Origin of the sequence: Sphingomonas sp. STIS6.2 (assembly GCF_000732685.2) — a bacterium.
In the GTDB taxonomy this organism is placed as follows: domain Bacteria; phylum Pseudomonadota; class Alphaproteobacteria; order Sphingomonadales; family Sphingomonadaceae; genus Sphingomonas; species Sphingomonas aerolata.
The window spans coordinates 1-46,907 of record NZ_JPDP02000025.1 but is presented as its reverse complement, the minus strand read 5'-3'; the positions used below and the strand labels follow the sequence as shown (position 1 = coordinate 46,907).

The window sequence follows — 46,907 nt, the reverse complement described above, 5'->3', positions numbered from 1 at the left end:
GTCGACCCCGCCGCCGCCTATGTCGCGCTGCTGACGGTCGTCCGCGACCGCATCAAGCCGCGCCACCCGTCCGTCGCGATCCTCGGCGGATCGACCAACATGATCGGCACCGGGTTTCTCGAAACGCTGTTCAAGGCCGGGATGCTCGGTGTCGCCGACGGCGTCGCGGTGCATCCCTATCGCCATCTGGCGGACAATATCGACTGGGAGATCGCGCATCTCGACGCGACGATGCGCCGCTACGGCACGCCGATCCCGATCTGGGCGACCGAATTCAGCGACAATTACCCGACACCCGATCTCGCCGCGCCCGAACTGGTCAAGTTCGTGACGCTGATGAGCGCGAGCGGGGTCCGGCGCGCCTATTGGTACGCGCTGATCGACCAGCGATTCTTTCGGAACATGGGTCTCTTCACACAGTCGCAGGCGGCCAAGCCCGCGGCGGAGGCCTTCACGCTGCTGACGACGCACATGCTGCCCGCCGGGCGCGCGCAGCGTATCGACACGGGCGATCGCGATGTCCGGCTCTATCGCTTCGGTGCGGATCGCTGGGTGGTCTGGGGTCCATCCGGGACGCTGCGGTTCGATGCGGCGCGCATCCTATCGGCGCGCAACCGGCCCCTGCCCGGCACCAGCGTCGCCATCGGTCCGGATCCGGTCGTCGTGATCGGCGCTGGACGCTTCGCCTTCACGCGCGGCACGGTGCTCGCCGACAGCCTCAGCGGCTATGGCAGCGCCCCCTGGTCCTATTGGGTCGAAGGCGCCGACGGACAGCGCCACGCGCTCGGCATCCTCGACGGGATGTGGACGAGCGCCTTTGGCAGCCGCTTCACGCGGCCCCTGGCGATCAGCGACACCGGCGGCGCGGTCGCGGGCGATGCGGCGCATGCCGCCCGCGCCGTGATCCGCTACACCGCCCCCGCGGCGATGACCGCGCGCGTCGCCGCCTGTATCGCGAAATCACCCGGTGGCGACGGTCTCGACGTCGCGCTTCTGGTCAGGGGCAAGCGGGTCGCAGGCGCGGTCGTCGTCGATCGCTGGACGGCCACCGAGCAGACCGTGACGCTGCGTACCGGCGAGACGGTCGATCTGTCGGTCGGCCCCAACCAGATCCCGGGACACGACGCCTTTACCTATCGGATCCGGCTCACCGAAGCGGGCAGCACGATCTCACCCGACGCCACCAAGGGACCTGCAGGATGCATCTGACGCTCATCGGCGCTGTTCAGCTCGTCATCGGCTTCCTCCTGCTCATGTTCGGTACCGTGCCGGGCATGCTCGCCTTCGTGCTCGTCTCCGCGCTGATGATGGGGTCGTCGGCGATCGATCTTCCCGCGATCGGCGCGTCGTCGATCCCGCCGATCGAGTTCGCCGCCGTGTTCCTCACGATTCGCGTGCTGCTGCCCGGATCGATCAACGTGCCCGCGCTGGCGGCCGCGTTGCGCGCCAACATCCTGATGATCATCTTCGTCGCCTATGGCATCGTCGGCGCGATCCTGTTGCCGCGGCTCTATGCCGGGCAGATCGACGTCGTGCCGATGCGCGTCCGCGCACTCAACCGCTACGAATCGATGGAACGCTTCACCTATGCGACCCAGCGCCTGCTCCCGACGTCGCAGAATCTGACCACCGCCATCTACCTTCTCGGGACGGTGATGGTCGCGATCTGTGCCTATGTGGCGCTCACGCACAAGGATGCATGGCGTCTGCTGGTCAAGACGGTCGCCGTCGTAGCCCTGATCCACGTCGTCATCGGCATCGCCAGCGTGGCGGTGCCGGGCAACGCGGTCCTGACCTTCTTTCGCAACGGCGCCTATGCGCAGATCGACAATAGCTATCGTGGTTTCGTCCGGATGAACGGCATCGCGCCCGAGGCGTCCGCCTATGGCGGATTCGGGTTCATGCTGTTCGTCTTCCTGTTCGAATGCTGGATCCGCGACGTGATGCCGCGTTTGACGGGACCGTGCGCGCTCGCGCTGGGGCTCGCGCTGGGCGCCAGCACGTCGAGCCTGGCCTATCTCGGCCTCGTCTCCTACGCCGTCCTCGTCTTTCTCCGGTCGGTCGTCTTTCCCAAGACGATGCGGGTGGATCGCCTGCTCGTGCTCGGCGCGACGACGATGCTCTTCCTCATGATGGTCGCCGCGGCCAGCGTCTGGTACCCGCGGCTCGTCGCCGAATTCGGCGATATGATCACCCATTTCACGCTCGAAAAATCCCAGTCGCAATCGAGCGAACAACGGCAATTCTGGTCGTTGATCGGTTACCGGGCGTTTCTTGAAAGCTATGGCCTCGGTATCGGCGCAGGCAGCTTCCGGTCGTCGTCGCTGATCACCGCGATCATGGGATCGATGGGCGTGATCGGGATCGTCTGCTTCGTGAGCTATCTGCTGCAGGTCTTCAAACCCCTGCGCCTGAGCACCTATGTCTCCCCCGCCGATCCTCGCGCCGCAGTCGGCGCCGCGGCGTCCTGGGTCTGCTTCGCCTCGATGGTGCCCGCCGCGGTCGGCAGTCCGACGCCCGACCCGAGCGTGCTCTTCACGGTATTTGCCGGCGCCGCGCTGGCGTTGCGCCCGGCGGTATCGCGCAAGCCGCAGCGGATTCAGGCCGGACCGCCGTCCGGCCAGGCGGCGATGCACGATACCGCGATGGCCTGACCCTGCGCCTAGCCTGCCGCCTTGGCAGGATGTGTCAGGCGGGTGCGGTGGAGCAACCACTTGCGCACAGGCTCGTCGAACGTCTTCACCGCGATCCATGCGAACACCGTGAATATGACCGACATCAGGATCGCCAGCAGCGTTGCTGCCAGACCCTGGATGTGCAGATGGCCGGCCAGCCCGCGGATATGCGGAGCGATACCGCCCTGCAGGATATAGACCGGATAGGAGAGTGCGCCCAGCGTGCGGCACAGCGGGACGGTGCGCGTGACCGTCGCATTGGCGCCGGCCGCGACCAGAAGCGGAAAGAGGAGGATCGCCGCAGCGACCTCATACACGCCGTTCCACGCACCCAGCCGGGGCATCGCCATAATCCCGCACAGCGTCGCGATTATCGCCCAGACGGGCGCGCGCAGTCGGTCGAGCAGGCCCGCCCGGCGCAGCCTGTACACCCCGACACCGGCAAAGAACGAGAACATCACGCGGGGGAGCCCCGCCCAGCCCTGTAGCCAGGAGGCGCCAACATCGAGCGTCCCGAGATGGAGGCCGGTCGCTGCCAGCGCGATGGCCGATACGCCGACGATGACCGCAAGCATCCGGTTATGCAGGAGCGGTGCGATCGCGCCATAGAGAAGATTGACGAGCAATTCCCACAGCAGCGACCAGCTCGGCGCATTGAGCGCATACATGCACTGGTCTTCGGACATCGCACCATAGGGGGTCGGGATCATCAGCACCCCGGTCACGAAGAGCAGCGCCAGCATCCCGCCATCGTAAAGACGGACAAACCCTGCCGCACCGATGACGGCGCCGAGAACGATCAACGGATACAGGCGAACCACGCGCACCCACATGAAGGCCTTCAACGACATCCCCGCCTTGATCCGCTCCTCATAGACGGACGCGATCACGAAACCGCTCAGGCCGAAGAAGAAGTCGACCGCCAGCGCGGCGTGCGGGGTGATCAGGATCGCATTATACGGCGTGACGTGCATGACAAGAACAGCGAAGGCGGCAACGCCCCGCAGGCCGTCCAGAACATCAAATCTGACCCTCTCCACATTCTTTCCGCATGTATTTTGGGTATGTTTCTTGCGGTGGACTTTATTTATTAGACACTAGTATGTTTTGCCTTTGATTCCATTACTTGGCTCAATATCCTGCATCACGGCTACAACTCGACTTTCTTCTAAGTTCAGACTTATGACCAATAATGAGGGATTTACGGCAATGGCGGAGCCTTTAAGTCTGCGAGTGAAACGCGTCGTGCACTCGCTGCGTGATGATTCCGCCTGGCGCATCGCGCGGTTTCTGCGCGACGACGCACGCGATCGCGCGGCCGTTACGCCTGTGGTGTCCGACGATCCCGTTGCGGGCAGCTATCGCAATGACGTGGTCACGCTCGACAACGCGGATCCGGACGACTTTCCCCCCGTGATCTTCCAGACGTGGAAAAGCAGGTCGGTGATTCCCGGCAATTACCGCCACTGGCGGCAGACCTTCGTCGACACCAACCCCGACTGTCGCGTGCTGCTTTGGGACGACGCCGACAACCGCGCCTTCATCGCCGATCGGTTCGCCTGGGCGCTGCCGGTCTACGACAGCTATCCGCAGGAGATCTTCCGCGCGGATGCCGTGCGGTTCTTCTTCCTGCTCGAATTCGGCGGTCTGTACGCCGACATGGATACCGAATGCCTGCGCCCGATCCGGCCCAGCGCGTCGACCGGCGCGGTCGTGCTGTGTCGCATGGGGGGCAATCCCGATTTCGCGCACGCCATCCCCAACGCGATCATGGCATCCCGGCCGTCACAGATCTTCTGGCTGTTCGCGATCCACTGCATGATCGAGGCGGCGGAGCGCATCCCGGATGCCGCCGCACGGATCGCCGCCGGGCCGGAGACGATGACCGGCCCGGTGCTGCTGAAACAGGCCTATGACGCGTTCGTCGCGCTCGACGAAGCCGCGGTCATGGCGCTGCTCGCCCCCCTCCTCGCCAAGCTTACCGAGCGACAGCGCACCCGGCTGCGCTATGCACGGCCGACGCTGCTCGACGGGCGGAACTGGTATCCGCTCGACTGGACCAATATGTTCCACAAGCGGCTGTGCAACCGGTTGCGCACCGACCGCCGCATCCTGCCGATCGAGGTCGGCCGCACCCTCTTTCCGGACGCCGCGGTCGTCACCTATTGGAGTCATTCCTGGTAACTGCGGCCTGCTGTGACCCGCCCCGCGCGAGGGGGCGGACCGCGGGGGTCAGGCGACCCCGCGCGTACGCCGTGACACGAGCCGGTGAAACCGGTCCGCGGCGACCGTCTCGATCCCTCGCGGGCGGCCGCTGGCCTGCCAGACCAGCATCAGCACGACGAGATACAGCATCATCCCCCCCGCCCCGGCACCGACGAGCCCGAGCCCGCGGTCGAACCCGGTCAGCGTCTGCAGCCAGGGGCGCAGCGCGAGCAACAGCGCGGCCATCACCGCGGATGCGGCAAAGGCCCGCCACGGCCGGACGAGCTGTACGCCGAGCGGCACGCCGATCAGGCTCCGGACATAGGCCGCGGACACGATGCCCATGACGAGGGACGATCCCGCCCGCGCGGCGATCGCGCCGGCGACGCCAAAATACAGCGCGCCGAGGATCGTCGCAGGCACCTTGATGCACAATTCGCACAGGCTCTGCCGGAAGAAGATCGCGGTCTGACCCAGCGCCATGGCGAGCGGCGCGAGTGCGGCGGCGAACAGCGTCGGGATCATCGCGAGCACCAGCCATTGCAGCAGCGGCGACGCCGGTTGCCATTTCGACCCGAGCGCAAAGGCGACGACCGGCTGCGCGAGGATGCTGATCGCGACGAGGACGGGAAGGACGGCGCTGACGATCGTGCTGGTCGTTCGCAGATAGGCCTCGCGCAGGCGTTCGGGATCGTGTCGCACCATCGAGAAGGCCGCCAGCAGCGGCCGGATCGTCGGCTTGAGCACCGCCTGGTCGGGCAGGCTGGCAAGGTCGCTGGCGAGCGAGAACGTCCCCAGTTGCGCGCGCGAGACGGTGAAGCCGAGCACCAGCCGGTCGATCTGCCAGTTGATCGCGGTCACGGCCTGCGCGGCGGTCGTCCATCCGAGCAGGTCGGCGAATTCGCGCCAGCGCCCGAGTCCGAAGCGCGGGCGGAAGGGGGCGAACCAGTAGGAGGCCAGCACCATGAAGGCGGGGGCGACGACCGTTCCCGCAGCGATCGCCCAGTAGCTGCGCGTCAGGATCGCGCATGCCGCGGCCGCGACAAAGGCGCAGCCGCGGCCGCCGACCTCGATGATCAGATCGCGGTGGAAACTGATATCCTTGGCATATTGCGCCATCTTCGGACTGACGAGGCCGCGCAGCGCGGGGGCGAGCGCGATGAAGCAGATCAGCGGGACGAGCCGCGGGTCGCCGTAGAAATAGCCAAAGGGTATCGCGAGCAAGGCCAGACCCACCGCGAGCACGGCACTGCGCATCACGCTGAGCGTGAACGCGGTCTCCAGCATCGGCCGGCTGATCGCCTCGGCGCGGACGAGCACCTGACCCACGGGCAGTTCGAAGACCGCCTCGACGATCCGGACCAGCGTCATCGCGATCGCGACGAGCCCGAAATCCTGCGGCACCAGATAGTTGGCAAGCAGCAGGAGGCTGGCGAAGTCGATCAGCCGGGCCAGGAACCGCGAGGCGATAAGCCACGCGGCACCTGCGGTGGTGCGTCCGGCAATGGGGGCCGCCTGCGTCATCTCAGAACGCCGTTCGCGACGCGTTGCGGCGCGCGGGTGCGCAACCACGCCGTCATGGCACCGCGCACCGGTTCGTCCCACCACCGCAGGATCAGCCAGCTTGCGATCAGCACGCCGGGCAGCGCCAGCCCGGTGCCGACCGCAAAGCTCCTGCTGCCGAGGATCGCCTGATAGGCCGCATTGATCCAGACGAAGATCGGATAATGCAGCGCATAGACGGGGAACGAGAGCGCCCCCAGCACCGCCGATGCCCGCGCCACCCGGCCGCGCAGCACGACATGCGCCCCGCTGAGCACCAGCAGCGGCGAGACGATCAGCGACCAGCTCCATCCGACCCAGAAGGACAGGCCCTGAGGCCAGTAGAAGAGCAGCGCGCTGAGCCCGAGCAGCGGCCAGAACAGGAACCGCCACCGCGCATTGCGGATCAGCGCGAACCGCGATTGCGCATGATAGAGCCCGACCCCGGCGTAAAAGGCCCCGAACACGCGGGGCAGGCCGGTCCAGAAGCTCGCGGCCTCGTCCCCGCCTATCCCGACCAGCGCCATCAGCGCATATCCCGCCACAACGATCGCCAGCGCGCTCCCCATCCCGTCGATCCGGCGCAGCGCCGCCCAGGCGATGTTGACGACGATTTCGAGAAACAGCGTATATTGCGGGCCGTTGAGCGGAAAGACCTGTGGCCCGCCGATCGCCCGGCTCGCGTCGAGCATCGGCAGGCACAGCAATCCGAACCCGGTCGCGCGCGCAAGTTCGGCGACGCTGATGGTGGAATCGTGCAGCAGGACAATGCGCGCGGCGAGATAGGCGGCGGAGATCAGCGTGCCGAGAATGACGAGCGGCATCAGCCGGACGAGCCGCAGGGCCGCGAACGTCCGCGTCGCCATCCCCTGATCGAGCGTCTCGCGATACGCTACCGACAGCACATAGCCACTGAGACAAAAGAAGAAATCGACCGCGAGCCCCGCATTCGCCGCCAGCCAGGGATGACCCTGCCAATGGCCGAGATGGAAGAGCAGGACCGAGATCGCCGCCAGCCCGCGCAGCCCGTCGAGCGCTGCATAATGCGGGCGCTGGCGTATCAGGCCACGATCGCTTCGGTCGGGCCCCGACCCCGCAGGCGCGCAGGCGCGCGTGGCGGTGCGGTCAGTCACGCGCGACACGCTCGATAACGTCCAGCAACTGCCGTCCCGCCGAGTCCCACCGGAACGTCGCGGCGCGGTCATAACCGGCGGCGCGCTTCGCCGACCGGACGACCGGGTCGGCCAGCGCGGCGATGGCCTGCCGCCACCCCGGCGGATCGTCGACATCGGCATAGAGGACCGCATCGCGGCACATTTCCGGAATTGCGCCCGCCGGCGCGACGATCGCCGGGCAACCGCACAGCATCGCCTCGAGCGGCGGGAGCCCGAAGCCTTCGGTGCGCGATGGAAAGACCTGCGCATATGCGTCCGTATAGAGCGCACGCAGCGTCGCATCGTCGCAGCGGCCGACGAACACCGCGTCTGTCGGCGGCGTCAGACCGGCCGCGCCGAGCGCTGCTCGATCCGCGCCGACCACCACCAGCTGCAACGGCGCCAGCGCGCCATCGGCAAAGGCCTCGAACACGACGTGGTTGTTCTTATAAGCCTTGGGGCTGCCGAACAGGAGCACATAGCGCCCCGCGGAGAGCCCCAGTCGCGCCAGCGCGTCGCGGTCGGACTCGCCGTCGAGAATATGGTCGACGCCGTTGTGGAGGACTTCGGTCATCCGCCGATCGACCACGCCGAGCAGGTCGAGCATCTGCCGCGAATAGGCCGAAACGGTCAGCACGGCCGTGCTGCTGCGCGCCATACGCGGCACGAGCAGCCGGTATCCGATGCGCTGACGCCACGGATAGGAGCTGTCGGGGAACAGGAACTGCGCGTCGTGGATCAGCAGGATCTTGCGGCAATGCCGGATCGGCGCGAGATTGGCGAGGTTGACCAGCACGCCGTCGGCCGCGCGCGCGGGCAGGACGAGCTGCTCCCATCGCTGCGTATCACCGTCCGCCTGCTCGACCAGTTCGATCGCGCGCAGAGCGGGCTGCCATTGCCGCCGCGCGGGTATCAGCAGGCGGGCCGGCGGGCGACGTTCGGGTGGCATCGCGGCGAGCAGCGCGTCGACTTCGCGAATGAGGCGATCGGACACGCGGTGCACCCCATTCATACCGCCCGCATAGAATTTGCCGTTGAAATAGATCGGCGTCGCGGTGCTGCTCACATCCGCTCGATCTTGCGGGGATCGAGCTTGCCGCGGGTCAGGTCAGCAAAGGCCAGGACATTGCCCCACAAGCGCCCGCGCCGATCGACATGCGCCTCGGGCCACAGGCTGCGCACCAGATTCGCGATGACGTTCGCGGTCATCAGCCGTTCGCCCAGCCGCGGCTGCATCGTACCCTTCCGCTTCAGATAGACGATGTTCGCGATCTGCGAATAGCCGAGCTTCTTGCCCGGCGTGCGGCCGGACTTCACGCCCATGTGTACGCCGGTGATCGACGCCGACGAAACCAGTCGGCCGCGTCGTCCGATCTGCGTCGTGAAATCGATATCCTCCTGCCAGCCATAAAGCGGCAGCGCCTCGTCGAAACGCAGTCCGGTCGCGGCACTCAGGCGGATCGCCATGTTGCAGCCATAGAGCGCCTGACGGTCGCGCAACACGGGATCAGCGCGGAGGTCGGGGCTGGCGGCACGCGCCGCGACGATCGCCAGCGCGGCCTCGACGCTCAGCCCGCTCGAATTGATGCCGTCGGCGAGCAGGTCGCCGGTGATCCCGACAATCGCAGGATCGCTTTCGAACACGCGCTCGACCATTTCGAGATAGTCGGGCGCGGGGACGAAATCGTCATCGAAGAAGGTGACGAACGCCGCCGCGTCGCCGATCATGTCGAGCGCCGCGTTGCGCTGCCGGCACAGGCCACGTCCGGCGAACACGATCTCGGGCTGCACCGGGCTTTCCGCGACACCCTCAACGTCCTGCGGCGAGACCGACACGACGATCACCCGATCGGGCCGTCGCGTCTGTCGTTCCAGCAGATCGATCGTTCGACGCGTCAGTGACGCCCGACCGACCGTGGCCACGACGACATACATCAAAGCCACTATTCGCCCCCAAGCAATATCCAGCATAGCTGCTTGACGACTTGTCTTGTAACGTACCTTCTATTCATAGCAAGCATGTCGCTTACTATTACTGCTTGGAAAATCTTTTGTACAATTTGATAAAATAGAAATACTTTATTTTCATAATGATGATGTTAGTCGCGGACGACATGTCTTTTGGTTCGGGGATAATAATGACGGACCAGCTGCGGGAATTGGTCATCAACGGGCGCTTCTTGATGCAGCCCACGACCGGCGTTCAACGCGTTGCACGCGAGATCACACGCGAGATCGATCACCTCGTTGCGAACGGCGACGTGCCGCTGCGCGTCCGCCTGGTGTGCGAAGCCGATGCCGATATCGGCGATCTCAACCTGCGCGCGATGCAGGTGGAACGGACGCGTCACGCGCATGGCCATGTCTGGGAACAGTTCGTGCTGCCCCGCCATGTGAAGGGCGGACGCCTGCTGTGCCTCGGCAATACCGCACCGATTGTGACGTTGCTCGGCCGCAAGCCGGTCGCGTTGATGATCCACGATCTGTCCTATCGGCTGTTTCCCGATGCCTATCGCCGTCATTACAAGCTCGGCCATGCGTTCATGCTGCCGTTCCTGTTGCGCCGCGCGGATCCGATCGTGACGGTCTCCGAAACAGAAAAGGCAATGTTCACCAGCTTGGTGCCGGGTGCACGCCACCGCCTGATCGTCGCGCAGAATGGTGGCTGGCGGGCCGGCTGCGATGCTCGCGCGGCCCCGCCGCCCGATATCGACGCGACCCGGGGCGATTATATCCTCTATGTCGGCTCGCTGTCGCATCGCAAGAACATCGCCGGGGTGCTGGCGGTCGGCATCGCGATGGCGCGCGAACGTGGCATCCCGCTCGTGCTGGTCGGATCGTCCGGCGCATTTCTGTCGCCGCTCCCCGTCAGCATTCCCGACGACGTCAAACATCTGATCCGCCTCGAGGGTCAGGTCGAGGATCTCGGCCGGCTCGGCGATCTGTACCGCAACGCGCGGTGCCTGTTATTCCCGTCCTTCTACGAAGCCTCCCCCCTCCCCCCGCTCGAGGCGATGCATTTCGCCTGCCCGGTGGTGGCATCCGACATCCCGTCGATGCGCGAGCGGTGCGGCGATGCAGCGGCCTATTGCGATCCCTATGATCACGACTCGATCCACCGTGCGGTGACCTCGGTGCTCGACGATCCCGATTATGCGCGGACGCTCGCGGGTAGCGGGCTGGCACAGGCGAGCCGATATTCCTGGCGCGAACAGGCGCGGATCATCCTTTCCGCGATCTTCGATCTCCAGACCGTGCAATCGGGTCAGTAGGACCCCTTGGCCATCAGGACCGCGGGCGCGGTCATCAGAATGATCCTGAGATAGAGCGACAGCGACTGCGACCGGCAATAGGCGACGTCGAAGGCGACCCGGCGCTGATAGGAGACATCGCTGCGGCCGCTGATCTGCCACAGCCCCGTAATCCCCGGACGCGACATGCAGTAATGCTCGAAATACCGACCGTAGCGCCGCTTTTCCGCCTCGACGATCGGCCTTGGCCCGACAATGCTCATCTCTCCGCGCAACACGTTGAACAGCTGGGGCAATTCATCCAGGCTGCTCTTGCGCAGGAAGCTGCCGACGCGAGTGACGCGCGGATCCTCCTTGAGCTTGTGGCTCAATTCCCATTCGAGCCGGGCCTGCGGGTCGGACGCCAGCAGATCGGCGAGCAGCGCCTCCGCGTTGACCGCCATCGAGCGGAACTTGAAGCACCGGAAATAGGCGCCGCCATAGCCGATGCGGCGCTGCGCAAACAGGATCGCCCCGGGGTCACTGACATAGACGGCCGCGGCGATGACGAGGAGCAGCGGCGCAAAGAAAAGCAGGGCAACGAGCGCGAGCAGAATGTCGAAAAGCCGCATGAGGCGTCGTTCGACAGAAATGGCTGGCGGTGCCGGGCTGCGCTCAGCGCCATATTGAAGAATTTCCCCGCGTGTCGCCACAAAACCCCCCACGGTGATAGCAAAGCGCATTTGTTCTTCTGCGATGCAACACAAACCTTCCCTCTATGTTGCATTCAATAAGGCAATGTAATTGTATAAATATCGCGCTTCTCGAGTCTTGATCTAATAATACAATCTTGTTTTCTGAATATGTACAATCATTCTATAGACTTCATCGGCAAACATAAGGCCGAACATATTGTAAGTATCTAATAGATGAGCCCCGCTGCCTTCATGAGAGTTTTGACGGGCCGCACCATTAAGCGCCTGCTGAAACTTCATATTTTCTGAGAATGGTCGAGGGACGGGCAGGCGCGGCGGTCCGCCGGGGCCCTGACACGGTCGACGACATCCGGCGCGCGCGCTTGGCGTGACGCGGCCTCAGGGACGATGCGGGCGGCCCGTCGGACGGTGCCGCGTGTCAACGTTAGCGGTAGTTGCGCGGCCCGGCTGTGCTGCCACGCACCACGAGCTTATGCGCGAGCGTCGTCTGCCGCCGCGGGCATTCGACGCCGCGCAGTATGTCGACGAGCAGCTCGACGGTGCGCCGGCCGATCATCCCCTTGGGTTGCGCGATGGTGGTCAGCGCGGGCTGGAAATAGCGTGCGAGCGGAAGATCGTCGAACCCCATGACCGACACGTCGCGCGGACAGCACAGTCCCGCCTCGCCGATCGCGCTCAGCGCGCCCAGCGCCATCTCGTCGCTGAAGCAGAAGATTGCCGTCACCCCGGCGGCGAGCAGCGCGTGCGTGGCCACGAACGCCGACCCCGCGGAATAATCGCCGATCTCGACGTGCAGCGCGTCGCGCAGGCCGTGCCGTTCGGCCGCCCGCAGCGCACCCGCCAGACGATCGCGGCTGATCGGACTGATCTCGGGGCCGGTGACCACGCCGATCGCCCGGTGGCCGAGATCGGCGAGATGCGCGATCGCCTCCGCGCTCGCCGCCGCATTGTCGATATGGACGCTGGGGACGCCGAGATCCGCGCTATATTCACAGCCATTGACGATCGGTGCGGCACCCCCCTCCCGCGCGAGCAGCGACGCCAGGCTGTCGGGCAGGCGGTGGCCGAGGAAGATCAGCCCGTCGACCTCGCGACGCGACAACATGTCGGCATATTGATCCTCGACCGCGGAATCATGCCGCGTGTCGCCGACGACGACCGAATAGCCCGCGTCGCGCGCCGCCTCCTCCGCGCCGCGGATGACGCTGGCGAAGAACGGGTTCGAGATGTCGGGGACCGTCAGCAGGATCTTGGCGGCGCGCAGCGTGCGCAGGCTGCGCGCAGCGACATTGGGGGCGTAGCCCGACGACCGGACGATCGCGAGCACGCGCAGCCGGGTCTTCTCGGACACCTGGTCCGGTCGGCTGAGCACGCGCGACACCGTTGCGGTGGAGACGCCAGCCATCGCGGCCACTTCGATGATCGTCGGCATCGCCGGGTCATGGATCCGGCCGCTGCCGCTGTCGACCGATAACCGATGTAATCCTTTACATCGATGCGGCGCCGACCTAGCCTTATGTCAGACAAGCAGCAAAACTGCGGTTGAGAGGTGGCGAATGGCGGTAGCGGACGATCTGGGAACGGCCCCCTTGCGCGGTGTCGACACCGCGACGGGCGGCATGCTCACCGCGCGCCTCAGTGCGCTGATGTTCATGCAGTTTTTCGTCTGGGGTGCGTGGAACGTCACGCTCGGGCTGGCAATGCAGACCGTCGGGATCGGCAACCTGATCGGCAATGCCTTTTCGGTCGGTCCGATCGCCTCGATCGTCGGTTCGTTCCTGCTGGGCATGGCGGCGGCGCGCTATGTCAGCCCGAAGATGCTGATGGTCATCCTCCATCTCGTCGGCGGCGCGATCCTGTTCGTGCTGCCGTCATTCGTGACGCCCGAACGCGGCGCCAGCTTCGTCTGGCTGCTGCTCGGCTACATGATCCTTTACATGCCGACCGTGGGCCTCGCGAACACGATCGCGCTCAAGAGCTTTGGCGATCGGACCGACAATTTCCCGTTCGTGCGCGCGTTCGGAACGCTCGGCTGGATCACCGCGGGGCTGATCATCGGCTGGGCGGGCCTGTCCGCCAGCCCGCAGATCTTCCGGGTCGCGGCGATCGTCTCGATCGCGCTTGGGCTCTACAGCTTCACGCTGCCCAATGTCGCCTCCGACGCGCCGCGTGACGAAAGCGTGCTGCGCCAGGTCCTGTGTGTCGAGGCCTTCGGTCTGCTCCGGCAGCGGTCGTTCCTGATCTTCATGACCTGCGCGACGCTGATCTCGATCCCGCTCGCCATGTATTATGCCTATGCCTCACCCTATGTCGGCGCGACCGGCATCACCAATGTCGGCGGCACGCTCGCGATCGGGCAGATGTCCGAACTGGTCTTCATGTTCTCGATGCCGTGGCTCTACCGCCGGTTCGGCGTGAAGCCGCTGCTGCTGGTCGGGATGATCGCCTGGGCGGCGCGCTACGCGCTGTTCGCGATCGGCGACGGCGGATCGAGCCTCTGGGCGGTCTATCTCGGCGTCGCGCTGCACGGCGTCTGCTATGACTTCTTCTTCGTCGCGGGCGCGATCTACACCGGCACGATCGCGACGCCCAAGGGGGTGAACGCGCAGGCGCAGGGGATGCTGACGCTGTTTCACCTATGGCGTCGGCATGCTGCTCGGGTCGCAGATCGGCGCGATGCTCTATGCGCAGCTGCCCGCCGCGCCGACCATCGCCGACTGGCAGCAAATGTGGTGGTATCCCGCGATTGCCGCCGCCGTGATCGCGCTGCTGTTCCAGATCCTGTTTCGCGACGATACCCGACGGGAGATTGCAGCATGACCGGACTGCGCGGACCAGCCATCTTTCTCGCCCAGTTTCTCGGTTCCGAGCCGCCGTTCGACACGCTCGACGGACTCGCGCAATGGGCTGCGGGCCTTGGCTATGTCGGGGTGCAGATCCCCTGCACGTCGCAGCTGATCGACCTGTCGCTGGCTGCCGAGAGCAAGACCTATTGCGACGATCTTAGCGGCCGGCTCGCCGCGCACGGCATCGCGATCACCGAGCTGTCGACGCATCTCCAGGGCCAGCTCGTCGCGGTCCACCCCGCCTATGACGCGCTGTTCGACGGGTTCGCCCCGCCCGAGCTGCACGGCAAGCCCGCCGAGCGCCAGCAATGGGCGGTCGAACAGGTCAAGCTGGCCGCGCGTGCGAGCGCCAATCTCGGCCTGTCCGCGCATGCGACCTTTTCGGGCGCGCTTGCCTGGCCCTATGTCTATCCCTGGCCGCAACGCCCGGCCGGGCTGATCGAGGAGGCGTTCGCCGAGCTCGCGCGCCGCTGGACCCCGATCCTCGACGTGTTCGCGGAGGCCGGCGTCGACTGCGCGTTCGAGGTGCATCCGGGCGAGGACCTCCATGACGGCGCGTCCTGGGAACGCTTCCTTGCCGCGGTCGACAACCATCCACGCGCGCGCCTCCTGTTCGACCCGTCGCATTTCGTGCTGCAACAGCTCGACTCTCTCGACTTCATCGACCGTTATCACGACCGGATATCCTGCTTTCACGTCAAGGATGCCGAGTTCAACCCGACCGGCCGATCGGGCGTCTATGGCGGGTATGAAAGCTGGGTTGACCGCGCCGGCCGGTTCCGTTCGCTCGGCGACGGACAGGTCGATTTCTCCGCAATCTTCAGCAAGATGGCGCAATATGGCTTTGCCGGCTGGGCGGTGCTCGAATGGGAGTGCGCGCTCAAGCGGGCCGAGGACGGCGCGCGCGAGGGCGCACCGTTCATCCGTGATCACATCATCCGCCTGACCGAGCGCCCGTTCGACGATTTCGCCGCCAGCGGGATCGATCGCGCATCGATCCGTGCGATCCTGGGACTGGCGGAGGACCGCGCATGACCCGGCTGCGGCTCGCGATGGTCGGCGGCGGCGAGGGCGCGTTCATCGGCGCGGTCCACCGGATGGCCGCCGCGCTCGACGGCGACTGGGACCTCGTCGCGGGTGCGTTCAGTACCGATGCCGGCCGCAACACGCGTACCGGCACACAGCTCGGGCTCGCCCCGGCACGCGTCTATGCGTCGTTCGAGGCGATGATCGCCGGCGAACGCGCGCTGCCCGCGGACATCCGCGCGCAGGCGATCGCGGTCGTCACGCCCAACCATCTCCACGCGCCGATGGCGATCGCCGCGCTCGACGCGGGCTTCGACGTGCTGTGCGAAAAGCCGATGGCGATGAGCGTCGCCGAATCGGAGGCGATCGCCGCCGCCGCCAAGACCAGCGGCCGGCATTTCGCGCTCGCCTTCACCTATAGCGGCTATCCGATGATCGAGGAGGCGCGCGCCCGCGTCGCACGCGGCGATCTCGGCGCGATCCGCCTCGTCCAGGTCGAATATCTGCAGGGCTGGCTCAGCCTGCCGATCGATGGCGACGGCAACCGCCAGGCCGAATGGCGGACCGACCCGGCCCGCGCCGGGCTGGGCGGCTGTCTCGGCGATATCGGCACGCACGCCTTTCACCTCGCCGAACATGTCTGCGCGCTGCGGGTCGAGGCGGTCTCGGCGGATCTGACGACGCACGTGCCAGGCCGCCGGCTCGACGACGATGTCAGCGCGATGCTGCGGTTCGAGGGCGGTGCGCGCGGCATGCTGAAGGCGAGCCAGGTCGCGGCCGGCGAGGAAAATGCGCTCACGCTGCGAGTCTATGGCGAGCGAGGCGGGCTCGAATGGGCGCAGATGGAGCCGAACACGCTCGTCATGCGCTGGCTCGACCACCCCGCCGAGATCGTCCGCACCGGCGGCCCCGCGTTGCAGCCCGGTGTCGCCGCGCTGACGCGGACCCCGTCGGGCCATCCCGAAGGCTATATCGAGGCGTTCGCCAATCTGTACCGCGCCTTTGCGGCAACCGTCCGCGGCGAGGGCGGACGCTGGTTCCCCGGCGTCGTCGACGGGCTTCGCACGATGCGGTTTATCGAGGCGGTGATCGCCAACGCGGCATCGGACCGCAAATGGTCGCCGCTCTATCCTGGAGAGACGGAATGAAATTCTTCATCGGGCTTGGCGCAGCCGGCATCGGCGCGGCGGCCCTCATGGCCGTCTGCGCGCCGACCAGCGCCCAGACGACGCCCGCCGCGGCGCCCCCGGCCTTTGCCGCCTGCCGGGCCTGCCATACGGTCGACAAGGGCGGGCGCAACGGTATCGGCCCCAATCTTCACGGCGTGGTCGGCCGTGCCGCCGCCGCGTCGCCGGGGTTCAATTATTCGCCTGCGCTGAAGGCGTCGAAGCTGCGCTGGGACGACGCGACGCTGAGCGAATATCTCGCGGCCCCGTCGAAGAAGGTGCCCGGATCGCGCATGCCGATCGCCACCCCGGATCCCGCGAAACGCGCCGCGATCATCGCCTATCTGAAGGCGGCGGGCGCGAAATGAGACGGATCCGGCGATGACGCTCTCCCGCCGCACGCTGATCGCGGCCGGCGCCGCGGCGTCGCTGCTCCCCGCGGGGATCGCCGCGCAGCGCCGCGGCACGAACGCCGCCCGCTTCTCGCTCGGCTATGCGCCGCATGAGGGCAGCTTTGCGAGCCGCGGCGGACTGATCGAGCAGATCGCCTTCGCTGCCGACCAGGGCTTCACCGCTTGGGAGGACAATGAGGCCGCGGCCCGCCCCGTCGCCGACCAGGAGCGGATGGCCAAGGCGCTGTCGCAGCGCGGCATGACGATGGGTGTCTTCGTCGCGAGCATGCCCAAATGGGCCAAGTCGCGGCCCTTGCTCGGCGCGAATGACGACGCCGAGCGCGAGGGGTTCCTTGCCGATATCCGCGCGTCGATCGCGGTCGCCAAGCGGCTGAACGCAAACCGGATGACCGTCGTCACCGGCTTCATGGACCCGAAACTGCCCGTCGAGATCCAGACGGCGCGCGTGATCGACGTCATGCGACGGGCCGGCGACATCGTCGCGCCGCACGGCATCGCGATGGTGATGGAGCCGCTCAACACGCGCACCAACCATCCCGGCGTCTATATGCAGACGATCGCGCAGGGCTATGCGGTCGCCCGCGGCGCGAACAGCCCCGCGGTCAAGATCCTTGCCGACCTCTACCATGAGCAGATCCAGTCGGGGAATCTGATCCCCACGCTGGACAGCTGCTGGAACGAGATCGGCTATCTCCAGTTCGGCGACAATCCGGGCCGCAACGAGCCGATGACGGGCGAGATCAACTATGCCGCGATCGTCCGCTGGCTGCGCGGCCGGCGCTATGCGGGGGTGATCGGCATGGAACACGGCAATTCGGTGGCGGGACGCGCAGGCGAGGATCGCCTGGTCGCCGCCTATCGCGCGATCGACGCGGCATGAGGGGGAAGAGCATGACGAACTATGTGATGGCGGGGGTCGTCGCGGCGATGGCGCTTACGACAACGGGGTCCGTTGCCGCGCAGGACAAGCCGGGCTTCAAGGACACGCCGATGCTGCCCGGCGGCCAATGGCGTGTCCACGACGCCGACCGCCCTGCGCCCGTCGCCGTCGCGCCGGCCGCCACCCCCGGCGGTCCGCCCGCCGACGCGATCGTGCTGTTCGACGGCCGTTCGCTCGACGCGTGGAAGCCCGATCGCATCGCCTGGCCGATCGAGAACGGTGCGCTGATAATCCCGTCGCGCGCAAAAAGCGGCGGCGAGAACAATCTCGTCTCGAAACAAAGCTTCGGCGACGTGCAGATGCATCTCGAATTCCGCTCGCCCAATCCGCCGACCAAGAGTTCGCAGGACCGCGGCAATAGCGGCATCTGGTTCATGCAGCGCTACGAGTTGCAGATCCTCGACGGCTATCGGAACCCGACCTATGCCGATGGCACGGTGGGCGGGGTCTATGGCTGGAAGCCGCCGCTGGTGAACCCGGCGCGCAAACCGGGCGAATGGCAGACCTACGACATCATGTTCGAGCGGCCGCGCTTTGCCGCCGACGGCAGTCTGGTTCGGCCGGCTTACGTGACCGCTTTGCTCAACGGCGTGCTCGTCCAGAACCATCAGGCGATGCTCGGCACGACCAACTGGCGCCATGTCGCACGCTATACCGCGCATCCCGATGCAGCACCGATCCAGCTGCAGGACCATGATTCCCCCGTGGCGTTCCGCAACATCTGGATCCGCCCGCTGACCGATGCGGCAATCGCGCAGGACCTTGGAAAGGACGGTAAATGATCGATCGCAGAACCGCGCTGGCCGGTGTCGCCGGCATGTTCGGCGCAGCGCTCTATGCCCCGATCGCGCGCGCGGCCGGGCTCGTACAGCAGCCGGCGGCCGGTATCCCGCCGATCAGCGAAGGGCCACCGAGCGCGCCGGTCTTCACGCCTGCACAACGTGCACTGATGACCCCGCTCAGCGAGCGCGTCCTGCCGACCACCGATACCCCCGGCGCGATCGCGGCGGACGTCCCGGCCTTTATCGAAAAGCTGCTGGCCGACTGGGCCCGGCCCGAGGACCGCGTGCCGATCATCGCCGGGCTCGACTCGATCGAGGCGCGCTGTCTGCAGGACTATAAGGTCGCCGGCGCCCGGGCGACCGCGGCACAGCACGACGCGCTGCTCACCCTGGCGATGAACGACGGCCTGCCGTCGGGCGGCGCGTTCTTCACCGCATTCCGGCAGCTCGTCATCACCGGTTACTACACGTCCGAAATCGGCATCACGCAGGAACGCGAATATCTGCCGGTCCCCGGCGAATATAACGGTGCCTTCCCCTATTCTCAGGTCAACAAGGTGTATTCCTCATGATCCTCAGCCGTAGAACCCTGCTTACGGGCACCGGTGCGGTGGCGGCGCTCGCGCTGGTCGATCGCTCGATCTCCCCCGCCTCCGCCGCACAGCTCAAGGCGATCGGCCTGCAGCTTTATACCGTGCGCGAGCTGTTCGCGAAGGACCCCGTCGCCACGCTCGAGGCGGTTGCGCGGATCGGCTACCGCGAGGTCGAATTCGGCGGTGGCGGGTACGAGACGATGGATCATGCGCTGCTGCGCAAGACCATGGACCGGCTCGGCCTGACCGCACCCTCGGTGCATATCGGCTATGACGCGCTGCTTCAGCGGTTCGAACCGTCGGTGGCGATGGCGAGGACGCTCGGCGCGAAGACGGTCGTGCTGCCGTACATGACTGACGAGCATCGCAACGAACAGGGCTGGAACGCCGCGCTGCCCAATTTCAACCGCTTCGCGACGCAGCTGAAGTCGGCGGGGTTCGGCTTTGCCTATCACAACCATGATTTCGAATTCACGGTCCGGCCGGGCGGGGTCAGCCTGTACGACCGCCTGCTCAAGGAAACCGATCCCGCGCTCGTCAAGCTCGAGCTCGATATCTACTGGGCGGCGCATGCGGGCGAGGATCCCGCGGCGCTGATCGACCGGCTATCCACCCGCCTCTACGCCTATCACGTCAAGGACATGCGCCCCGATCGCAGCATGACCGCAGTCGGCCAGGGCACGCTCGACTTCGCGGCGCTGTTCAAGCGCAAGTCGGGTGCCGGCGTGCAGCATTTCTACGTCGAGAACGACCAGGCGCCCGCGCCCTATCTGCCCGACATCACCACCAGCTTCCGGACGCTGCGCGCACTGCGCTTCTGATCGAGACAGGAGACCAAGACCATGGCCGCAACCAACAGGTTCGACGCGATCGTCATAGGATCGGGCGTGAGCGGCGGGTTCGCTGCGAAGGAACTCACCGAAAAGGGCCTGCGCGTCCTGATGCTCGACCGCGGCGTGATGGTCGAGCACGGCGAAGGCTATGCCTATGACGGCAAGCCCGCCTACGAGGTGCCCGCGCGCAACATCATGCCCCCGGCGCTCGTCAAAAGCGATTATTTCATCGCCAAGCACGGCTATGTCGCACCCAGCAACCGCGCCTTCTACAATGACGACCGGCTGAACCCCTATGCCTATGACGAGGGCAGCAAATTCTACTGGATCCGGCCCGCGGCGGTCGGCGGCAAGTCGCTGATCTGGGGACGCTGGTGCTTCCGGTGGAGCGAGGACGATTTCGAGGCGAACAAGCGCGACGGGATCGATGGCGACTGGCCGATCCGCTATGGCGACGTCGCGCCCTGGTACAGCTATGTCGAAAAATATATCGGCGTGTCCGGCTCGCGCGAGAACCTGCCCTATCTGCCGGACAGCGAATTCCAGCCACCCATCCCGATGAACGTCGCGGAAAAGTGGGTGAAGCAGAATCTGGAAAGCCGCTTCCCCGGTCGCAAGCTGATCAACACGCGCCTGTCCAACATGACCGAGGACAAGCCCGAGCAGAACCGGACCAAATGCCAGTTCCGTAACCAGTGCAGCAATGGCTGCTCGTTCGGCGCCTATTTCTCGACCCAGGCGGTGACGCTGCCCGCGGCGCGCGCGACCGGCCGATTGACGCTGCAGTCGGACGCGGTCGTCACCAGCCTCGATTATGATCCCAAGGCCAAGCGCGTGACCGGCGTCCGCTACATCGATACCAAGACCGGCCAGGCGCAGTCGGTCCAGGCCGACCTCGTCTTCCTCTGCGCCTCGGCGATGGCATCGACGCAGATCCTGCTCAATTCACGTCCGGCGGGCAGCGATCGCAGCCATTTCGACACGAGCGGCACGCTCGGCCGCTATGTGATGGACCATATCTTCCGCGTCGGGGTCGACGGCGAGATCGGCGGGATGCAGGAGTTCATCGAATATGGCCGCCGCCCGGGGGGCGTCTATATCCCGCGCTTCCGCAACATCGGCGGCGACGACGGCGTCGGCTTCAAGCGCGGCTATGGCTATCAGGGCGGCGCCTATCGCACGCCTGCGGCACCCGTCGGGTTCGGCGCATCGATGAAGCACGGGATGCGCAACTATGCGCCGTGGCACTTCAGCATGGGCGCGTTCGGCGAATGCCTGCCTTATGCCGACAACCATGTGTCGCTGCATGCGTCGAAGGTCGACCGGTTCGGCGTGCCGCTGCTCCGGTTCGACGTGCGCTTCCACGACAACGAACTCAAGATGATGGCCGATGCCCGGGCGCAGGGCGAGGCGATGCTCCGCGGTGCCGGACTGACCAACGTCAAGAGTTCGGAACAGGAGCATGTTCCCGGCGACGCGATCCACGAGATGGGCGGCGCGCGGATGGGGCGCGATCCGCGCACCTCGGTGCTCGACGCATGGAGCCGCGCGCACGAGGCCACCAACCTCTACGTCACCGACGGCGCGCAGATGGCTTCGGCCTCCTGCGTCAATCCGTCGCTCACCTTCATGGCGCTGACTGCGCGCGCCGCCGATCACGCGGTGAAGCAGCGCACCCGCGCCTGATCGGCCCCTGCCCCTGATCTATGATATCGCTATCATTGATCAGGGGCAGGCGACGGATCAGTCGACGGAGACCTTGGGCCTGCGCCGCGGTGCCGAGTCGGACTGGCGCCGGATCAGCGTGAAATCGAACGTCTTGTGCCGGTCCTGCGGATCGATCGCCTGCGACCGGCGGATGGTCGAGGCGAGCATTTCGACCGCCGACCGCGCCATGTCCGCGATTGGCTGGTGGATCGTCGTCAATTCGGGCCAGATCGCGGTCGACAGCGTCGTGTCGTCGAACCCACACACCGTCAGGTCGCCCGGCACGTCGAGGCCGCGCCGATGCGCGACCGCGACCGTCGCAGCCGCCATGTCGTCGTTCGACGAGAAGATCGCCGATGGCTGCTCGGCGAGCCCCAGCAGCGTCTCGGCCGCATCGAGCCCCGATCGGTAGGTGAACAGCCCGTGCGCGATCAGCGAGTCGTCGCGTGCGATCCCGGCCTCGTCCAGTGCCGCCGCATAGCCTTCGAGTCGCCGCGCACTCGACGACAAATTGGGGTTGCCGGTGATGAAGCCGATCCGGCGATGGCCCAGCGCGATGATGTGCCGAGTCATCGTCAGCGCCGCCTCGCGGTCGTCGATGCGGATCGCCAGCATGTCGGGCACGGGCAGCCCGCTCGCCAGCGACACGGTCGGGACCTGCGCCGCCGCCAGCAGGTCGAGCACCGCATCCGCCTCGCACAGCGGCGGCGGCAGGATGATGCCGTCGATCCCGCCCTCGATCAGGTGACGCGTCACCGCGATCTCGTGCTCGCCCAGGTCGCATTTCTCGATGATGATCTGCACGTCGCTGCGCGCCGCCTGGTCGAGGCTGCCGAGCAGGAACTCGCTGAGAAAGCCCGCGCTCGGGTTGCTGTAGAGCAGGCCGATGCGGACCTGTCCCGCCCCGGCCAGGCTGCGCGCGGCCGGATTGGGCGCATAGTTCAGCGTCGCGATCGCGTGAGTCACCGCGTCGCGCGTCGCGGCGCGCACATTGCTCGTGCCGTTGATCACGCGCGACACGGTCATCGGCGAGACCCCGGCGAGTCGCGCGACGTCGCTGATGGTCGGCGCGCCGCCGGTGCGCCGCGACGTCTTGACGCGGCCGATCGAGGAAGTGTTCATGTACCAACCGTTAGCGCACCCCCTTGACGCGGCAAAGCCCCACGCGATCCGATCCCGAGTCGGTCATCGTCGTCGGGCCTCGGTGGACGGCTCGCCCCGTTGCGAGACGCCTGCCGCTCTTTTCATGGGGTATTTTTCGTGCGCGACGATGCGGAACCCCCTTGCTCCGGCGCACGAGAGGGATATGATAGCGCTATCTCCCGCCCCGGCGGAGGACAGGTCTCGTAGAAGACCAGCTCTTAGGAAGGATCATAAGGTCATGCGCCTCCGTTTCCCCATGCCCGCCCGCCGTGCGCGCGCGGTCCCGTTGCTGGCCGTCTCCGCTCTGGTCATTCCCGTGCTGGCGGGTCTCGCACCCGCGCTGTTCACGGGCGGGACCGCGACGGCGCAGTCCGCCGCCAAACCGCAGGGCGAACCGCGCAGCCCCGAGGGCAAGCGCTATCTGTCGCAGCCGCTGGTCACCAGCATCTACACCGCTGACCCGTCCGCGCATGTCTTCAACGGCAAAATTTACGTCTATCCGAGCCACGACATCGACGTGACGACCGCCGACGACGATCTGGGCAACCAATATGCGATGCGCGATTACCGCGTGCTGTCGATGGACCGGATCGGCGGGCCGGTGAAGGTGAACCCCGTCGCGCTCGACGTGAAGGACGTGCCCTGGGCGTCGCAGCAGATGTGGGCGCCCGACGCCGCCTATAAGAACGGCACCTATTATCTGTATTTCCCGGTGCGCGACAAACAGCTCGACAAGAACGGGCTCGGCACCTTCCGCATCGGCGTCGCGACGTCGAAGAGCCCGGTCGGCCCGTTCAAGGCGGACCCCAAGCCGATCGCGGGCAGCTTCTCGATGGATCCCGCGGTGTTCACCGACGCGAACGGCGCCAGCTACATGTATTTCGGCGGCATCTGGGGCGGCCAGCTGCAGCGCTGGAAGGACGGCAAGTTCGATCCCAACGGCTCCGACACCGATCTCGGCCAGGACGACCAGCCCGCGCTGTCGGGCAAGATCGCGCGGTTGAACCCCGACATGAAGAGCTTTGCCGAAACGCCGCGCGACGTCCAGATCCTCGACGAGGCCGGCAAGCCCGTGCTCGGCGGCGATCATGAGCGGCGCTTCTTCGAGGCGTCCTGGGTCTTCCAGCGCGGTGGCAAATATTACTACACCTACTCGACCGGCGACACGCACTTCCTGAACTATGCGACCGGCGACAACCCGTACGGGCCGTTCACCTACAAGGGGCATATCCTGAAGCCGGTACAGGGCTGGACGAGCCACCATTCGATCATCGAGTGGAACAAGAAATGGTGGCTGTTCTATGCGGACACGCAGCTGAGCAACAAGAATCACTTGCGCAACGTCAAGGTGACCGAGCTGAAGTTCGCGCCCGACGGCTCGATCCCCACCATCGATCCGTTCGTCAACTAATGTTCCTCGGAATCGACATCGGCACCTCCGGCGTAAAAGCCGTGGTGCTCGACGAGGCCGGCAGCGTCGTCGGCCAGGGCGTCGCCGCGCTGAGCGTCCAGCGGCCGCATCCGCTCTGGTCCGAACAGGATCCCGATGCGTGGTGGCACGCGACCACCGCGGCGGTCCAGGCGATCGACCCGGCCGTCCGCCGCTCGGTCCGCGGCGTCGGGCTTGCCGGGCAGATGCACGGCGCGACCCTGCTCGACGCCGACGACCGCCCTTTACGCCCCGCGATCCTGTGGAACGACGGCCGCAGCTTTGCCGAGTGCGAAGCGATGGAGCGTGCGGTGCCCGACCTGCGCAAAATCGCGGGCAACATCGCGATGCCGGGCTTTACCGCGCCCAAGCTGCTCTGGGTGCGCGAGCATGAGCCCGAGATCTTCGCGAAGATCGCGACCGTGCTGCTGCCCAAGGACTATGTCCGCCTGCTGATGACCGGCGACAAGGCGTCCGACCTGTCGGACAGCGCAGGGACCCTCTGGCTCGACGTCGCCGCGCGGAGCTGGAGCGATGCGCTGCTGGCCGCGTGCGGACTGACGCAGGCGCAGATGCCACGGCTGTACGAAGGCTCCGAGATCACCGGCACGCTGACCGCCGAGGTCGCCGAACTCTGGGGCATGCCGCCGGTCCCCGTCGCGGCGGGGGGTGGCGACAATGCCGCGGGTGCGGTCGGCGTCGGCGTGGTCGCGGACGGCGATGCACTGCTGTCGCTCGGCACCTCGGGCGTGATCTTCGTCGCTACCAAGGACTTCCGCCCCAACGCCGATAGCGCGGTCCATGCCTTCTGCCACGCGCTGCCGGGCATGTGGCACCAGATGTCGGTCCATCTGTCGGCCGCGTCGTGCATCGACTGGGTGGCGAGGATCACCGGCGCGACCGGCCCGGCCGACTTGTTCGCACGGGCGGAAGCCGCCGGTCCCGCCAGCGGCCCCGAGATCTTCCTCCCCTATCTGTCGGGCGAGCGTACGCCGCACAATGATGCCGAGGTTCGCGGCGCGTTCCTCCGGCTCGACAACGACACCGATGCCGGCCGTCTGTCGCAGGCGGTGCTCGAGGGCGTCGCCTTCGCGCTCGCCGACGGGCTCGACGTGCTGCGTGCGGCGGGGACGACGGTCGAACGCCTCGCGGTCATCGGCGGCGGCGCGCGCTCGCGCTACTGGGGCGCGGTGCTCGCCGCGGCGATGGAGGTCGAACTCGTCTATCTCCAGGGCGGCGAGGTCGGCCCCGCGCTTGGTGCCGCACGGCTCGCGCAGCTCGGTGTCGATGGCGGCGATCCCGCGACCGTCTGCGTCGCACCGCCCGTGTCGCACCGCATCGCCCCCGACCCCGCACTCGTCGCCGCGCTCGCCGAGAAAAAGGCGGCGTTCCGCCAGGCCTATCCCCGTATCACCCCCAAGTCATAGGAATCCCCGATGTCCGACTTCTTCGCCGATATCCCCCAGATCAAATATGAGGGCCCCGACAGCAGCAACGAGCTCGCCTATCGCTATTACGACAAGAGCAAGGTCGTGCTCGGCAAGACGATGGAGGAGCATCTGCGCTTCGCCGCGTGCTTCTGGCACACCTTCTGCTGGCCGGGGTCGGACGTGTTCGGCGGGGGCACGTTCAACCGCCCCTGGCATGCCGGCGCCAACGACTCGGCCGCCGCGGCGCACAAGCGCGAGGTCGCGTTCGACTTCTTCAAGAAGCTCGACGTGCCCTATTACTGCTTCCACGACGTCGACGTCATGGCGGATGCCGCCAACGTGACCGAGCATCGCCGCTTTTTCGCCGAAGCCGTCGACCATCTCGAACAGCTCCAGGCCGCGTCGGGCCGCAAGCTGCTCTGGGGCACCGCCAACGCGTTCAGCCATCCGCGCTATGCGGCCGGCGCGTCGACCAACCCCGATCCCGAAGTCTATGCCTTTGCCGCGCTGCAGGTCCGCGACGCGCTCGAGGCGACGCATCGCCTCGGCGGCCAGAACTATGTGCTGTGGGGCGGTCGCGAAGGCTATGAGACGCTGCTCAACACCGACATGAAGCGCGAACTCGACAATTTCGGCCGCTTCCTGAGCCTCGTCGTCGAGCACAAGCACAAGATCGGCTTCACCGGCACGATCCTGATCGAACCCAAGCCGCACGAGCCGACCAAGCACCAGTACGACTTCGACACCGCGACGGTGTACGGGTTCCTCAAGCGCTACGGGCTCGAGAACGAGGTGCGCGTCAACATCGAGGCGAACCACGCCACGCTGTCGGGGCATACCTTCGAACACGAGATCGCGACTGCCAACGCGCTCGGCATCTTCGGGTCGATCGATGCCAATCGCGGCGATCCGCAGAATGGCTGGGATACCGACCAGTTCCCCAATTCGGTCGAGGAACTGACGCTGGCGATGGTCGAGATCCTGCGCGGCGGCGGCTTCACCACCGGCGGCTTCAACTTCGACGCCAAGGTCCGGCGCCAGAGCATGGACGCGGCCGACCTGTTCTACGGCCATGTCGGCGGCATCGACGTCGTCGCGAAGGGCCTACTCGCCGCTGCCGCGATCATCGAGGATGGTCGGGTCGATGCGATCAAGGCCAAGCGCTATGCCGGCTGGGACGGTGATTTCGGCAGCACGATCGGCGGGCTCGATCTGGCCGGTATCGCCGATCTCGCGGTCGAGCGCGACATCGATCCGAAGCCGGTTTCCGGCCAGCAGGAGCGCCTCGAAAACCTGATCAACCGCTTCCTCTGATCGACCCGCGACGCCGGGGCCACGTCCTGACGGACGGGCCCCGGCCTTGCCGCTCGCTGCCCAGCCGCTGCAATCAAGCTGCTGGGAACAGGCGATAAACCCGTCGATCCGGGTCCGATTGCCACATGAACGATTTGTCACGATCGCGGCGGGGCCCTTTGCCCCTGCTGCTGTGTTGTCGCGCCTGACACCAGTTGTCCGCAAGTCATGTCAGGGGCCGGATCGATGCATAACATTACTATTAGGGCAACAACACTTCCCGATCACGCCGCCTAGTCTGAAAAGACCATGGCGAGGACCAGGATGATGACCGGCTATGCTGGTCATCGTGGCGATTATGACTGCCGTGTCGCACCGGATCGGTGCCGCGTCGGAAAATGCGACGGACGCTGCGCGTGACACCCGGGATTGGCCTGACCTGGGCAATTTGCGCGGCGGCGACGGCCGGGGTGATCGCGCGCCCGTTCCGCCTGCCCGAAGCGGTGTGGGCGGTCGCCGGCGCGGTCGCGCTGCTCGCGCTGGGTCTGTTGCCACTCGCTGCCGGGCTGACCGCGGTCGGCAAGGGCATGGACGTCTATCTCTTCCTGATCGGCATGATGCTGCTCAGCGAGACCGCGCGCCAGCAGGGCCTGTTCGACTGGATCGCCGCGACCGCCGCGCGCGGTGCACAGGGGTCGCCCGTCCGCCTGTTCGCGCTCGTCTACGTCACCGGGATCGTCACCACGACCTTCCTGTCGAACGACGCCACCGCGGTCGTGCTCACGCCCGCCGTCTATGCCGCCGCGCGCAAGGCGAAGGCGGATCCGTTGCCGCTGCTGTTCGCCTGCGCACTCATCGCCAACGCGGCAAGCTTCGTGCTGCCCATCTCCAATCCGGCGAACCTCGTGCTCTATGGCGGCACGATGCCCCCGCTCGGCCAGTGGTTCGCCTCGTTCGCGCTGCCATCGGTGGCGGCGATCGTCGTGACCTATGGCGCGCTCCGCTGGACCGAGCGTGCGCGGCTCGTCGGGCAGTGCGAGACGGAGATCGCGCGCACGCCGCTGACCCTCGGCGGCAAGGCGGCGCTGGCAGGGATCGTCGTCACCGCGGTCGTGCTATTGCTGGCCTCGGCATTCGACGTGCAACTGGGGTTGCCGACCTGCATCGCGGGGGTCGCGACGACGCTCGCCATCTGCCTGCTGGTCCGCATGTCACCCCTCGTGGTCGTGCGCGACGTGTCGTGGAGCGTGCTGCCGCTCGTCGCCGGGCTGTTCGTGCTGGTCGAGGCGCTCGATCATAGCGGCGTCATCGGCCACGTCGCTGCGTGGTTGCGAGCAGAGGCCGCCGATCCGGCGCGTGCAGCCCTGACCGCGGGGACCCTGCTCGCCTTCGGGTCGAACCTGGTCAACAATCTTCCCGCCGGGCTGATCGCGAGCACCGCGGTCGCACAGGCGCAGCCACCACGCGTCGTCGTCGATGCGCTGCTGATCGGCGTCGATCTCGGCCCCAACCTCTCGATCACCGGGTCGCTTGCGACGATCCTGTGGCTCCAGGCAATCCGCCGCGAAGGCCTTGATGTCGGGTTCCTGCGCTTCCTGAAGGTCGGCGCGGTAACGATGATTCCCGCGCTCGCCGCCGCGCTCGGCACGCGCCTGCTGATCGGCTGACCCTCGACGCTCCTCTCTGCCGCCCCCTCTTTTCCAGGACCAAGGACCGACCATGGCGACCCTCTCCGCTTCCCTGCCCTCCCGCCACCCCCCCGGCGGCAAGGCCCCGCACCGTCATGCGCCGGCGGGACGTACGCTCGACGCGCTGAACTTCTTCCTCGCCGACGTGCGCGACGGGCTCGGGCCCTATCTCGCCATCTATCTGGTCGCGGTCCGCGGTCCCGCGCATGGCTGGAACGAGGCGACGGTCGGGCTGGTCCTGACGATCGCCGGGATCGTCGGCCTGATCGCGCAGACGCCCGCCGGCAGCCTGATCGACAAGAGCCGCAACAAGCCGCGGATCGTCATGGTGGCAGCGTTGCTGGTAACTTTGGCCAGCGTATCGCTGCCGTTCGTCACGGGCTTCACGGTGGTGACCATCACCCAGTCGGTCGCCGCCGTCGCCAGCGCGATCTTCGCCCCCGCAATCTCGGCGATCACGCTCGGTCTGGTCGGGCCAAAGATGTTCGCCAAGCGGGTCGGCCGTAACGAGGCGTTCAACCATGCCGGTAATGCGGTGTCCGCCGGGCTCGCGGGCGTACTCGCCTGGACGTTCGGACCGGTCGTGGTCTTCTGGCTGATGGGCGCGCTGACCGTCGCCAGCATCGTCACCGCGACGCGGCTCCACAACGACGATATCGACAATGCCGTCGCGCGTGGCCTCGACTGCGAGCCCGATGCGGACTGCGACGAGCCAAGCGGCTGGAAGACGCTGATCGATAACCGCCCGCTGATGACCTTTGCGGTGATAGCGTTCCTCTTCCATCTGGCGAATGCCGCGATGCTGACCTCGGTCAGCCAGCTACTCGCGCGCACCGTCGGCAAGGATCAGGCGACGTCGCTGACCGCCGCGTGCATCGTCGCGGCACAGCTCGTGATGGTGCCCGTCGCGATCTTCGTCGGCCGGCATGCCGAACGGCTCGGCACCAAACCGCTGTTCCTCGTCGCCTTCGGGTTCCTCGCCGCACGCGGCGCGCTCTACACGCTGTCCGACGATCCCTATTGGCTGGTCGGCGTGCAGGCACTGGACGGCGTCGGCGCGGGCATTTTCGGCGCGCTGTTCCCCGTCGTGATCGCCGACCTGACCGAGGGGAGCGGCCGGTTCAACGTCAGCCAGGGCGCGGTCGCGACGACGCAGGGGCTCGGCGCAGCGCTGTCGGCGACGCTGGCGGGATCGATCATTGTCTGGGCAGGCTACAGCGCGAACTTCCTAACGCTCGCGGCGATCGCGGGGGCCGGGTTCCTGCTCTACATGATCGCGATGCCGGAGACGAAGAAGGGCGGCCAAGTGTAAGTCGGGAAATCGATCCGAACACCCCCTGTCCTGTGGTCCCGCTTTCGTGCAACAGCAGGACCCCACATCACCCTGTCCCCTGCCCCGGATCCCGAGCCGCATGACCAGCGACATTCTCATCATCGGCTCCGGCGCGGCCGGGCTGACCGCCGCGCTCACCCTCGCCGACCGTTTCACCGTCACCGTGCTCGCCAAGGGGGCTCTGAACGAAGGGTCGACCGCCTGGGCACAGGGCGGGATCGCCGCGGTGCTCGAACCCGGCGACACGTTCGAGAATCATGTCGAGGACACGATGGTCGCCGGCGCCGGGCTGAACGATCGCGGGATCGTCGAGATGGTGGTCGAGGGCGCCCCCGCCGCGATCGAACGGCTCACGCATCTCGGCGTGCCCTTCGAGACCGAAGGGAACGCGCTGCACCTGACGCGCGAGGGCGGCCACAGCCATCGGCGGATCGTCCATGTCGCCGACGCGACCGGCTGGGCGGTGCAGGAGGCGCTGCAGAGGGCCGCCGAAGCGCACCCCAACATCACGCTGGTCCCCGACCAGGTCGCGATCGACCTCGCCACCGGGCGGCACGAGATGCGCTATTCGGGCGCAGGCCGGGTCTGGGGCGTCTATGCGGTCGACCGCGGCACCGGACGCGTCGCGCTCTACACGGCGCGCGCGACGATCCTCGCGACCGGGGGTGCGGGCCGCACTTACCTGTTCTCGACCGCGCCACGCGGCGCGACGGGCGACGGCATCGCGATGGCCTGGCGCGCGGGCGCGCGCGTGTCGAACATGGAAATGATGCAGTTCCACCCGACCTGCCTCTACAATCTGGAGGTCAAGAATTTCCTGATCACCGAGGCAGTGCGCGGCGAAGGCGGGCGGCTGATCAACCCGACCACCGGCAAGCGTTTCATGACCTATTATGATCCCGTCCGGATGGAGCTGGCGCCGCGCGATATCGTCGCGCGCGCGATCGACGCCGAGATCAAGCGCTACGGGCTCGATTACGTTCATCTCGACATCAGCCACATGCCCGCCGACTTCATCCGGCATCATTTTCCGAACATTCACGAAAAGCTGCTGACGGTCGGTATCGACATGACGACGCAGCCGATCCCCGTCGTCCCCGCCCAGCATTACACCTGTGGCGGGATCGTCGTCGACGAGCATGGCAAGACCGACCTTCCCGGGCTCTATGCGGCGGGCGAGTGCACCGAGTCGGGGCTGCACGGCGCGAACCGGCTGGCGTCCAACTCGCTGCTCGAATGCTTCGTGTTCGGCGAGGCCGCGGCGGACAGCATCGCCGCCGATTGGGACAGCCTGCCCCCGCCGCCGCCGATCCGTCCCTGGGACGAAAGCCGCGTCACCGATTCGGACGAGGAGGTGGTGATCAAGCAGACCTGGACCGAGATCCGCCGCTTCATGTGGAATTATGTCGGCATCGTCCGCACCACCAAAAGGCTCGAACGCGCACAGCACCGGATCGCGATGCTGAACGAGGAGGTCGCCGAATATTACCAGCATTTCCGCGTCACGCCCGACCTGATCGAACTGCGCAACCTGCTCCAGACCGCAGAACTGATCGTCCGCTCGGCGCTGCACCGTCACGAAAGCCGCGGGCTGCACTACACGCTCGATTATCCGCAGATGCTGCCGGAGGCGATCGACACGGTCCTGACGCCCTGACGTTCCGCGTCCCGGCGCATCGGACGTGCAGTTCGTCGCAGCCGGGCGCGCGGGGCGTATCGCGGCAGTCCGGACCGTATCAGGATCGTAGCGCTATCGCAGGATATCCGACACCCATGGCAATTGGCAGGTTCGCGCGTCTTTTCGTGACCGGCGGCATCGCGCTCGCGCTGAACGGCTGTGGCTCGACGTCACGCCCCGGTGCGACCGGCGCCGCGCCGCAGGGCGATGGGACCACCAGCGTGTCGGTCCCGGTCCCATTGCCCAAAGCACGCGCCACCCGTGCCGCGCCCGCTCCGCTCGTCACGGCGATCGACGCCTTGCACCATGATTTTGCGGGCAAGGCGGGGATCGCGATCCGCGCGGTGGACGAGGGCTGGACGGTCGAGGCCGGCGGACGCCAGCGCCTGCCGCAGCAATCGGTCAGCAAGCTCTGGGTCGCGATCACGCTGCTCGACCTGCGCGACCAGGGCAAGGCGAAGCTCGAGGATCCGGTCGTCGTCCGCGCGGAGGATCTGACGCTGTTCCATCAGCCGATCGCGATGCTCGTCACCGGCGACGGCTATCACACCACCGTCGGCGAATTGCTCAGGCGTGCGCTGACGCATAGCGACAATACCGCGAACGACCGGCTGCTGAGCTATGTCGGCGGCCCGCGCGCGGTGCGCGGCATGATCCTGCGCAAACAGCTGGGCGAGATCCGCTTCGGTCCGGGCGAGCGGCTGTTGCAAAGCGGGACGGCGGGGCTCGTCTGGCAGCCCGCCTATGCGCTCGGCAACGCGTTTGCGGTCGCCCGCGCACGGCTCGATCCGCAGATCCGCGCCGCCGCACTCGACGCCTATGTCGCCAATCCGCCCGATGGCGCCGCGCCGATCGCGATCGCGGATGCGCTGGCCCGGCTCGCGCGGGGCGAATTGCTCAGCGCCAGCTCGACCCAGGTCCTGCTCGACACGATGGGCGCGTCGGTCACCGGCCGCGCGCGGTTGCGCGCCGCGCTGCCCGCGGGGTGGCGGATCGCGCATAAGACCGGCACCGGCCAGGATCTCGGTCCCCGCAACGCCGGCTTCAACGATGTCGGACTTCTCACTGCACCCGACGGCAAGCGCTATGCGATCGCGGTGATGATCGGCGACACGCTGCGGCCGATCCGCGAACGCCAGATGCTGATCCAGGCGGTCGCCGCCGCGGTCGCCGCGCATGCCGGTGGCGCCCGCCCGTCGGTCTGAGATTTTCCTCACACCTGATACCCAACAACCACGCTTCGCCCATTGGTCCGCGCGCGCGCATCCGCTAGACCGCGCGCGATGCCCCATCTCTATCTCGTCGACGGCTCCGGCTATATCTTCCGCGCCTATCACCGGCTGCCGCCGCTTACCAACAAGCATGGCGAGCCGGTCGGCGCGGTGTACGGCTATACCACGATGCTGTGGAAGCTCGCGGACGAGGTCCACGCGGCCGATGGCCCGACGCACATGGCGGTCATTCTCGACAAGTCGTCGAAGACGTTCCGCAACGATCTCTACGACAAGTACAAGGCGCAGCGTCCGCCCCCGCCCGAGGATCTCGTCCCCCAGTTCCCGATGATCCGCGACGCGACGCGCGCCTTCTCGCTGCCGTGCATCGAGACGGAGGGGCTCGAGGCGGACGACATCATCGCCTGTTATTCGAAGGCTGCGCTGGCGCAGGGCTGGTCGGTCACGATCGTCTCGTCGGACAAGGACCTGATGCAGCTGATCGAGCCCGGGCTCGACATGTACGACACGATGAACAACCGCCGGCTGGGCGCGGAGCATGTCGCGGAGAAATTCCACGGCGTCACCCCGGCGCAGCTCGGCGACGTGCTCGCGCTGATGGGCGACAGCGTCGACAACGTCCCCGGCGTCCCCGGCGTCGGCCCGAAGACCGCCGCCAAGCTGATCCTCGAACATGGCGACCTCGAATCGGTGCTCGCCGCCGCCGAGGGGATGAAGAAGGGCAAGCTGCGCGACAATCTGATCGAGCATGCCGAGATGGCGCGGCTGTCGAAGGTGCTGGTCACGCTCCGATGCGACGTCGCGCTACCCGAGCCGCTCGAGGATCTCGAGCTCAAGGGCATCCCCGACGCCCCCTTGCGCGCGTTCCTCGATCATCACGGCTTCAAGTCGCTGATCGCCAAATTGTCGGCCGTCGCCGAAGCCCCGGTCGCCGAGTCGACCGTGGTCGCGGACATGGACGCGGACGAGCCGTGCAAGCATGACGATTACGAGACCGTCGTCGACGAGGCGGCGCTCGACCGCTGGATCACCTTGGCAAAACACCAGGGCTGGATCGCGATCGACACCGAGACGACCGGGATCGACGCGACTCGGGCGGACCTCGTCGGGATCAGTCTGGCGCTGCATCCGAACCTCGCCTGCTACGTACCCATCGCGCATGGCGGCACCGATCTGCTCGCGGAAAATCCGGTCCAGATCGACCGCGCGGTCGTGCTGGCGAAGATGAAGCCGCTGCTGGAGGATCCGAGCATCATCAAAATCGGCCATAATCTGAAATACGACATGATCGTGCTGGCCCGCGCCTATGCCGCCACCGGTGGCGTGACGATCGCGCCGTTCGACGACACGATCCTGATGAGCTTCGACCTAGACGCCGGGCTTCACGGCCACGGCATGGACGAGCTCGCCGCGACGCACCTTTCGCACACCTGCATCGCGTTCAAGGACGTGGTCGGCACCGGCAAGTCGCAGCGCAGCTTCAACGAAATCGACCTCAAGGCCGCGACCCATTACGCCGCAGAGGACGCGGACGTGACGCTGCGCCTGTGGCGGCGGTTCAAGCGCCGCCTGCCCGCCGAGGGTTCGACGCGCGTCTACGAGATGGTCGACCGCCCGCTCGTCCCCGTCATCGCGCAGATGGAGATGCACGGGATCAAGGTCGACGCGGCGAAACTGTCGAAACTGTCGACCGAGTTCGCCGCGCAGATGGCGAGCCTCGAAACCGAGATCCACGCGCTCGCCGGCGCACCGTTCACGATCGGCAGCCCCAAGCAATTGGGCGACGTGCTGTTCGAGAAGATGGGCATCAAGGGCGGCCGCAAGGGCAAGTCGGGCGTCTATTCGACCGACGTCACCGAACTCGAACGGATCGCCGCCGACAAGGATTCGCCCGGCGCGGTGATCGCGCGCAAGGTGCTTGACTGGCGCCAGCTGTCGAAGCTGAAATCGACCTATACCGACGCGTTGCAGGCGCAGATCAACCCGGCGACGGGTCGCGTCCACACCTCCTACTCGCTGACCGGCGCGCAGACCGGGCGGCTGTCGTCGACCGATCCGAACCTGCAGAACATCCCGATCCGCACCGAGATCGGTCGCCAGATCCGCGACGCGTTCGTGGCCGAGCCCGGCAACGTGATCCTCGCCGCCGACTACTCGCAGATCGAGCTGCGACTGGCCGCTCACATGGCGAACGTCCCCGCGCTGAAGCAGGCGTTCGCGAACGGCGACGACATCCACAGCCTAACCGCGCAGGAGCTGTTCGGCGAGGTCAACCGCGACACGCGCGGTCGCGCCAAGACGATCAACTTCGCAATCCTCTACGGCATCTCGCGCTGGGGGCTCGCCGGCCGGCTCGACGTGTCCGCGGACGAGGCGCAGGCGATGATCGACCGCTATTTCGATCGCTTCCCCGGCATCTCCAACTACATCGTCGACACCACCGAAAGCGTCCGCGCGACCGGGTTCACGACGACGTTGTTCGGTCGCAAGACGCATTTCCCGCGGATCCGCTCGAAGATCCAGCACGAACGCCAGGGCGCCGAGCGCGCCGCGATCAACGCGCCGATCCAGGGGACGAGCGCGGACATCATCAAGCGCGCGATGGTCCGCATGGGGCCGGCGCTGCTCGAAGCCGGGTTGCCGAACGTACGCATGCTGCTTCAGGTCCACGACGAACTCGTGTTCGAACTGCCCGAGGGCGATGTCGAGGCGGCCAAGCCGGTGATCGAACGCGTCATGGCGACCGCGGCCGAGCCGGCGGTGTCGCTCGACGTGCCGCTGGGGATCGAGATCGGCACGGGCCTGAGCTGGGGCGCAGCGCATTGATCGCGCAGGGCGGCAGCCGGCCACGCCCGGCTGACTCGCACAAGCGCGGCCGGCGGAGCGTTCGCTCCGACCGACGACGCGGCTTTGCCGCGGCGCGGCGCACCAGCGGCGCCCGCCCGTGACCGAATCGACCAAGGACATCGACACGCTCGCCAAGGGCGGTCGGACCAACATTGCGGGCTTCGTCCTCCGCCTCGCCGCGCGCATCCCGTTTCTGTTCATCGCGGGACGCATCTACGGCCCGGACCTGGTCGGCCGGTTCGCGATCGCGGTCGTGGTGGTCGAACTCGCCGCGCTGCTGGCGACGCTCGGCCTCAAGCGCGGTCTTGCGCAGGCGCTGAGCAGCACCGAGCGGCCGCACGCCTATGTCGTGTGGGATGCGATGGCGGTGGCGTTCGTCGCGTCGCTGATCGCGAGCGCGGTGCTCTTCACCTTCCCCGAGATCATGTACCCCAATACGGCGATCACCGGGCTCGACCGGTTCCTGCCGCTCATCATCGTCGCGGTCGCCTGGTCCGACGTCAGCCTGGCGGCACTCGCCTATCGGCTGAACGTCAAGGCCGCGGTCACCGCGCGTGCGGTGGTCGAGCCGTGGACGATATCGATCGCCGCCTGGGCCTTCTCCTATTTCACGATCCGCGACGGGCTGGTGCTCAGCTATGTCGCGTCGATGACCGCGGCGCTGATCGCGAGCCTCGTGCCGTTCGTGCGAAGCTACGGGCTGCCGCGCGGCTGGTCCCCGCATCTGCGCCCGCTCTATGCGCTCGCCCGCGCCAATGTGCCACTGGCGGGCGCGGACATCCTCGAATGGGGCAGCCGCAACGTCGACCGCTTCATCCTCGGCGTGATGTTCGAGCCCAAGGTCGTCGGCATCTATTATATGGCGCAACAGGTTGCGAGCCTGCCGCAGAAGCTCAAGACGAGCTTCGACCCGATCCTCGGCCCCGTCATCACGCAGAGTCTTGCGATCAACGACCGCGCAGCGATCGCCAATCAGGTCCGCCAGGTCGCGTTCTGGATCATGGCCGCACAGGGAGGCCTCGCGCTGATGGGCTCGATTCCCGGCGAGGCGGTGATGGGCGTGGTCGGGCCGCAATTCGTCGCTGGCACCGCCGCGCTCGCCTTCCTGCTGACCGCCGAATTCCTCGCCTCGAGCGGCGCGGTCAGCGAATCCGCGCTCGTCTATATCGCGCGGCACCGCAATCTGATGATCTCGGCGGTGATGCTCGCCTTCCAGATCGGCCTCAGCTTCACGCTGATCTTCGCGATCCGCCGCCTCGGCTATCCGGTCAATTATCAGGCTGCGGGACCCGCGATCGCGCTCATGATCTCGGTCGCGCTGACCTCGGTGATCAAGTCGCGGCTGCTCGGAAGCCTGCTCGGCGCGAGCGTCTCGCCGTGGCGCTGGCCGCTGGTCTGGGCCGCGCTTGCGGCGATCGTCGTGGGCGCGGGCTTTACCGCGCTGCCCAAGCGGCTCGAATGGGTCGAACTCGCGGTCGGCGAGCCGGCGATCGCCGCGACCTATCTCTTCATCCTGTGGAAATGGGCGTTCGGGCCCGCCGACCGCGCCCTGTTCGCCAAGACCCCCGAGCCCAGCGAAGCGACGCTGCCGCGGAGCGGGTCCCCGGTCCGCTGATCCGGCCCCCCGAAGCCGGGGGGCCGCCGGCGATCAATGGCGGAAGTGGCGCATCCCGGTAAACACCATCGCCAGCCCCGCCTCGTCCGCCGCCGCGATCACGTCGGCGTCGCGGATTGATCCGCCCGGCTGGATCACCGCGGTCGCGCCTGCCTCAACCGCCGCGAGCAGCCCGTCGGCAAACGGGAAGAACGCGTCGGAGGCAACCGCCGCGCCGATCGTCCGCGGCGTCGCCCAGGCCGCCTTGTCCGCCGCATCCTTGGCCTTCCACGCAGCGATGCGCGCGGATTCGAGGCGGTTCATCTGCCCCGCGCCGATGCCCGCGGTGCTGCCGTCCTTGGCATAGACGATCGCGTTCGACTTGGTGTGCTTGGCGACGGTCCACGCGAAGCGGCAGTCGGCGAGCTCCTGCGCCGTGGGCTGGCGCTTCGTCACCACCTGCAACTCGCCAGGCGTGCCGTTGTCGCGCCCCTGGACGAGCCAGCCACCCGCGATCGACTTGGCGGTGAGCCCTGCGCGCGCCGCATCGGGCAGGTCGCCGGTCAGAAGCAGACGCAGATTCTTCTTCGCGGCGAACAGTGCGATCGCCTCCTCATCGGCATCGGGTGCGACGACGACTTCGGTGAAGATGCCGGTGATCGCGCGCGCGGTCTCGACATCGAGACGGCGGTTGACCGCGATGATCCCGCCGAACGCCGACACGGTGTCGCAGGCGAACGCCGCGGCATAGGCCTCCTCGAGCGTCGCGGCGGTCGCGACGCCGCACGGATTGGCGTGCTTGACGATGACGACCGAGGGGGCGGCATCACGGAACTCGGCGACGAGCTCGAGCGCGGCGTCCGCGTCGTTCAAATTGTTGTAGCTCAGCGCCTTGCCCTGCACCTGACGCGCCTGGCCGATGCCGAGGACGCCATCGGTCGCGGTGTAGAAGGCCGCCGACTGGTGCGGGTTCTCGCCGTAGCGGAGCGCATCGCCGCGCTTGAGCGTGATCGGCAACGTGGCCGGAAACTGCTCGCCCTGATCGACCGTGCCGAACCAGGTCGCGATCGCCGAGTCATAGGCGGCGGTGGTCGCGAACGCCTTGGCGGCGAGGCGCTTGCGGTCGTCGAGCGTCGTGCTGCCGCCCGCGACCAGCGCATAGTCTGCGGGATCGGTGACGATCGCGACATAGGCATGGTTCTTGGCGGCCGAGCGCACCATGCTGGGGCCACCTATGTCGATATTCTCGATCACCGTGTCGCGGTCCGCGCCCTTGGCGACGGTCGCCTCGAACGGGTAGAGATTGACGATCACGAGGTCGATCGCGACGATCTGGTGCTCTTCCATCGACGCGGCATGCCCCGCATCGTCGCGCACCGCGAGGAGGCCACCGTGCACCATCGGGTGCAGCGTCTTCACGCGGCCATCCATCATCTCGGGAAAGCCGGTCAGCTCCGACACGTCGCGCACCGTCAGCCCTGCCGCACGCAGCGCGGTGGCGGTACCGCCGGTCGACACCAGCTCGACACCGTGGCTCGCAAGCGCGGTGCCGAGATCGACGATCCCGGTCTTGTCGGAGACGGACAGGAGTGCGCGCTTTATCGGGATGCTGGTCATGACAGGTCTTTCGTGATCCGGGTTTCGCCGTGCGGCGGGCCTTAGCGTCGGTTGACGTTGGGGAACAGGGGGCGGGTCGCGCGCAGATGTCGCCGTCTCGCGTCACGCCACGAATATAGCACCTCCCCGGCGGAGGCCGGGGTCCAGTTGGGGAACGTCGCCAACCTAAGACGACGCTTCGTCATCGCCACCTTTCCAACTGGACCCCGGCCTCCGTCGGGGAGGGTGATTGTAAACGCTCTCGGTTTGGCGCTCAGGCCTTTTTCAGTGCCCAGCTCACGCTCGCGCCACCCGCCGCGGCCTCGCCGGTGATCATCAGTTGCTGCGTCGCGACCGGGCGGCCGTCCGCGTCGATCCAGACGCTGTCCTCGACCACCAGCGCGCCGCCGCGGCAGCGGAACTGCCAGATCGCGCCGCCCGGCAGGCGGAGTATCGCGCCCAGACCGTCCGCGGTCGGCGACACCTGTACCCCCGCGCCCAGATGGAAGCGGATCGCGAACAGCGAGAGGCCCAGGCGCCGCTTGCTGCCCTTGGGCAACAGCGCGTCTTCGCCCCGCAATTCACGGCCGTCGCCGGTCAGCATCAGCTGGCGGCGGTGCACAAAGCCCCAGCGCCGGACATAGCCGTCATGGCTCGCCTCGATCCGGCTCGCTGCCTCCGATTCCTGCCGGCTCAGCTCGACTTCGGCAACACCGCGGCCGAGCGTCCCGTCGGCATGGATCGCAGTCGAGTTGCTGTCGGCGATCGTCAGCGTCGAATGCGCCGCGGTCGACCGCAAGCCCTCGACCATTGCCGGCGGCAATTGCGCGATTCCCGCTCGTGCGCCGCCGCAATTGACGACCAGCCGCGCCGGGCCATCGGAAAATTCGAACGCGAGCGTCGAAGCGCACCCGCCTTCGACAAGGCGTGCGACGGGTGGCGGCGCGGCGTCGACGATCAGCACCGAGGAGGCCGCCGCCAGCCGCTGATAGCCCCAGTCGCGCGCCTGGCGGAGCGGCCGGGTCCGGATGCCGCTCGCCTCGATCACCGCGGCGACCTGAGTCTCGCTTGCGGGGCCCCCGCCCTGCCAGCTCGACAGTCCAAGATCGCCATGCGTCACGCCGAGCAGCGCCGCGACCATCTTGGTGAGCGTCGTCGCGACGGGCTCGGGCAAGGCCAGGTTGCGTGCAAGGTAACTGTCCTGGAGCAGCGTCAGAAGCTGGATCGAATCGAGCAGCATCGCCGGGCTGCGCGAGACCGAACCGCCATCGTCGAACAACCCGGTGCCGAGCGCGCGCAGCAGCCCGGCCTCACCGAACGCGCGGCGCGGGTCACCGCCCGGGATCAGCAGCCCGGCGGCGACGACGCCGCACCATGCCGCGATCCGCGGTGCGCCTGCGGGCACCTTGTCCGCGCTTCGATCGAGGTGCAGCGCGCCCCGCGCGAGCGCGTTCAGCACCTTCGAGCGGTAGACTAGGTCAGCCGACGACAGGATCAGCGGCGCATGCGCGGTCCAGAACAGGATCCGCCTGCCCCAGAGGTCCGGCCGCCACGCGATCCCGCCCGGCGTGTCGGCATAGGCGGTCAGCCACAGCCCCATCAGATATTCGGCGATCGGTGCCCCGCGTGCGCGGGTTGCGACGGTCGACAGGTCGCGCAGCCAGGCAAAGCTGTGGAAATAGTCGGCAAAGGGACCGGGCAACGGCTTTGCCAGATCGAGCGTCTCGATATCGCGCACCTCGCCACGGAACGACAGCAGGCCCTCGAGCAGCATCGTGCCCCGCGGGATGTCGCCGAGCACCGGATCCTCGGGGACTGCGATCAGCTTGAGCGGATAGCGTCCCTTGAGCCGCAAGGCATGGAGCGGCGTACGCCAGGTCAGGCGGTGAAAGCGCTCCGCCAGCCGGTCGGCGAGCGACAGCCCGTTGTCGCCGCCGAGCCGGATCAGGCGACGTCCTTCGTCGATACCGTCGAGCATTGGATCGGTCACGGGATCGGGCTGGTCGGTCAATCGCCCCTCAATGCCGCGATGTTGGCGGCATACTGTGCCGGCCCCCCGCGAAACACCGACGTCCCCGCGACCAGCGCGTCCGCACCCGCATCGATGCAGCGCTTCGCCCATTCGGCGTCGACACCGCCATCGACCTCGAGATCGATCATGCGACCGCTCTTCTCGATCATCGTCCGGATCGCGGTGATCTTCTTGAGCTGGCTGGGGATGAAGCTCTGCCCGCCAAACCCGGGATTGACGCTCATCACCAGCACGAGGTCGACCATGTCGAGCAGGTAATCGAGCATCTTCGCCGGCGTACCGGGGCAGATCACGACACCCGCGCGCTTGCCGAGCGACTTGATGTGCTGGAGCGAGCGGTGGATGTGCGGGCTGGCCTCGTAATGCACGGTGATGCAGTCCGCGCCGGCCTCCGCGAACGCATCGAGATATGCGTCGACGGGGGCGATCATCAGATGGACGTCGAACGGCTTGGCGGTGACGCCGCGCACCGACTTCATGACCGCGGGGCCGAACGAGATGTTGGGGACGAAATGCCCGTCCATGACGTCGATATGGATCCAGTCGGCGCCGGCCGCATCGATGGCGCGGACCTCCTCACCCAGTTTGGCGAAGTCGGCGGACAGGATCGAGGGGGCGATGCGGACGGGTTGCATGAATGTGTCCTAGCGGGGGATTCACGTGGTGCGAAGGCCTTCAATCCTCCCCCAAAGCGGGGGAGGAATGGTCAGGCGCGCTTCAGACGGGTGATGAAGAAGCCATCGCAACCGCCTTGTTCGGCGAGCATGCCCGGCAGCGTGCGGACGGTGCCGGTGTCGGTCGGCGTGATCCCGGCGGGGAGCTCGGCCTGGTCGACCGGCACGATCGAATAGTCGCTGCGCGCGGCGAGGAACGCGTCGAGCTGCGCCTCGCCCTCCGACGGTTCGAGCGAGCAGGTCGCGTAGACGAGCGTGCCGCCGGGCTTCACCCAGTCGGCCGCGCGCGCGAAGATCCGCGCCTGCAGCGCCGCGGTCTCGGCGATGATCGAGGGGCGGACGCGGTGGAGCACGTCGGGGTGGCGGCGGAAGATACCGGTCGCGCTGCACGGCGCGTCGATCAGGATCGCGTCGGCGGGCTCGGCGGGCGCCCATTCGAGGAGGTCGGCGTTGACGACCTCGGCCTTCAGATGCGTCCGGTAGAGATTCTCGCGCAGCCGCTTGATCCGGCTCTGCGAATTGTCGACCGAGGTGACGGTCCAACCCGCCGAAGCGAGCTGCAGCGTCTTGCCGCCGGGCGCCGCGCACAGATCGAGGACATGGCCCTCCCCCTTGCCCAGCAAGCGCGCGGGCAGCGAGGCGGCGATGTCCTGCACCCACCAGGCGCCGTCGCCAAAGCCCTCCATGTCGGGGACCGAGGCATGATCGCCCAGCCGCAGATGCCCGGGCATGAAGCTCTCGCCGCCGAGCTTCTCGCGCCAGCCTTCGGTTTCGGCCGGGTCGGCGATCGTCAGGTCGAGCGGCGGTGGTGCGGCGATCGCACGGCCCGCATCGTCGACCATCTCCTCGCCCCATGCGGCTTCCCAGCGCAGCTCGACCGGAGCGGGCAGCGTTGGCACCTCGGGCAGCAGCATGTTGGCGCGGAACAGCGTCCCGAACACGCCGTGGACCAGCTTGCGCGGACCGCCATCGACCAGCGGCAGCACGGTCGAGATCGCGGCGTGCGACGGCGTGCCGAGGATCAGCACCTGGACGAGCGCGATCCGCAGCGCCATCCGCGCCTTCGCATCATCGGGCAGATTGGTCTTCGTGACCGAATCGATCATCGCGTCGAGATCGGGGAGACGGCGCAGCGTCTCGGCGGCGATCGCATGTGCAAGCCCGCGATCGGGTCCGTGGATCGCGCGGGTCGCGGCGGGCAGCGCGGATTCGAGCGATTCCCCGCGACGCAGCACCGCATCGAGCAGGCGCAGCGCGGCGCGGCGGGTGGGGACGCCAAGCGGCTCGGGGGCGTGGGTATAGTCGGGCATAAGAAGGTCCTTCGCGTTCGGGTGCCGCGCGCTGCATTGGCAAGTCGCACGGCGCGCCCCATGTGGCGGTTACGACGCCAACACGCAATCCGGAGAGCCATGATGGGCCAGCGCCCCGACCATGTGAAGCCACCCGCCTATCTGTCGAAGGATACACCGGTGCCACAGCCCGAGCCGATCGTGCCGGACAAGGACCCCGAACCGCGCGACCCGACGCGCTATGGCGACTGGGAACTCAAGGGCATGGCGATCGACTTCTGATCGCTTCGTCGTTTCGAGGCCTGATCCAGCGCTGCTCCACATCCGTCATCCCCGCGCAGGCGGGGATCCATATTCCCGGTTGGCGGCGGTGAGGCCGCACGCTTCGCCCCTATGGATTCCCGCCTACGCGGGAATGACAGAGGTTGTGTCGGTAAATCTGCGGCAGCGGTCCTGACGCACGCGGAACGTATCGCACGGCGGCGCGTCGCGGTAGGATGAGGGGATTCTTCGCAAAACGCTGGGTGAAAATCACCGGCATCGTCGTCGCTGGCGTGCTCGTGCTGGGGTTGATCGTGCTCGCCGCCTTCCCTTGGGGGTCTCTCAAGGGGGTGATCCAGCGTCAGCTCACCGCGCGGTTCGGCCGGCCGGTGACGATTGGCGGGATCGAGCGCGTCGACACGTTCGGGTTCAACCCCACGATCCGCATCACCGACGTCCGTATCCCGCAGGCGGAATGGGCGGGAACGGGCGATTTCGTCCGGCTGCGCGAGGCCGAAGCCACCTTTTCCGGGCTCGCACTGCTGAAAGGGGCGTTCGGGCCGCGCGACGTGAAGGCGCGCGGACTGCGGCTTGTGCTGGTCCGCGACAGGAACGGCCGCACCAATTGGGAACGCCCGGGCAAGCCGAAGGGCGGCGGGAGCTCCACCGACCTCGACGGACTGACGATCAGCGACAGCGTGATCGCCTATCGCGACGACAAGCAGGACCGGTTCGTTACCGCACGCTTCACCGCCGATCCAGTGCACGGCATCCGCGCAGCCGGCAACGGCACGATCCGCGGTGCGGCGGTGCGGATCGCCGTGGCGGGGCCTTCGGTCGAGCGGTTCCAGGGCAAGCCCTGGCCGTTCACCGCGTCGATCGACGGCGACGCGCTCTCGATCATCGCGAAGGGCCGGATGGACCACCCGCTCGACACCGACGCGATGGAGCTCGACGTGACCGCACGCGCGACCGACCTCAAGCTGATCGACGCGGTGATCGAGGCCGGGTTGTTCCGCACGCAGCCGGTGTCATTCTCCGCGCATGTCCGCCACGATCAGCCGAAATGGACCGTCACGCAGCTGAAGGGCGTGGTCGGACGGTCCGATTTCACCGGGCATGTCAGCGTCGACAAGCAGGATGGCCGTAGCAAGGTCGACGGCGCGATCGTGTCGCGACAGTTTGATTTTGGTGATCTGGCGTCGGACGAAGGCAAGGCGAAGGGTGCCGCACTCGAGCGCGCGATCGGCCCGCGGCTCGTGCCCAACACGCGGATCGATATCGGCAAGATCGACACCACCGACGCGCGGATGGCGTTCCGGATCAAGCGGATCGTGAGCGCCAAGGGCGCGTCGCCGATCCTGTCCGCCAGGGGCGTGCTGGCGATCGACCACCAGCTGCTGACGCTCAGCGACCTCGACGCGCGATTGCCGCATGGTCGGGTCGAGGGGAAGCTGACGGTCGACCAGCGCGGCGACCGCAAGGTACCGATGGTCGATATCAACCTGCGGCTGCGCGGCAGCAGCGTGCAGGATCTCGCGGGCGGCGGCGGTGAGTTCAGCGGCAATGTCAGCGCGCGCGCACGACTGAGGGGGCCCGGCACGACGATCCGCGCGGCGGTCGGCAATGCGAACGGCACGATCGGGTTCGTCGCGCGTGACGGGCAATTGCCGCAGGGAATCGCCGCGGCTCTGGGATTCGATGCGGCGCGCGCGCTGCTGGCGAAGGATGGCGAGCGCGCGGGGCTGCGCTGCGTCGTGCTGAAACTCGACGTGACGCGCGGCCATGGTCGGATCGATCCGATGATCGTCGACACGACCGCCAGCCTGATGCGCGGTCAGGGGAGCGTGGTGTTTCCCGGCGAGACGCTGAACATCCGGCTGACGGGCACGCCGAAACAGCATGCGCTGCTGCGCGTGCCGGGCTCGGCCTATATGACCGGCACGATCGAGCGGCCGGCGGTAACGATTCCGCCCGAGGTGAAGTCGGTCGGCAACATCTTCAAGGCGATCGGCCGCGCGATCACGGGAAAACAGGGCCCGACTGCGCGCGATGCGGATTGCTCGGGGCTCGCGGCGCGCGTGCTGCGCTAAACCGATCCTCCCCCGCCAGGGGGAGGATGAAGCAATCGCCTCCTAATCAGCCCGCCTCGTCCTTGAGCGGTCGCGCGAGGAGGTCGCCGATCACGTCGCGAACCGGTGTCCCTTCCAGCAGGCGGCAGACGGCCTCGGTGATCGGCATGTCGACGCCCGCGTCACGCGCGGCCTCGCCCAGCACGGGGGCGGTGAATGCGCCTTCCGCGACCGTGCGGCGATCAGCCAGCAACGCGGCCGCCGCCTCGCCCCGTCCGAGCCCCACCCCGAGCGAGAAATTGCGCGAACTCGTCGAGGAACAGGTGAGCACGAGGTCGCCGAGCCCCGACAGCCCGGCGAGCGTCTCCGCGCGCGCGCCGCGCGCAAGCCCGAACCGCGTCATCTCGGCAAAGCCGCGCGCGATCAGCGCCGCACGCGCATTCTGGCCAAGCCCGGCCCCTTCGACCACGCCACAGCCGATCGCGAGCACGTTCTTCACTGCCCCGCCAATCTCCGCACCCGCGACGTCGGTCGACGCATAGGTCCGGAAATGCCGCGCCGCGAGCCGGATCGCGAGTGCCTCGCCAAGCGCCTCGTCCTCGCAGGCAAGCGTCACCGCGGTCGGCAGCCCCGCCGCTACCTCATGCGCGAAGGTCGGCCCCGACAGCACCGCGATCGGCGCGTCGGGATGCACCGCACGCGCGACCTCGCCGACCAGCCGCTTGCTCCCCGCCTCGATCCCCTTGGCGCACAGCACCAGTGGGATGCCGCCGATCGGCGCGGCGGCGAGCACGCTGCCGACATGCTGCGCCGGCGCGACGACGAGGATCGCGTCCATGTCCGCCAGCGCACCAAGGTCGCCGGTCGCGCGGATCGTTGGCGACAGCGCGACGCCGGCGAGGAACAGCGCGTTCGCATGAGTCGCGTTAATCGAGTCGACGACGGCCGGCTCGCGTGCCCACAGGATCACGTCGCGACCTTCATGCGCCGCCACCTGTGCCAGCGCGGTGCCCCAGGCGCCGCCACCGATGACGCCGATCTTCATGCCTTCACCCCTGCACCGCGTACCGCCTCGGCGTCGGGATCGAGCGGCCAGCGCGGGCGGGCCGCGGTGTCGAGCGGATCGGTCAGTCCGGCGGCGAACCGCTCCGCCCCGGCCCAGGCGATCATCGCCGCATTGTCCGTGCACAGCCAGAGCGGCGGCGCGACGAACCGCAGGCCGCGGGCCGCGGCAAGCGTCTGCAGTGCGCCGCGGACCGCGCCGTTCGCCGCGACCCCGCCCGCGACGACCAGCGCGGTGGGTGTGACCCTCAGACCGTTCAGCGCCCTGGTCGTGCGGTCGATCAGGCAATCGACCACCGCGGCCTGGAACGACGCAGCGATATCCTCCGGCGGATAGTCCCCGACGACCCGCGCGACCGCACTTTTGAGACCGGCAAAGGAGAAATGCGGTTCGGCCGAACCCTTGAGCGGGCGCGGCAGCGGCAC

At 67.3% G+C, this 46,907-nt stretch carries 36 protein-coding genes and 2 pseudogenes; 24 read left to right on the top strand and 14 right to left on the bottom strand.

Features of this window, described 5'->3' with window-relative positions; translation table 11 throughout:
- Together sphst_RS04105 and sphst_RS04100 are read left to right on the top strand one after the other, a co-directional pair.
- Positions 1–1,209 (top strand): glycosyl hydrolase (locus sphst_RS04105; protein WP_159043495.1); only part of this gene is annotated, 1,209 nt, incomplete at its 5' end.
- Positions 1,200–2,654 carry a hypothetical protein gene (locus sphst_RS04100; protein ID WP_051916374.1) on the top strand — a complete coding sequence of 485 codons (1,455 nt, stop codon included), beginning with the start codon at positions 1,200–1,202 and terminating at the stop codon, positions 2,652–2,654. The genes sphst_RS04105 and sphst_RS04100, both read left to right, overlap by 10 nt.
- Before the next feature lie 8 nt (positions 2,655–2,662).
- On the opposite strand, the gene sphst_RS04095 is transcribed toward sphst_RS04100, so the two are convergent.
- A complete protein-coding gene (locus sphst_RS04095; protein ID WP_159043494.1) occupies positions 2,663–3,715 on the bottom strand; it encodes an acyltransferase family protein in 1,053 nt (350 codons plus the stop codon).
- 205 nt (positions 3,716–3,920) lie between these two features.
- Between sphst_RS04095 and sphst_RS04090 the strand changes: the two genes are divergently transcribed.
- Positions 3,921–4,859 carry a glycosyltransferase family 32 protein gene (locus tag sphst_RS04090; RefSeq protein ID WP_234387322.1) on the top strand — a complete coding sequence of 313 codons (939 nt, stop codon included), beginning with the start codon at positions 3,921–3,923 and terminating at the stop codon, positions 4,857–4,859.
- A 48-nt stretch (positions 4,860–4,907) separates the two neighbouring features.
- On the opposite strand, the gene sphst_RS04085 is transcribed toward sphst_RS04090, so the two are convergent.
- From sphst_RS04085 to sphst_RS04070, 4 genes are read right to left on the bottom strand one after another with little or no spacing between them, the layout of a single operon-like run.
- Positions 4,908–6,404 carry a lipopolysaccharide biosynthesis protein gene (locus sphst_RS04085; protein WP_056406565.1) on the bottom strand — a complete coding sequence of 499 codons (1,497 nt, stop codon included), beginning with the start codon at positions 6,402–6,404 and terminating at the stop codon, positions 4,908–4,910.
- Positions 6,401–7,555: an acyltransferase family protein gene (locus tag sphst_RS04080; RefSeq protein ID WP_159043493.1), complete on the bottom strand. Its 1,155-nt coding sequence runs from the start codon at positions 7,553–7,555 to the stop codon at positions 6,401–6,403. Before sphst_RS04080 ends, sphst_RS04085 begins: the two co-directional genes overlap by 4 nt.
- On the bottom strand, positions 7,548–8,642 hold the full coding sequence (locus sphst_RS04075; protein ID WP_107045204.1) for a glycosyltransferase family 4 protein: 1,095 nt from the start codon (positions 8,640–8,642) through the stop codon (positions 7,548–7,550). Before sphst_RS04075 ends, sphst_RS04080 begins: the two co-directional genes overlap by 8 nt.
- A complete protein-coding gene (locus sphst_RS04070; protein ID WP_031394005.1) occupies positions 8,639–9,511 on the bottom strand; it encodes a glycosyltransferase family 2 protein in 873 nt (290 codons plus the stop codon). Before sphst_RS04070 ends, sphst_RS04075 begins: the two co-directional genes overlap by 4 nt.
- Before the next feature lie 203 nt (positions 9,512–9,714).
- Here sphst_RS04070 and sphst_RS04065 point away from each other — a divergent pair, with 203 nt between their 5' ends.
- On the top strand, positions 9,715–10,848 hold the full coding sequence (locus sphst_RS04065; protein WP_051916354.1) for a glycosyltransferase family 4 protein: 1,134 nt from the start codon (positions 9,715–9,717) through the stop codon (positions 10,846–10,848).
- Here sphst_RS04065 and sphst_RS04060 read toward each other — a convergent pair.
- Together sphst_RS04060 and sphst_RS04055 are read right to left on the bottom strand one after the other, a co-directional pair.
- A complete protein-coding gene (locus sphst_RS04060) occupies positions 10,842–11,438 on the bottom strand; it encodes a sugar transferase (RefSeq protein WP_042466930.1) in 597 nt (198 codons plus the stop codon). The genes sphst_RS04065 and sphst_RS04060 overlap by 7 nt on opposite strands.
- Positions 11,439–11,946: 508 nt before the next feature.
- A complete protein-coding gene (locus sphst_RS04055; protein WP_031394008.1) occupies positions 11,947–12,954 on the bottom strand; it encodes a LacI family DNA-binding transcriptional regulator in 1,008 nt (335 codons plus the stop codon).
- On the opposite strand from sphst_RS04055, the pseudogene sphst_RS04050 reads away from it, so the two are divergent.
- The 9 genes and pseudogenes from sphst_RS04050 to sphst_RS04010 form a co-directional block, all read left to right on the top strand.
- Positions 12,941–14,098 (top strand): annotated as a pseudogene (locus sphst_RS04050) (MFS transporter); the annotation flags it as partial. The gene sphst_RS04055 and the pseudogene sphst_RS04050 overlap by 14 nt on opposite strands.
- Positions 14,099–14,338: 240 nt before the next feature.
- Positions 14,339–15,403 (top strand): sugar phosphate isomerase/epimerase family protein, encoded by a 1,065-nt coding sequence (locus sphst_RS04045; protein ID WP_031394011.1) that lies wholly within the window; start codon positions 14,339–14,341, stop codon positions 15,401–15,403.
- Positions 15,400–16,542 (top strand): Gfo/Idh/MocA family protein, encoded by a 1,143-nt coding sequence (locus sphst_RS04040; protein ID WP_107045202.1) that lies wholly within the window; start codon positions 15,400–15,402, stop codon positions 16,540–16,542. Before sphst_RS04045 ends, sphst_RS04040 begins: the two co-directional genes overlap by 4 nt.
- A complete protein-coding gene (locus tag sphst_RS04035) occupies positions 16,539–16,928 on the top strand; it encodes a c-type cytochrome (RefSeq protein ID WP_082446874.1) in 390 nt (129 codons plus the stop codon). The genes sphst_RS04040 and sphst_RS04035 overlap by 4 nt, the downstream gene beginning before the upstream one ends.
- A gap of 13 nt (positions 16,929–16,941) precedes the next feature.
- Entirely contained in the window at positions 16,942–17,853 is a 912-nt protein-coding gene (locus tag sphst_RS04030) for a hydroxypyruvate isomerase family protein (protein WP_107045201.1), read from the top strand.
- A 26-nt stretch (positions 17,854–17,879) separates the two neighbouring features.
- A complete protein-coding gene (locus tag sphst_RS04025; protein ID WP_442800375.1) occupies positions 17,880–18,695 on the top strand; it encodes a 3-keto-disaccharide hydrolase in 816 nt (271 codons plus the stop codon).
- Entirely contained in the window at positions 18,692–19,267 is a 576-nt protein-coding gene (locus tag sphst_RS04020) for a gluconate 2-dehydrogenase subunit 3 family protein (protein WP_031394100.1), read from the top strand. Before sphst_RS04025 ends, sphst_RS04020 begins: the two co-directional genes overlap by 4 nt.
- Positions 19,264–20,109, top strand: a complete 846-nt coding sequence (locus tag sphst_RS04015; RefSeq protein WP_031394101.1) for a sugar phosphate isomerase/epimerase family protein — start codon at positions 19,264–19,266, stop codon at positions 20,107–20,109. Before sphst_RS04020 ends, sphst_RS04015 begins: the two co-directional genes overlap by 4 nt.
- 21 nt (positions 20,110–20,130) lie before the next feature.
- Positions 20,131–21,807, top strand: coding sequence for a GMC oxidoreductase (locus sphst_RS04010; RefSeq protein ID WP_031394102.1), 1,677 nt, complete (start codon positions 20,131–20,133; stop codon positions 21,805–21,807).
- A 57-nt stretch (positions 21,808–21,864) separates the two neighbouring features.
- Here sphst_RS04010 and sphst_RS04005 read toward each other — a convergent pair whose 3' ends face one another.
- On the bottom strand, positions 21,865–22,950 hold the full coding sequence (locus sphst_RS04005; protein WP_031394103.1) for a LacI family DNA-binding transcriptional regulator: 1,086 nt from the start codon (positions 22,948–22,950) through the stop codon (positions 21,865–21,867).
- A gap of 277 nt (positions 22,951–23,227) precedes the next feature.
- Here sphst_RS04005 and sphst_RS04000 point away from each other — a divergent pair, with 277 nt between their 5' ends.
- From sphst_RS04000 to sphst_RS03960, 9 genes are all read left to right on the top strand, one after another.
- Entirely contained in the window at positions 23,228–24,382 is a 1,155-nt protein-coding gene (locus tag sphst_RS04000) for a glycoside hydrolase family 43 protein (protein WP_031394104.1), read from the top strand.
- Positions 24,382–25,827 carry a xylulokinase gene (xylB, locus tag sphst_RS03995; RefSeq protein WP_056406590.1) on the top strand — a complete coding sequence of 482 codons (1,446 nt, stop codon included), beginning with the start codon at positions 24,382–24,384 and terminating at the stop codon, positions 25,825–25,827. Before sphst_RS04000 ends, xylB begins: the two co-directional genes overlap by 1 nt.
- 9 nt (positions 25,828–25,836) lie before the next feature.
- Positions 25,837–27,144 carry a xylose isomerase gene (gene xylA / locus sphst_RS03990; protein ID WP_056406591.1) on the top strand — a complete coding sequence of 436 codons (1,308 nt, stop codon included), beginning with the start codon at positions 25,837–25,839 and terminating at the stop codon, positions 27,142–27,144.
- Between the two features lie 395 nt (positions 27,145–27,539).
- Positions 27,540–28,790 (top strand): arsenic transporter, encoded by a 1,251-nt coding sequence (locus sphst_RS03985; protein ID WP_031395162.1) that lies wholly within the window; start codon positions 27,540–27,542, stop codon positions 28,788–28,790.
- Positions 28,791–28,842: 52 nt separating this feature from the next.
- On the top strand, positions 28,843–30,123 hold the full coding sequence (locus tag sphst_RS03980; protein WP_031395163.1) for an MFS transporter: 1,281 nt from the start codon (positions 28,843–28,845) through the stop codon (positions 30,121–30,123).
- Positions 30,124–30,223: 100 nt separating this feature from the next.
- Positions 30,224–31,801, top strand: coding sequence for an L-aspartate oxidase (gene nadB / locus sphst_RS03975; protein WP_031395164.1), 1,578 nt, complete (start codon positions 30,224–30,226; stop codon positions 31,799–31,801).
- Positions 31,802–31,917: 116 nt separating this feature from the next.
- On the top strand, positions 31,918–33,027 hold the full coding sequence (locus tag sphst_RS03970; RefSeq protein ID WP_199848905.1) for a serine hydrolase: 1,110 nt from the start codon (positions 31,918–31,920) through the stop codon (positions 33,025–33,027).
- A 78-nt stretch (positions 33,028–33,105) separates the two neighbouring features.
- Positions 33,106–35,880 carry a DNA polymerase I gene (gene polA / locus sphst_RS03965; RefSeq protein ID WP_031394223.1) on the top strand — a complete coding sequence of 925 codons (2,775 nt, stop codon included), beginning with the start codon at positions 33,106–33,108 and terminating at the stop codon, positions 35,878–35,880.
- Positions 35,881–35,998: 118 nt separating this feature from the next.
- A complete protein-coding gene (locus sphst_RS03960) occupies positions 35,999–37,516 on the top strand; it encodes a lipopolysaccharide biosynthesis protein (protein WP_056406599.1) in 1,518 nt (505 codons plus the stop codon).
- A gap of 33 nt (positions 37,517–37,549) precedes the next feature.
- Here sphst_RS03960 and purH read toward each other — a convergent pair whose 3' ends face one another.
- The 4 genes from purH to sphst_RS03940 form a co-directional block, all read right to left on the bottom strand.
- A complete protein-coding gene (gene purH, locus sphst_RS03955; protein WP_031396297.1) occupies positions 37,550–39,112 on the bottom strand; it encodes a bifunctional phosphoribosylaminoimidazolecarboxamide formyltransferase/IMP cyclohydrolase in 1,563 nt (520 codons plus the stop codon).
- Between the two features lie 253 nt (positions 39,113–39,365).
- Entirely contained in the window at positions 39,366–41,069 is a 1,704-nt protein-coding gene (locus tag sphst_RS03950) for a heparinase II/III family protein (protein ID WP_031396296.1), read from the bottom strand.
- 29 nt (positions 41,070–41,098) lie between these two features.
- A complete protein-coding gene (rpe, locus tag sphst_RS03945) occupies positions 41,099–41,758 on the bottom strand; it encodes a ribulose-phosphate 3-epimerase (protein ID WP_031396295.1) in 660 nt (219 codons plus the stop codon).
- Between the two features lie 71 nt (positions 41,759–41,829).
- Positions 41,830–43,107, bottom strand: coding sequence for an RsmB/NOP family class I SAM-dependent RNA methyltransferase (locus sphst_RS03940; RefSeq protein ID WP_107045199.1), 1,278 nt, complete (start codon positions 43,105–43,107; stop codon positions 41,830–41,832).
- 102 nt (positions 43,108–43,209) lie between these two features.
- Between sphst_RS03940 and sphst_RS03935 the strand changes: the two genes are divergently transcribed.
- Both sphst_RS03935 and sphst_RS03930 read left to right on the top strand, forming a co-directional pair.
- Positions 43,210–43,368: a DUF1674 domain-containing protein gene (locus sphst_RS03935; protein ID WP_081874308.1), complete on the top strand. Its 159-nt coding sequence runs from the start codon at positions 43,210–43,212 to the stop codon at positions 43,366–43,368.
- Positions 43,369–43,610: 242 nt separating this feature from the next.
- Entirely contained in the window at positions 43,611–45,440 is a 1,830-nt protein-coding gene (locus tag sphst_RS03930; protein ID WP_234387317.1) for an AsmA family protein, read from the top strand.
- 46 nt (positions 45,441–45,486) lie between these two features.
- Here sphst_RS03930 and sphst_RS03925 read toward each other — a convergent pair whose 3' ends face one another.
- Together sphst_RS03925 and sphst_RS03920 are read right to left on the bottom strand one after the other, a co-directional pair.
- Positions 45,487–46,464 carry an NAD(P)H-dependent glycerol-3-phosphate dehydrogenase gene (locus sphst_RS03925; protein WP_107045198.1) on the bottom strand — a complete coding sequence of 326 codons (978 nt, stop codon included), beginning with the start codon at positions 46,462–46,464 and terminating at the stop codon, positions 45,487–45,489.
- Positions 46,461–46,907, bottom strand: a pseudogene (locus sphst_RS03920) (tRNA (adenosine(37)-N6)-threonylcarbamoyltransferase complex transferase subunit TsaD); the annotation flags it as partial. The gene sphst_RS03925 and the pseudogene sphst_RS03920, both read right to left, overlap by 4 nt.

Excerpts from the sequence above, each read along its gene's own strand:
- rpe (WP_031396295.1), bottom strand. The coding sequence starts at position 41,758 with ATGCAACCCGTCCGCATCGCCCCCTCGATCCTGTCCGCCGACTTCGCC.
- sphst_RS04025 (WP_442800375.1), top strand. The coding sequence starts at position 17,880 with ATGGCGGGGGTCGTCGCGGCGATGGCGCTTACGACAACGGGGTCCGTT.
- sphst_RS04060 (WP_042466930.1), bottom strand. The coding sequence starts at position 11,438 with ATGCGGCTTTTCGACATTCTGCTCGCGCTCGTTGCCCTGCTTTTCTTT.
- sphst_RS03940 (WP_107045199.1), bottom strand. The coding sequence starts at position 43,107 with ATGCCCGACTATACCCACGCCCCCGAGCCGCTTGGCGTCCCCACCCGC.
- sphst_RS04045 (WP_031394011.1), top strand. The coding sequence starts at position 14,339 with ATGACCGGACTGCGCGGACCAGCCATCTTTCTCGCCCAGTTTCTCGGT.
- sphst_RS03935 (WP_081874308.1), top strand. The coding sequence starts at position 43,210 with ATGGGCCAGCGCCCCGACCATGTGAAGCCACCCGCCTATCTGTCGAAG.
- sphst_RS04055 (WP_031394008.1), bottom strand. The coding sequence starts at position 12,954 with ATGCCGACGATCATCGAAGTGGCCGCGATGGCTGGCGTCTCCACCGCA.
- sphst_RS04030 (WP_107045201.1), top strand. The coding sequence starts at position 16,942 with ATGACGCTCTCCCGCCGCACGCTGATCGCGGCCGGCGCCGCGGCGTCG.
- sphst_RS04015 (WP_031394101.1), top strand. The coding sequence starts at position 19,264 with ATGATCCTCAGCCGTAGAACCCTGCTTACGGGCACCGGTGCGGTGGCG.
- sphst_RS04000 (WP_031394104.1), top strand. The coding sequence starts at position 23,228 with ATGCCCGCCCGCCGTGCGCGCGCGGTCCCGTTGCTGGCCGTCTCCGCT.
- nadB (WP_031395164.1), top strand. The coding sequence starts at position 30,224 with ATGACCAGCGACATTCTCATCATCGGCTCCGGCGCGGCCGGGCTGACC.
- xylA (WP_056406591.1), top strand. The coding sequence starts at position 25,837 with ATGTCCGACTTCTTCGCCGATATCCCCCAGATCAAATATGAGGGCCCC.
- sphst_RS03980 (WP_031395163.1), top strand. The coding sequence starts at position 28,843 with ATGGCGACCCTCTCCGCTTCCCTGCCCTCCCGCCACCCCCCCGGCGGC.
- sphst_RS03970 (WP_199848905.1), top strand. The coding sequence starts at position 31,918 with ATGGCAATTGGCAGGTTCGCGCGTCTTTTCGTGACCGGCGGCATCGCG.
- sphst_RS04100 (WP_051916374.1), top strand. The coding sequence starts at position 1,200 with ATGCATCTGACGCTCATCGGCGCTGTTCAGCTCGTCATCGGCTTCCTC.
- polA (WP_031394223.1), top strand. The coding sequence starts at position 33,106 with ATGCCCCATCTCTATCTCGTCGACGGCTCCGGCTATATCTTCCGCGCC.
- sphst_RS04070 (WP_031394005.1), bottom strand. The coding sequence starts at position 9,511 with ATGTATGTCGTCGTGGCCACGGTCGGTCGGGCGTCACTGACGCGTCGA.
- sphst_RS04020 (WP_031394100.1), top strand. The coding sequence starts at position 18,692 with ATGATCGATCGCAGAACCGCGCTGGCCGGTGTCGCCGGCATGTTCGGC.
- sphst_RS04065 (WP_051916354.1), top strand. The coding sequence starts at position 9,715 with ATGACGGACCAGCTGCGGGAATTGGTCATCAACGGGCGCTTCTTGATG.
- xylB (WP_056406590.1), top strand. The coding sequence starts at position 24,382 with ATGTTCCTCGGAATCGACATCGGCACCTCCGGCGTAAAAGCCGTGGTG.
- sphst_RS04010 (WP_031394102.1), top strand. The coding sequence starts at position 20,131 with ATGGCCGCAACCAACAGGTTCGACGCGATCGTCATAGGATCGGGCGTG.
- sphst_RS04040 (WP_107045202.1), top strand. The coding sequence starts at position 15,400 with ATGACCCGGCTGCGGCTCGCGATGGTCGGCGGCGGCGAGGGCGCGTTC.
- sphst_RS03925 (WP_107045198.1), bottom strand. The coding sequence starts at position 46,464 with ATGAAGATCGGCGTCATCGGTGGCGGCGCCTGGGGCACCGCGCTGGCA.
- sphst_RS03950 (WP_031396296.1), bottom strand. The coding sequence starts at position 41,069 with ATGCTCGACGGTATCGACGAAGGACGTCGCCTGATCCGGCTCGGCGGC.
- sphst_RS04035 (WP_082446874.1), top strand. The coding sequence starts at position 16,539 with ATGAAATTCTTCATCGGGCTTGGCGCAGCCGGCATCGGCGCGGCGGCC.
- sphst_RS04005 (WP_031394103.1), bottom strand. The coding sequence starts at position 22,950 with ATGAACACTTCCTCGATCGGCCGCGTCAAGACGTCGCGGCGCACCGGC.
- sphst_RS04085 (WP_056406565.1), bottom strand. The coding sequence starts at position 6,404 with ATGACGCAGGCGGCCCCCATTGCCGGACGCACCACCGCAGGTGCCGCG.
- purH (WP_031396297.1), bottom strand. The coding sequence starts at position 39,112 with ATGACCAGCATCCCGATAAAGCGCGCACTCCTGTCCGTCTCCGACAAG.